Source organism: Micromonospora sp. HM134 (genome assembly GCF_007833915.1).
Classification (GTDB): domain Bacteria; phylum Actinomycetota; class Actinomycetes; order Mycobacteriales; family Micromonosporaceae; genus Micromonospora; species Micromonospora wenchangensis.
Window position 1 is genome coordinate 2,571,796 of sequence record NZ_CP041061.1, and the last position, 57,671, is coordinate 2,629,466.

Below are 57,671 nucleotides of genomic sequence, written 5' to 3' on the forward strand. Positions count from 1 at the left end.
CGACCCGGGCTACCGCGCGTTCGCGACGTAGTACCTGGCCGACCTGGTCCGCCCGCACGGGCTGGCCCTCGACACAGAGGTGTCCGGGCAGCCGTACGGGGAGATGGCCGAGGAACTGCTGGGTGAGGCCGTGCGGCGCGGTGGGGTGGAAGCCGTGCTCGCGCCCCAGCCGAGTACCCGGCCGTAGCTGCGCGCGCCCCGGGCCCGCGCGAACTCGGGTCGTTCCAGCACGACCACACCGGCGCCTTCGCCGAGCACCAGGATTGCGCCGCCGGTCGAACGGCGGGCTCGCCTGCTGCGGGTCGGCCCAGCCGCTCGCCAGCGCGCGGGCGTTGCCGAACGCGTCCGCGAAAGCCGGGACATGCTCGCGCTCGACCGCCAGGTCGCAGAACTCGCGGACCGTCAGCGCGCCCATCATCTCCATCTCGTCCGAGGTGAACTTGAAGTCGTACTGCTCCTCGACCCGCACGACCAGCACCAACGAGTCCAGATCCGCCCCCGGCCCCAAGCGTGCCGTCCTCGTCGATGTCGGCGAGGTCGACCTCCATGATGGTCAACGCCTACATGACGAAATCGCGGATCTCGTGGCTCGAAACTGCCATGCGCCAGTGCCTCCTGCGCAGTCGGGTCATGGCCGCACCACCGGGACTGTGCGACACGCAACGACCGCACGGAGATCGTCGGCGCACGGATCATCATGGACATTGCCCCACCGGTACAGGTTCGCATGAGTCCTGAATCGGCCCGGCTCTCCGCCCCGCGCTCCCGCCGAACCCGGCGGATAAGTACGCGTTGAAGCCGGTGCGCCGCGAGTGTAGACAGGGTTCTGTTTCACTAAGAGAATCTCCGCATGGGGCGGACGGCCGCCGTCCCGCGGCTCGACCGGCTCCGGCAGCGCGGCTCACCCGACCCTCGGGCGAGCAGGCTGCCCCGACTGAAGGTGAGCTGTCCGACATGCGCGACGACGATGGCCACGTGGCGGCCACCGCGGTGCACGTGCCCCGTCCCGCGCCGCAGACCGCCGCGGAAGACCGATGACGCCTTCTGAGATAGCGGCGCTCATGCGCGAGATCACCGAGGTCGACGAGATCGGGGTCGACGACGACTTCTTCCACGCGGGCGGCAGGTCGTGGGATGCGCTCTCGCTCCTGGTGATCCTGGCGGAGCGATCCGACGTCAAGCTCTCACTCCTCGACGTCTTCCATACCCGCACCCCCAGTCGGCTGGCGGACCTCATCGCCCACCGGAGCGTCACGGAGAGGTGATCCACATGGTGCCGGCGACGCTGGACCTGGTGACCCACGACAACGCGCGGCGGACATCCCCGGCTCTACACCTCGACGGTCACACCGTGTTGTCCTACGGTGAGCTGTCCGAACTGGTCGGCGAAGCCGAACAGGCACTGCGCCATGACGGCAAGGCGCTGGTTCTGTGCGCGGGGGACCGCGATCTGCCCACTCTGCTGGCCTATCTGGCCGCGTTGCGCCTGGGGCACACCGTCGCGTTCCTCACCGCCACTGCGGAGAACCTCTCGGCGTATCAACCCGAGTTCGTCGTTCCGGCGCCCGGCGGCGGGACCGGACTGGCCGAACTGGGCTACCGCCCGGCCGCGCGACCGATCGCCGGCGCGACGGTCTTCAGCCGGGACGGCAGCCGACCGGCGGGCGAGATCTTCCCCGGCACCGCGTTGCTGCTCGCCACGTCCGGCTCGACCGGCAGCCCCAAGGCCGCTCGTCTGTCCTACCGGGGGCTGGCCGACAACACCGCGGCCGTCGTCCGCGCGCTGGGTATCACCGCGGCCGAACGCGCCCCCACCACGCTGCCGATCAGGCACGCCTACGGATTGTCCGTGCTGAACACCCACCTGCTGGCCGGCGCGAGCATCGCGCTCACCGGGCACTCACCGCTGTCGTTGGCCATGTGGGACGACCTGACCCGGTCCGGCGCCACGTCGTTCGCCGCGGTGCCGATGACCTACGCGGCATTCGGTCCGGCGCATCTGAATCTGCTGGAACGCAGCAGGGTCCGCACCATGACCCACTCGGGCGCACGGCTGGGCGAGGAGCTGACCGTGCGGCTGGCCGACACGATGCGACGGCTGAACGGCCGGTTCTTCGTGATGTACGGCCAGACCGAGGCGACCTCCCGGATCGCCCGCCTGGACCCCGTGGACCTGCCGCATCGTCTCGGCTCGGTCGGCACCGCGATGCCGGGCGGCACCATCACGATCCAGCCGACGCCAAGCCACGCGCGAGCGGTGCCCGGCGAGGGTACGGTCCACTATCAGGGCCCCGGCGTCATGCTCGGCTACGCCAGCGGGCGCGCGGACCTCGCCCGCGGCGCCGAGGTGGACGTCCTGGACACCGGCGACCTCGGATATCTGCGCGACGGCTACCTGTATCTGACCGGCCGCTCGAAACGGATCGTCAAGGTATTGGGTATCCGCACCAGTTTGGACGACCTGGAGCGCATGGTGGAGCGGCCGGGTCACCCGTTCGCGGTGGTATGCGGCGCCGACGAGGTGATGCATCTGGTCGGCGCGGGCGACCGGGCGGTGCACGAACAGCAGCGCAGGGACCTGGTCGAGTTGCTCGGCGTACCCAGCCGGCACGTCGTCTTCCGCCAGGTGCGCTCGCTGCCCCGGACCCCCGGCGGAAAGATCGACTACCGAACACTGGCGGCAGCCACGGAAGCGCGCGGAGGCTCGCTCGATGAAGCTGACTGACTGGCGGATCCTGTCCGATCGGGGACCTGATCTCATCGCTTGCCTGGACTTTCCCGGGGCGCGCGCGGCGGCGGGCTTCACGGACCTGGCCGAGGGGGTGCCGGTCGACGCCTGCTTCCTGCACTTCCGGCAGGCCGGTGCCGGCCCGCTGGCGGCGAGCGTGGACCGCTGGGCCGCCGAACTCGCCGCGACCGGCCGCCCGGTGCGCGCGGTGCTGGGCTACTGCGCCGGCGGCGCGCTGGCCACCCGCCTCGCGGACGCGATCGCCGCGACCGGCCCGGCACCCGTGGTCGTACTCTTCGACGCCGTGCCCACGACCGGCGAATCGGTGGCCGACCAGTTCATGTCGGCGGTGCAGTCCTCGGCCCGGCAGCTGACCGAGCAGGAACTGGCGGACGCCCGTGCGCTTTCCGAGCAGATCGTGACGAGGTATCCGAACGACCTGCGGCTTATCGCGGCAGGCCTGACCGAACACTACGAGGCGCTGATGCGCGCGGTCGCCGAACGGTTGTCCCTGCCGCTGTTCCTCCATCAGGAACTCACCGCCGGGTTCACCGCCTATCTGGACTACCTGCTGCTGGCCGGTGAGGGCGGGTTCGACACGCGCGCGTCGACTCCGCTGTTCGTGACCTCGCTCGAGCACGAGCCGCCGGTGCAGCCGGCGCGGACCATCAGCCTCGATGTAGAGCACGACGATCTGCTGCGCGATCCCAAGGTGTACAAGCTCGTCGCCGAGATCATCAGAGGAGAGATACCACAGTGGTGAGCCTGCCGAAGATATCCGAGGTCTTGTCCGCGCATTCCGCGGTCCGCCGAGCCGAAGCCGTGATCGTGCGCTGCGACGGGCGGGACGTGACCGTGGCGGCCGCCGAGCTGAACCAGTACGTGAGCGGGCCGATCCTGCGCAACCACGTGTGGCAGAAGCTGGGCGAGGACAGCGGGCTCGCGGCCGTCCTGATCGTGGAGAGCATTCCGGCCGGTGACGCGGCGAACGCCGAATCCCTCGCCGCCGCGGTGGCGGACGGGCATTGCGCCCTGTTCGAGGAGCCCCGCGACGACGTCGAACGCCGCGTGGCGGCGATCTGGTCGGAGACGATGGACGTGACGCGCGTCGGCGTGCACGACGACTTCCTGGAACTGGGCGGTGACTCGCTCTCGGCCCTGCGCATCATCACCGCCATCGAGGCGCAGTTCGACCGGTCGCTGGACGTGTACGAGTTCATGAGCGCGGGCAGTGTCCGCCGCCTGGCGGACCTGCTGCGCTGATGGAACTGAGCGTGCGCCGGCGGATCGCCGAGATCGCCCGGGCCGAGCCGGACCGCGTGGCCCTGATCGGGTTCGACGCCGACCTGGCCGAGCAGGTCCTTTCCTGGCAGCGGTTCGCCGACCGGGTCGCGGACGTGGCCGACGCGCTGCGGGCGGCGCTGGACCCAGGCGCGCGATCCTGCGTCGTCGTGCCGGCCGGCAACAACCTGCCTGCCGCCCTCGGCGTCGCGGCGGCGCTCGTGGCCGAGGTGCCGGTCTTCCCCCTGAACCCGGCCACCCCGCCGGCCGAGCGCGACGCCCTGCTGAACCTGCTGGGTCGACGGTTCGTACACGTCTACCTGATGAACGCCGAGTTCGAGCCACAGCGGGCGCAACTGCCCGCCGGACCCAATTCGCCGATTACCGGCACTGGCTCTACGGCTTACCTGCTGGCGACCGGCGCCAGTACGGGCATCCCGAAGATCTCCGCACGGCCCGGACCGCTGCGTTACCACCCGGCCACGACGCCCTCCCTGGTGATCCGGCAGACCGGCTGGCGCACCGCGCAGCGGCAGCTCATCGTCGGGCCGCTGTACCACGCCGCACCGTTCACCGCGTTCATCGATGCCGTGCTGGACGGCAACACCGTCGTCCTCCAGCCGTTCTTCGCCCCGCAGTGGACGGTCGAGTTGGTGCGCCGATACGCCGTCGAATGGCTGCAGCTGACCCCGACACACATGCGCGAGATCCTGCGTGTGCCGGACCTGGCCGAAGCGGACTTCGGCAGCCTGCGGGCGATGCTGCACACCGCGGCGCGCTGCGACCCGGACACGAAACGCGGCTGGATCGACCTTCTCGGCCCGCAGCGGGTCTACGAGCTCTACGGCGCGACTGAGGGGGTGGGCGTGACGCTGGTGCGCGGCGACGAGTGGCTGGCCCGGCCCGGAACGGTCGGCCGCGGCTTCCTGACCCAGATCCGCATCCTGGACGACGCGGGCCGCCAGGTCCCGCCCGGCACGAGCGGCACCGTGTTCATGCGGACCCCGCAGCGCCTCGGCCGCTCCGACTATCTCAACGACCAGTCGATCCGCACCACGGCGGACGGGTTCGCCACGGTGGGCGACCGCGGGCGGGTGGACCAGGACGGCTACCTGTTCCTCGACCCGCGCGGCCACGACACCATCAACGTGGGCGGCGAGAAGGTCGACCCGGACGAGGTCGAGGCTGCGCTGCGCGACCATCCCGCGATCCTCGATGCCGTCGCCGTCGCCGTCCCGCACCAGACGCTCGGGTTCGTGGTCGCGGCGCACGTGGTGCTGCGTCCGGGCGCGAGCGTACGCAAGGCCGAACTCGCCGCGCACTGCGGGCGGCGGCTGGCCAGCTACAAGATCCCCAAGCAGTTCGCGTTCACCGACCAGCTTCCCCGATCGGCGGCCGGCAAGGCCCAACGCTGGCGGTTGACCCCCCACGACAAGCCCCATGACGAGAATGGTGCGACCCCGCTATGAACGCTGTTCGTGACGAGCCGATCGGCACCGGCTCCATGGCCGACACCGGTTACGAGCGCCCACGGGACCCGGTGGAGATCTGGCTGGCCCGGCAGTGGCAGCGCATCCTGGGCTTCGGCGTCGGCATCCGGGAGAGCTTCTTCGGCGTCGGCGGCAACTCCCTGGACGCGGCCCGGGTGATCGACGCCATCCTGGTGGAGTTCGGCGTCCAGCTGCGGCTGAACGTGCTGACCGAGCACCCGACGGTTGAACGCCTGGCCGCGGTGTTGCGCGACCATGACGTGCGGCCACCGGGCTCGCTCATCGCGATCCAGGACGGCGACGGTGCACATACGCCACTGTTCCTGGTCCACCCGGACGACGGTCAGGTGGGCCGCTACTGCCTGCTCGCCGATGCGCTGGGCGAGGAGTTCGCCGTGTTCGGCCTCCAGGCGGAAGGCCTCTACCGCGACACACAACCGTCTCGCACGGTGCCGTCGATGGCCGATGCCTACGTCAACGCCGTCCGTGCGGTACACCCCACCGGCCCATATCTGCTCGGTGGCTGCGGTGTGGGCGCGGCGATCGCCTACGAGATGGCCGTCCGCCTCGAAGGCGTCCGGCTCGTGGCCGCGATCGACGTCGAACTGCTCGAACCTCTGGACACCGTCGTCGAGTCCTGGTCGCGCGAACTGCCCCGGCAGGCGCAGCTGCCGGAGATCCTGGCGGACTGGCAGGAGCGAGGCCTGGTACCGCCGAACGCGACACCCGAGATCGTCGCGCGCTCGCTGCGCGTGTGGCAGGCCAACCGGGAGGCCGCGCGCGACTGGCGGCCGTCGCCGTACACCGGACCGATCGACGTCTTCGGCCGCGAGCAGAGCACGACCCTGCCGGCGACCGTCGCCCAGCGGGCACACGACTGCGACACGGCTGACCGCCTGGCCGCCGCGCTGCGCGAGCTGATCGGCTGACCGGCGATGAGCGCCGACACCGAAACCGGCACCGAAACCACACCACGCCGTCGGCGCCGCGTGCTCCTCACCCCGGCGCGCTCGATTCCGGTCGAGTTCGCCGGGGAGCGGGGCGGCGAGGGACCGCTCACCTTGGGCCAGCTCAACATCCACAAGTGGCTGGGCGCGATGCCCGAGCACTCCCTCGCGAATCTCTGGGTCGAGCTGCCGATCCCCGGTACGCCGTCCATCGACGAGGTGACCGGGGCGGCGGCGGCGCTGATCGCCCGGCACGAGAGCCTGCGCACCACGTACGTATCCGGCGAAGAGCCGCGCCAACAGGTCGCGAAGACCGGCGTCCAGCTGCTCGAAGTGTGCTCGCTCGGCGCAGGACACTGGGGGCCGCGGGACCGCCCCGCGGTGGCTGAGGCACTCATCAGGTGGCTGCGCGAGCACACCGATTCAGCATGGCGTCCGCTGCGTATGGCGGTGGCCGTCGCTCCCGATCAGGGCGATCGCGTCATCGCCTGCGCTGCCGGGTTCGCGCACCTGACCGTGGACCACGCCGCCATCGAAATCCTCAAGCGCGACTTCGCCGGCCTGCTCGACCATCCCGGACGAGGACAGCTGGGCCACCCCGGCCACCAGCCACTGGACCAGGCCGAACTGGAGACGACGCCGGCCGAGCAGCGCAGGGCCGAGGCGGCGCTCGAGTATCTGCGGGCGCAGACGCAACGCATCTCCCACTGCCTGTACACGGTGCCGGGTGCCCGACCCGGCGGCGAGTCGCTGGCGGTTGAACTGTCGTCGGTTGCCGCCGCGATGGCGGTGAGACAGATCGCGGCGCGCACGCGGGCCAGCCGGTCCAGCACCGTGCTGGCAGCGGTCTGCGCCGTGGTCGCCCACCGTGCCAACCGTCGGGATCTGGTGCTGCCGCTGCTGTCGAACAACCGATTCGACCACCACCTGACGGGCTATGTCGGCTCCCTGGTCCAGGGCACGCTCGCCACCGTCGAGGCCGGCGACAGGGACTTCGACGAGCTGGTGGGCCACACCTGGGCTGCAGTGATGGAGGCCAGCCGCCACGCCAGGTACGACGCGGCCAAGCGATCCGCCATGGACGAACTGGTCGAGCACGAACGCGGCCTGCGCATCAGCTACGACCCCTTGTTCAACAGCCTCGTGCCCGAATCATGGTCCGGGCTCACCGGGGGCGTCGGCTTCCAGGCCGGGCGGATCGACGCCGCGCTCGCCCAGACCCGGCTGCGGTGGCGACCGATGCCGCGTGCCGGTACACCGATCCGGTTCAGCCTCAATCAGCTCGACGGATGCCTGCGGCTCGACGCGTGGAGCTCCGACTCCGGCCTGATGCCGCGGGCCGAACTCGAAGCGGTGCTACTGGCGACCGAACGCGTGCTGGTCGCCGCCGCACCCGGTGACCTGCCCCGCGCTCGGACGCCTGAAGTCATCGGGCTGGAGCCCATCACGGGCACGCCGGACCGGATTCTGGTCGACTCCTGCTGGGTCGACGTGGCCGACGTGCAACGCCTCGTGGAGGCGGCGGTCGCGCCCGCCGTGGCACACGTCTTCGCTGAGGTCGGCGGCCGCCCGCTGGTCGCTCACCTCACCGCCACCGCTACCGTCCGTACGCCGGAACAGGCGCACGCCCGCTGCATGGCCATCCTCGCCGACCACCCCACAGCCATCACCCCACGCCAGTACGTCATCTGCGACGCCGCGCCGTCCGATCCGGCCGATCCCGCGGCCTGGCCGGCGCCTTCGGCCACCGGCTCCGGTCGCCGTTGACGGTCGCGGATCAGGGCCGCCTATGTCCTACCCGCATTGATCCGTTACGCCGGTCGACGTCGAGATGACCATCGACGAGACCGTTCGCGCCCAGCAGCGGCATGCGACCCCTGGAGGCGGGTAGACCCGTCCCTGACATGGTCATCGGCAGGCCGCCGGTCACCGCGCCGAACACCATCTGAGGAATAGTAAGGGTGTAAGTGATCGAGGAGACCTTCAGCCCAGGGACTGGGCTGGTGTCGTTTGTCAGGGGATTGAGAACCGGGTCGGGTGCGAGGGCGGTACGGCTGGTGCGTTACCCCTGCGAGCACGGCCTGAGCTACTCCCGTTTTCATGGGGTCTCTGATGTTCCCCGGGTTTCTCGGAGCCGTGTTGGTTGGCGTCAGGCGACGGATAGGGCGATCGGGTGGAGCCTCTCATACTCGTTCGGGGTGAGCATGCCCAGTGAGCTGTGGCGGCGTTGCCGGTTGTGGAAGATCTCTAGGTACTCGAAGATCGCATTGGCTAGTTCGATGCGGGTGCGCCAGCGGCGGCGGTTGAGCAGTTCGGTCTGCATTCGGCCCCAGAACGACTCGATCATGCCGTTGTCGTAGCAGTCGCCGATGGATCCCATCGACGGTGCCAGGCCGGCTTCCTGGACCCGGCGGGTGAAGGCCCATGAGGTGAACTGGACTCCGTGGTCCGAGTGGATCACGGTGCCGGTAGGTTGGCGGTTGCTGATGGCCATGCTCAGGGCGTTGGTCACCAGGGTGGCGGTCTGGGTGGCGTCGATGGACCAGCCGACGACTTTTCGGGAGAAGGTGTCCAGCACGACTGCGCAGTAGACCTTGCCCTCCCGGGTCGGGTGTTCGGTGATGTCGGTGACCCACAACTGGTTCGGCGACGATCGGGTGAAGTCGCGGTTGACCAAGTCCGCCGCGGTTGGGGTCTGGTGCTTGGGCCGCGGCCTCCGGCTACCGGGCAGCCCGCGGATGCCGGCGCGGCGCATCAGCATCTCGACCGCGTGATAGCCCACGACGAGTCCACGGCCCAGCCGTAGTTCGGCATGCACGCGGCGGGAACCGTAGGTTCCCCTGGAGGCCAGATGCACCGCACGGATCTGTTCGGTCAGCCACGCGTGCCGCAGCGCCCGCTGCGACGGTGGCCGGTTGCGCCAGGCGTAGTACCCGGAAGCCGAGACCTCGAGCACACGGCAGCAGACCTCGACAGGCAACCCCTCAGCGGCCATCCGGTGGATGACCGCGTACCGGCCTTTTGGGGGCACCACCTCCTTGAGCAGTTCGGTCGCACGGCGATGCACGGCCAACTCGGTCTCCAGCTCGGCGATACGCCGCCGAGCGGCGACCAGCTCCGCCTGGTCAGCGGAGCTCACGCCTGGCATCTGACCGGTGTCGATCAGCTCCTGGCGGCGCCAGTTGTAGATCGTCTGATCACTGATGTCCAAGTCACGGACCAGCTCCGCTACCGATCGGCCAGCCTTGAGTAGATCGAGGACCTTACGACGAAACTCGGGTGGGTATCTCCTCGGCACGTCTCTCCTCAACGAATGACGAGCCTGACGAGTCAACCAACCTGACTCCACCGAACCCGGGGAACATCAGTTCGCGCGGCCGTACATCTGTCGCTTGATCGTCTTGATGCGGTTGACCTGGCCCTCGACCGGGCCTGAGCTCCAGGGCTGGGTGAGGCCGGCAACGACGGCGTCACGGCCGCCGGCGAAGCCGCGGATCCCGGGGTATCCGGCGTGGCGGGCGCGGTTGATCCAGGCGTCGAGGTGTTGCCCGGTGCCCTGGTGGCGGACCAGGGCGGCGAACCCGCGGGCGGGGCGGCGACGGTGTCGACGTCCGGGCAGCGGCTGCGGGCGTCGGCGGGATCAGCGCGGTCGTCGTCGGTGAGCTTATGTCCGGGTCGCATGATCCAGTCCGTGATCCGCCGGGCCGACGGCACCCGGACTGCGGTCGCAGGGGTGGGCCGGGTGCGGTTGGTGGCGATCCAGTCCCGCAGCACCCGTAGGCCGCCTTGATAGCCGCGGGCCAGGATCTCCCCGTGCAGCACGGCCTTCTGGTGGACGCCGCCGGTGAGGCGTTGCCGCAGGTGGACCCGACCCCTGTCGTGAGCCGGACCCGGCGGTGAATCGCTCCAGCGCCGGCCCGGCCGCGCGCCCGGCGGACACCCCGCCAGCCAAGACTGGGGTCCCGGACCAGGGAAATCCCTGGTCCCAGGCGGCTCCCAGCGGCACACACTGGTGCTCGTCCGGCCGAGTAGCCGGGCGCTTCCTCCAGGGTGAACAGGAGTACGACATGAGGCGCAAGACCGTACGGATCGACAACATTCCGGCTGACGGCGTGGAACTGGCCGACGAGCAGCTCGCCCGGATGCTGGGCGGCCTGCCGAGGCGGGACGTTGGGGGGTCGTCGAAGACCATCGACGACATCCCCAGCGGGGGCCGGAACGACACCGACAGCGACTTCTGATCACCGCCGTCGCCGGCCCGCCCTGTCCCGGGACCGGCCGGCGTCGGCCACCCCGCCGCCGAGGGCGTGGGTGACGTGCACGGCCAGGGTGGTCTTACCCAGCCAGGGCCGGCCGGTGACACGCACTACGGGCATCGCCCGGCATCCAACGTCGCGCGGTCCACACAGCGCCGCCCACATCCGTTCAGCACGTCCCGCCGGCCGGTGAACTCGCCGACGTCGGCCGGTAACAGGCGGGGCACGGCTGCCCGCAGCGGTACGGGGGCGGGACGCCTCCTCCGGCTCCAGGCCCGACCGGGACAACTGTCTGCTCTGGCGGTGAGGCCGTCGCATTTCCGTCCACCCCGATGGGCGTGCTTGGTGGGTTCTCCGCCACCGACCTCACACCAACAGATTGATTCGACTCAATTGATGGGCGAGAATGGCGGAATCAGGGGCCGTCATCGCCCGTCTTCCTCGTCCGGTCGGGAGGAGGTGTCGAGCATGGAGCGCTACGAGGACCTCGAAGGAACCGCCGTGGGTCTGATCAACGCCGTCATCAACTGACGTCGCCGGTCACCAACCGGGCGGGCACGGGTGTCCCATCGTCGCGTGTCCGCCCCTCGGCACCGAACCAACCGACCGGGCGGGAGGACAGGGTTGGCCGACCTCACCTGGCGGGACCCGGCGGCATTGCCGCTGCGCCCGCTCATCGACCTGACCGCCGATCCCACGGTCCCGCCGTCCCTGGTCGCCGAAGCGGCCCTGTTCTGTGCCGACCGGCCCGACCCCTGCGGCTGGCTGCCCGTCCACGCGCCGCCCGCCGACCTGCGTCGCACGATGCGCCGCGCCGGCCTGCTCGACGCCACGGACCCGCTCGTCGCGCCACCCGAGGTGGTGCAGCGGCTCACCACCGAGGACCACGCCGGTCTGCTGTGGGCCGCCCGCCTGATGCGCGCCCTGGGCCGCCGGGAGGACGCCACGCAACTGCTGCGGCGCATCGGGACGGACGCACCACCGCCGGTGCGCGCCTGGCGTGATCTCCTGCTCGCCGAGGACGGCCGGCAGCCACGTCCCCCGGTTCCGCCCGAGGTGGCGGGCCTGCCGGTCCGGCTCACCGCCGCACTCGCCCACGCCCGGTCCGCCGCGACGGCCGGTCAGCCGGCCGGGGAGGCGCTCACCACGGCGGAGTCCCTGGCTGCTGCTCTGGCCGGTGACCGGATCGGGCTGGTCGTCCAAGCCCGGCTCCTCGCCGTGCGGCTGCGCTGCCCGGGCGAGCCGGTGCCCGATGCCGACACCGTCCGCGCGGTCGCCCACGACCTGGGGACGGACCGGGCCGACTTCCTCGCCCGCGACGCCGCGCTGGCGCTGCTGCGGGCCGCCGCCCGCGCCGCCCTGAACGGGACCGGTGCCGGGTCGGCGTACGAGTTCGCCAGTGCCGCCCTGGACCTCGATCCCACCGGCGCAGCGACCCGGCTCCTCGTGGCGGACGCGGCGCGGGCGGCGGGCGACCGGGAGGCGGCCCGTACCCACTACCGGGTGGCCGCCCGGACCGGGCTGGCGGAGCGGACCGCCGGGCTGGCCGGACTGCTCGACCTGGCGACCTCCACCGCGCCCGGCGCGAACAATAGGCCCACCGGTGGGTCGGCTCCAGCAGCAGACACCGGTGAGCTGGTGGGGGCGGTGGCGGACCTGCTCGCCTCGGACCGCCGCGCGGAACGGGACCGGTGGGAAGTTCTCGTGGCGCGTCGTCCAGCACTGGAAAGCACGGTCTGCGCCGACGCGGTGCGGTGGGCGGTCGCGGTGCGGGATTCGGCGGCCGGGGCGCGTCCGCTTCCGCTGGAGCGGTACCGGCCGTTCCTCGATCTGAGCCCCAGCGCAATCCTCGACCCGGTCGACACGCCGCCGGTCGCGATCCACACGCCGCTGATGTCGTACGCCGCCGTGCTGGAGCGTCGTGAGCCGTGGTTCCGGGAGATCCACCCGCAACGGGCCACGGCCGCCATGTTCCGCGACGAGATGCAGGCGACGGCAGCGGTGTACGGGTACACCTCCGGTGCTGCCTCGGCCGACTACCGGACGTGGCTGGCAGCACCGGACGGCTGCCCGCCCGGGGTGCGGGACCGGCTGGCCAACGTGTCGGACCTGCCGCTGCTGGACCGGGCGTTGCTGGGCCGGCTGCTGTCCGCGCTGGGCTTCCACGCCGAGGCCAAGCGGATCCTCCCCGGGCCGGACGTGCCGGTAGGCGACCCCGAGAGCGCGTACGCGCTGGCCAGTTGGATCTTCGCCGAGCAGATGCTCACCACGGGGCACGCGGCCGAGCTGGAACCGCACTTCCGCACGCTGTACGACCAGCTCGGCGACGACGTCCGGTACGCCCGCACGCGGGTGGTCACCACCATCAACGCCACGGTCAACGCGGCCCGACGCCGGGAGCCCGACACCATCGCCCGGTGGCGCAAGCTCGGCGAGGAGGACCTGGCCCGGTACACCGCCCTGCCCGAGGTGTCGGAGTTCGACGCCGCGATCATGACCAGCAGATGGTTCCGGGCCATGGGGTTCCTGCCGTTCCTCACCGGCGACCAGGACCTGCTGCGCGCGGACATGGACCGGTGGCTCGGCATCGCCCGGGAGGTGACCGGGCACGACGGGCACACCCGGATCATCGCCGCGGACAACTACTTCCCGGCCGTGGAGACCGCCGTGCGCACCCACACGTACCTCGGTGAACGCGACACCGCGCTGGCCCTGGTGGACGAGTTGGCGCAGCGGATCGACCCGATCGACCCGAAGACCTGGCTCACCGCGGGCGAGCTGCGGTACCAGACCGGCGACCACGGTGGCGCGCTGGAGGCGTACCTGCGGGCCGCGCACCTGCAGTTCCCGTACGGCCGGATCTCCTGGTTCAACGCCGGCCAGGTGCACGAGCAACTGGGCCGGCCGGACCTGGCCGCCGAGTGCTACCGGCGGTCGCTCGCGCACTGGCCGACCGGGGTGACGCCGCTGCGCCGGCTGCGCGATCTGCACCTGCGCGGCCTGTTGCCCGACGACGGGGGAGTGCTGGCGGCCTGGGTCGCGGGCCAGCCGGCGTGGTCGCAGCTGCCCGCGTTCCCGGGGTGAGGCGGGTGGGGGTGCCGCCCTACGGGGCGCAGCGTGAACTGCTGCTGCTGAGCGACACCGACGGGGCCGGCCTGCCCCGGCACAACCCGATGCCCCGGGCCTGGACGTTGTGGCACGTCCGGGGCGAGGTGGACGTGCCGCGACTGGCCGCCGCCATGCGGGCCGTTGCCGCCGGCAACGACGTGTGGCGGGCCCGGTTCGCCGTGGGCCCGGAGCTGGTGTACGGAGCCGGGCAGCCCTTCCCGGTGACCATCGTGGACTGTTCCGACGTGCCGGCGGACCGGCGGTCGGAGGCGGCCGGGGCGGCGCTCGGCGAGGCGGTGTACGCGCCGATCGACCTGCGCCACGACCCACTGGCCGGGGCCTGCCTGGTGCGGCTGGCCCCGGACGGGCACGCGCTCGCCCTCGTGGTGGACCACGGCTTCGCCGACCACGCGACGCACACCCGGTTCGTGCGTCGCGTGGCGGCGGCGTACGAACATCCGGGGCGCACGCTGCCGCCGCTGCCGTCGTTCTTCGCGCACGCGGCCGAGGCCGCCGCCGACCCGGGGCGGGCGGCGTCCCGGGAGTTCTGGGCGGAGGCGATGAGCCGGGACGTCCCCGCCGTCGCCTTCCCCGGCGGGCGGTGGAAACCGTGGCGGGACACCACCGCCAGCGCCGCCTGGCCGCTGCGGCTCGACCGCGGAACCACCCAGGCCATCCGGTACGGCCGGGAACTCACCGGTGCGACCGGCTCCGGTCTGCTCCTGGCGGCCCTGTCGTTCCTGCTGGGACTCTGGGCCGAGGCGGACGTGCCGGTGCTGTACGCGCGGGGCGGCCGGTGGACCCGGGAGAGCATCGAGGTGCCCGGCGCACTGCACGAGGCGGTGGTGAGCGTGCCGCCGGACCACCTCCCGTCCGCCTCGCTCGCCGACCGGGTCCGTGGTCTCACCGCCGTCAACGCCGCCGCGCCGCCCCTGCTCGGCCAGTGGCTCACCGACTTCGGAGGGGTCGAGGCCCTGCGGGAACGGCGTCGCCTCGTGCTCAACGTGGTGGCGGCGGAGCCCACCGTCACGCTGGGCGGTGCCACGATCGGCCCGGCGGACCGGCTGCTGCGCGGCACCGTACGCCCGTCCGAAGGCCGGCGCGGCTTCCCCGCCCACAACGCGCTGCACCTGGCGGTGACGTGGTCGGCCGAGCAGCCCGAGGTGACCGTCCACCACGACCCCGAGGTGCTGCCGGCCGCCGCGCCGTTCGGTGCCGCCCTGGCCCGGTTCTTCGCACTGCTGGCCGAGCAGCCCGACATCGCCGCCGACCGGGCCGCCGACCTGCTGCGCGCGACGTGGCTGCGGGCGGTCGACGCCCCGACCACGGCCGCGTCGACCTGACGTGACGTACGGTCGTGGCGGGCTGCTCCGGCAGCACGACTTCCGGTCCCTGTGGCTCGGGGCGGTCGCGAGCCAGTTCGGTGCCCGGATGGCCCTGGTGGCGCTGCCGTTGGTGGCGGCCGGCCCGATGCACGCGTCCGCCTGGCAGGTGGGTCTGGTCGGCACCCTGGGCACGGTGGCGTTCCTGGTCGTCGGCCTGCCCGCCGGCGCGGTCGTCGACCGGGTGCGGCAGCGGCGGCTGCTCATCGGCACCGACCTGGGGCGGGCCGCGCTCATCGCCTCACTGGCCGTGCCGCTGGCGTCGGGTGGGGTGGCGCTCGGTCAGGTGTACATCGTGGTCCTCGGCGTCGGGGTGCTCACGGTGTTCTTCGACGTCGCGCACCAGAGTTACCTGCCCCGGGTGGTGCGGGCCGACGAGTTGGTCGAGGGCAACGCCCGGCTGAGCACCACCCTCGCGGTGGCGCAGGTCGCGGGGCCCGCGCTGGCCGGGCTGGCCGTCGACCTGGCCGGCACCCGCCCCGCCGTCCTGCTGATCGCGGTGGGGTTCGCCGGGTCCGCCGCGTACCTGGCCCGGATACGTGCGGTCGACGCGCGGCCCGCCACCGCCGGCCGGTCCCGGCTCGCCGGGCAGATCCGCGACGGTGTGGCCTACGTGCTGCGCCATCCGGTGCTGCGCGTGCTGGCGTTGGCCGGCGGCGCGTACAACATGTTCGCCCTGGTGGTGCAGACGATGGTGCCGGTGCGCCTGGTCAGCGAGCTGGGCGCGTCCCCGGCGACGGCCAGCGCGTACTTCAGCGCCGGTGGTGCCGGCGGCATCCTCGGCGCGGTCGTGGCCCGGCGGCTGACCCGGCGGCTCGGGCTGTACCGCTCGGTCTGGCTCTGCCTGCTCGTCACCGCGCCGTTCGCGCTGCTCACCCCCCTGATCGTCGGTGCCGTCGGAATCTGGTTGGCCGCCGGTGGCTACCTGGTGTTGTGGGCGGGTGCGACAGCCTCCAACGTGGCCCAGGTCAGCCTGCGTCAACAGCTGTGTCCGCCCGAACTGCTCGGCCGGATGAACGCCACCATGCGGTTCCTGCTCGGTGGGGCGATGCCGGTGGGCGCGCTGCTGGGCACCGTGCTGGGGGCCGCCGCCGGTGCGCGGCTGGCCCTGTGGGTGGGTGCGGTCGGTCTGTTCCTGTCCTGCCTGCCGCTGCTGCGCCTGCGCGTCCCGGTCGACCGGCAGCCCGCATAGAGCGATGCGTTGCGGTCTCTCAGCGTCCCGGGGTGTTCAGGTCACCAGCCCGGTCCGGTACGCGTACACCACCGCCTGCACGCGGTCACGCAGGTCGAGCTTGGTGAGGATGCGTGAGACGTACGTCTTGACGGTCTCCTGACTGATCACCAGCAGGGCCGCGATCTCGCTGTTGGACAGGCCGTCGGCGATCAGGCGCAGCACCTCCAACTCGCGCGGAGTCAGTCCCGTGTCGTCCGGGGTGCCCTCGGCGGGGCGGATGCGGGCCGCGTACCTGCCGACGAGTTGGCGGGTCACCTCGGGCGCCAGCAACGCGGCCCCGCTGGCGACGGTGCGGATGCCGTGCAGCAGCTGCGTCGGCGGGGCGTCCTTGAGCAGGAAGCCGCTCGCCCCGGCGCGTAGCGCCTGGTAGACGTACTCGTCGAGGTTGAACGTCGTCACCACGAGCACCTTGACCGGCTGGGTCGCCCCGCTGCCGGCCAGCAGGCGGGTCGCCGCGATGCCGTCGAGGACCGGCATCCGTACGTCCATCACCACCACGTCCGGGCGCAGCCGGCCGGCGAGGTCGACCGCCTCGCGCCCGTTCCCGCACTCGCCCACCACTTCCAGGTCGGGCTGAGCGCCGATGATCGTGGCGAAGCCGGTACGGATCAGTGCCTGGTCGTCGCAGACCAGCACCCGGATCGGCGCGGTCACGACGTGCTGCCGGTGGGGATGCGGGCCCGGACGACGAAGCCGTCGTCCTCCCGGCGTTCCGCGCTGAACTCGCCGCCGAGCACGGTGACGCGGTCACGTAGCCCGGCCAGGCCGCGTCCGCCCCCACCCGGGCCTGCGGAGCGCGTAGCCGGGCCGGCGGTGCTGATTTCCACCGTGATCTCCCTCTTCCCGTGGCGGATGTGCACGGCGGTGCGGCTGCGGTGGGCGTACTTCAGGGCGTTCGTCAACGACTCCTGCACCACCCGGTAGGCGACGGCCTCCGCGCCGCCGGTGGTTTCCGCCCGGCTGCCCTCCTGGGTGAACTCCACCGGCTGCCCGGCCCGCCGGGTCTGCTCGACCAGCGCGGGCAGCTCCCCGACGGACGGCACACGCGGGTCGGCCTGATGGTCGGGGTTGAGCAGGTCGAGCAGGATCCGCAGGTCGGCGATGGCACGCCGGCCGGTGTCGGTGATGGCGGTGAGGGTGGTGTCGAGGCGGTCCGGGGCGGTCGCCAGGTAGCGTGCCGCCTCGGCCTGCACGACCATCGCCGTCACGTGGTGGGTCACGACGTCGTGCAGTTCACCGGCGATGCGGGCGCGTTCGGTGGCGCGGGCGGCCACGGCGGCCCGCCGACGGCGTTCGGCCTCGACGGCCCGGCTCTGCCGCAGCCAGGCCCCGGCGCCCCAGGCGAGGGCCAACGCCAGGTAGAAGGTGAGGAAACCACCCACGCCCTCCGTCGACCCCTGCCGGTGCAGGGCGACGGCCAGGGCGACGTACGCGGCGGAGCCCACGACCAGGGTGACACGTCGACGACGCTCCAGGTGTACGCCGGCGCTGAGCAACGCGATGGCCAGCGCGGTGCCCGCGACCGTGTGGTACGCGCGCACCTGGTCGACGGCGAAGCCGAGGGACACCAGGGCGAGGCAGATCCCGGGCCAGCGCCGGCGGACGGCCAGCGGAAGGCACTCCAGGGCGATCGCCACCACGGCCAACGCGTCGAACGGGCGGCCGGGCAGGTCACCGAGTTGCGTGCTGCGCTCCTGCAACACCGGCACCGGCAGGCAGGCGAGGGCGAGCAGCAGCGCCAGCGGGAGGTCCCGGACCGTGACGGGCCAGCGCCGCCACCGGTCCGCAAGCGTCCGCAGGTCGACCATCAGGAGACGGTAACGTCTGCCGTCGGCGCGTCGACCGGGCGGCGACGCGGGACGATGCGACCCCGGCGGTGGGCCAGCCCCAGGAACACCACGGTCAGTGCCAGCCCCGCCAGCACCGTGCAGAGGCTGGCCTCCGGCCCGAAGTCGCCGCCGCTGAGCAGCGTCGGGCCCGACATGGTGGCGTCCAGTAACCCCTGGGATTCGCCGTTGCCGGAGACCACGACGCTGAAGATCCCTGCGGCGGCGAAGTTCCACCCGAAGTGCAGCCCGATCGGCACCCACAGGGTGCGGGTGGCGGCGTAGCAGGCGGCGAGCATGAAACCCGCCTCGACCGTGATGGCGGTCGCGCCCCACACGCCGGCGTCCGGGTTGGCCAGGTGGACCAGACCGAACAGCACGCCGGTCAGCAGCAGCGAGAGCCAGGTCCCGAGGCGTTCCTCGACGAGGCGGAACAGCAGGCCCCGGAAGAGCAGCTCCTCGGTCACGGCTGCGGCCGCCATGAACCCGAACAGCCCCACCGCGCCGGTCACCGAACCCACGCCGTGCACGTGGTAGCCGTCCAGTAGGGCGATGGTGACGATGACGGCGGCGAACATGGCCGACCCGACGAGCGTCCCCCGGACGATCCGGGCGCCGGCACCGGCTCGGGTCAGGTCCGTGACCTCCCGTCGTTCGGTACGGCGCACCACCCACCCGTACGCGAGGAGCGTGGCCACGGCGGTCGCCGTGCCGAGGAGCAGGGTGAGCCAGGGGTTGTCCTGCACCGCCGCGACGGCCCGGCTGCCGACGAGACCGGCTGCCGCGACGGCGAGGACCTGTTTCAACACACGCATGACGGGTTCCCTTGCGAGGTGGGCGGCCGGAGTACCGCGGGTCACCTGGAACGCTAGGGATCGGCGGGTCGGGAATCGTCACCGTGCGGTGGACACCTGCGGGTAGCTCTCACGGGGGACAAGCCTGGCGTCGCGCAAATCCGGACCAGGGTGTACGACGGTTGGCGACCGGTGCTGAGCGCAGGTGAGCGGGTGGGTTCGCCGCCGGTGGTATCCGCTTCGCTACAACCCGTCACACTGGGTTGGCGCTGTGTCCGTTTCGGCGTTGGCCGGGTTGTTTGTGGTGTCAAGTTGTGACGGCTCTTTACGGGCCGGCTGAGCGATCTCTAAGGTCCCGGTGACTTCGATCGTTGATCACGGGGGCAGTTGTGCGTGGATGGGTGAGTTCGTGCGGTGCTGCGCGCATTGGTGGCGTGGCCCGCTGGACGGTTGCTGTGGCCACAGCGGCGTCCGTGGCGGCCATGGGTTCCGTGATCGGCGCGCCGGTGGCGCGGGCTGCGTCGCCGGCAGCGGCTGCGTTGGAGGCGGATGGCGAGGCTGCGGCGATGACCTTGGCCTACCGCTACCGCAAGCCGGTGCTGGTGACCGGGATGACGTCGCCGACGTCGACAGTGTGGGCACAACCCGATGGGACGTTCCGCGCGCAGATGCATACGGCGCCGGTGCGTGCCCTTACGCCGGAGGGTTGGGCGGATGTCGATCTGACGTTGGAACGTCAGCCGGATGGTTCCGTGGAGCCGAAGGTTCATCCGTACGGACTGTGGTTGTCGGGGGCGCGGCCAGCCGGCAGCGACGGGTTGGTAAGTGTCGGCGTGGGGGAGCAGCAGAGCGCCCTCGGCTGGGTCGGGAAGCTGCCGGATCCGCTGCTGGTGGACACGACGGCGACCTACCAGAACGTGAAACCGGGCGTCGATCTGGTGGTGGAGGCCCGCCCGACGGGCTTCCGGTACTCCTTCGTGGTGCACACGGCGACGGCAGCGGCCGGGATGACGTCGGTGTCGATGCCCTGGTCGACCGGCAGTGACGTGGCTTCCGCCCGGTTGACCGGCGCGGGATCGGTGGAGGTGTCGCAGGGCGAGATGTGGGACGCGCAGGTGTCCAGTAGTGGTGAGCCCCTACACCGCGCGGACGTGGGTGTCGCCGCTGCGGTCATCAATGGTCAGAACAGTCTGGTGATGACCCCGGACCGGGAGTTTCTCGACAGTCCCGGCCTGGTCTTCCCAGTGACGATCGATCCTTCGGTCAACCTGAGCCCGTCGTTCGACGCGTACGTGCAGAACACCATCTCCAGCACGGACAAGTCGGGCGATGACGAACTGCGTCTTGGCTACATCGTGGATCCGAACGAAGGCTGCTCGTCGGCCTGCCTCGCACGGTCCTTTCTCAGTTTCCACAACCTGAGCGGCTACTCGGGGGCGACGGTCGTCTCGGCAGAGTTGTTCCTGTGGAACTACCACTCGTACTCCTGCACGAAGGCATCCTGGGAGACCTGGCGGGTGGATTCGGTCTCGTCATCGGTGCGTTGGGGCAACCAACCCACCTGGCGGGAGAAGGACGGCACCTCCGACGGCACGAAGGGGTACAACTCCGGGTGCGGTGACGGCTGGGTGTCGGCGTCGGTGAAGGAGACGTTCCAGACGAGCTTCTCGGGCAATTCGGCGACGGCGAACGTGGGGCTGCGGGCGTCCAACGAGTCCAGCAACAGCGGATGGAAGAAGTTCAACTCCTCCGAGGCGTCGTCGAATCGGCCGTACGTGACGGTGGTGTACAACCGTGCCCCGAACGTGCCGACGCAGTTGGCGATCGACTCGTGCTACTCGGTCTGCAAGTCACCGGCGGTGGTGCGTTCCGGTCGGCCGACGGTGTCGGCGATCGTCTCCGACCCCGACAGCGGGACGATGCGCGCCGAGTACGAGGTGTACGACAACGCGAAGACCACCCTGAAGGTCAAGTCCGGGACCGCGGTCACCGGTGTCACCTCCGGCACGGCGAGGCCGTGGCGGGTGACGACGACCTTGCCCGACGGGACCTACCACTTCCGGGTCCGGGGCTGCGACAAGTACCAGTGTGGAACCTACTCCGGCTGGTTCACCTTCACCGTCAACACCCAGGACCCGGCTCTGCCGACCATTGCCGGCACCACATACACGGAGCAGTCGACCGGGTCGTGGAACGGTGGTCCGGGGCAGGCGGGCACCTTCACCTTCGGGCCCAACGGCGCGTCCGACGTGCAGGAGTACATCTACGACCTGAACGGTGCAAACTCGGTCACCGTGCCCGCCGGTACGGCACAGGGGCAGGTCCTCACGGTCAACCAGCAGCAGGTGTCCACCGACCTGACCGGGTTCGGCGGGCACAATGCCACCGTCACCCGTGACACCGGTCGGGGCCACAACAGCGGGCAGTCGCTGAAGGTCGCGCCCCTGGCATCCGGCGGAACGACCACCGCACCGCAGGGGGACACCTTCGCCGACGTCGGCGGTGACTACGGTGGCCTGCGGCTGGGCATGACCGGCGGCAAGCGGTACTGGATCACTGGCTGGATCTACGTGCCGGCCGCCACCGGCCTGGGGACCAGCGGCACGTACGGCACCAGCCGGGGGCTGCGGATCGCCGCGTTTTACAAGGTCGGCTCCCTCAACGTCGAGGTGACCTCGCCGAAGGCGACCGTGGTCGACGGCTGGCAACAGTTGTCGCTGGTGATGTCGGTGCCTGTCGGCGCGACCGAGGCGTTCGTCCGGCTCTACAACGGTTTCCCCTCCGGCCAAGCCAGCAAGGTCGTGTACTGGGACGACCTGTCGGTCAGGGAGGTCATCGGCACCAGCACGACAGAGTCGATCACCCCGAGCAGGGACGGCGTGAACGTCCTGTCGGTGCAGTCCCGGAACTCGGCCGGTGCCACCTCCGATCCCCGGATCTACCAGTTCCTCGTGATGCCCACCAACGGCGAATGGGCGTGGACGTTTGACCAGGACACCGCCGCCGCCGCCGCGGTGTCCGCCCCGACCGGATTCACCGCCGCCTACACTCCCACCGGAGTCACACCGTCAACGACCGGTCATATCGGGGAGGGGGCCGTGTCCCTGGACGGAAGCGGGTACCTCTCGACGTCCGCTCCGGTGTTGAACACAGCCGACCCCGGCGGATTCACCGTCGCCGCCTGGGTGCGGCTGACGGACCTGACCACCTCCCGTACTGCCGTGTCGCAGCTGGGTGCTGCCAACGCCATGTTCCGGCTCGGCTACCGCAACGACGTCGATCTCGACGGCGACACGATCAGTGACTCCGCCTGGTGCTTCACCGCCACGGCCGCGGACGCCGTCAACGCACCCGAAGCCACGGCCTGCACGAGTCAGTTCGTCGCGGCGGACGACTGGGTGAGTCTCGTCGGCGTCTACGACAAGCCGACCGGCACGATCCGCCTCTACGTCAACGGAACGGCACCCGACGGTGCCGAGGCGGCCATGAACATCGTGGGCGGTTGGACTTCCACCAGCCCATTTCTCATCGGCCGGGGCAACGATCCCAACGACCGATGGGTCGGTGACATCGACCATGTCAAGGCCGCCAGACGCGTGTGGAACTCCACCGACGTCGACAACTACCTCGACTCATGATCCGCCCTCTGGACCCTGTGCTCGCCGGCCGTACGAAGAAGGGAACCTCTGTGAGGTCGTTCGGTTCAGCCCGCCGCCCCACCGCACGGGGCGTGCGCGGTGTCGCCGCCGCTGTCGCCGTCGTCATGGTGACGGCACTCGCGCAGGTGCCCGAAAGTGAAGCGTCGGCGGCCTGGCGACAGCCCACGCCGAAGGACGTCACCGGGGTGGCCGTCAAGCCGCTCAAGCACACGGTGCGCCCGTCCTGGACCGCCGGTGGGCGCGAGGTCGGCGCGGTCGGCCCGGTCACCTGGCCTGTCGGCGACGAGACGGTGGAGTTGTCACCCGCCGGTGCACGGAGCATCGCCGCCGCCAGAACCCGAGCGGGGAAGCTGCCGGTCTGGGTGTCGTCCGGCGCAGTGTCGGGGCCGGCGACCCAGGGGACCCTGCGCCGCGATGCCACCCCGGTGACCCGCGCGCGAGTCGAGATCGCGAACCGGGCGCTCACTGGGGAGGCGGGCGTCTCAGGGCTGTTGATGAAGGTGTCCCGGGCGGATGGTTCGTCGCAGGACGGCCTCGTCACCATCGAGGTCAACTATGCCCAGTTCGCTGCGGCGTACGGCGGGGACTGGGCCTCCCGGCTGCGCCTGACGCGGTTGGCCGACGGGCGATCCCTTAACAGCCGCAACAACCTGAAGACCCGTACCGTGACGGCAGCGGTGCCCGTCTCCGGAAACGGATCGGCGAGCCTGATCGCCCTCGCCGGCGGTGCCTCCGGCGACAACGGTGACTACTCGGCCACCAGCCTGTCGCCTGCGGCGACGTGGCAGGTGACGGCACAGACCGGTGCCTTCTCCTGGTCTTACGCCCTCAACGATCCGCCAGCGGTAGGTGGCCCCCAGCCCGGCCTGAGCATGTCCTACTCCTCGGGAGCGGTGGACGGCCTTTCGGCGAGCACCAACACCCAGGGCTCCTGGGTGGGTGACGGATGGGACCTGTGGCCGGGGCTCATCGAGCGGAAGTACAAGGCGTGCGTGGACGACAAGGACACCATGCGGGGCGGGGAACCCAACAACAAGACCAGCTACGGCGGTGACCTGTGCTGGTACAAGCCGGAGGGCAATGCCACCATCTCGCTCAACGGCCGCGCCGTGGAGTTGGCGAAGTCGTCCGGGAACACCTGGAAGGGTGTCTCCGACGACGGCACGAAGATCGAGTTGCTGACGGACACCAGCCTCGGCAACGGTGACGCCGACGGCGAGTACTGGAAGGCCACCAAGCCCGACGGCACCCAGTACTACTTCGGCCGTAACTACGGCCCCGGAGGCTCCTCGGGCAGCACCGCCACGAAGTCCACGTGGACGGTGCCGGTGTACGGCAACCATCCCGACGAGCCCGGCTACACCGCGGGTGACTTCGGTGCCTCCCGCACCACCCAGGCCTGGCGGTGGAACCTCGACTACGTCGTCGACCGGCGCGGCAACACCATGACCTACTTCTACGACCGGGAGGACGGCGCCTACGGCCGGGAGGGCGACAAGGCCAAGCGCACCACCTACCACCGGGGCGGCTGGCTGACCCGCATCGAGTACGGCAACCGCAGCAACGCGGCCGCCACCGTCCGCCCTGCCGCGCGGATCGTCTTCGACACTGCCGACCGGTGTGCCAGCAACTGCTGGAACGACGGTGACCCGGTCAAGGCGTCCTGGCCGGACACCCCGTGGGACCAGTACTGCAAGACCGCCCCCTGCACCGACCAGTTGTCGCCCACGTTCTGGACGGCGAAGCGCCTGGCCACGGTCCGCGCCCAGGTCTACTCCGGCGCCGGCGACACCTACCAGGACGTCACCACCTGGACGTTGCGGCACACCTATCTACAGGCCGGTGACAACGAAGGCAAGCCGATGTGGCTCACCGGGGTGACCCGAACCGGGAAGGTCACCACCGCTGGTGGCACCGAGGCCAGCGACCCCGAGATCGTCTTCGACCCGGGCACTGAACCCCTTCCCAACCGGGTCGACGCGATGGCCGACGGCCGGTCCAACCTGTTCCGCTCCCGCATCAACACCATCACCACCGAAACCGGCGCACAGATCGCGGTCACCTACTCCGCACCGGAGTGCGTCCGTAGCGCCCTGCCGACGGCGCACAGCAACACGAAACGCTGCTACCCCCAGTACTACGGCCCGAAGGGCGAGGAACCGACCCTCGACTGGTTCCACAAGTACCGCGTCGACCGCGTCGACGTGTACGACAACACCGGCGGCTTCGCCCACCAGCAGACCAACTACGACTACCTCGACACCCCGGCCTGGCACTACGACGACTCCGAACTGGTCGACGAGAAGAAGCGCACCTGGGGGGAGTTCCGCGGCTACGGCAAGGTCCGGGTCCGCACCGGTCTCGAATCCGGAGTCCAGACCGCCACAGAGTTCCTCTACTTCCGCGGCATGGACGAGGACAAACAACCCGCCTCGACAGGGGAGAAGCCGCCCACCGGCTCCCGTGACGTGTGGATCACCGACTCGCAGAACGTCCGCGTCGAGGACCACGAGGCGTACGCGGGCATGATCCGCGAGGAAACGACCCTGCTCGGTGCTGGTGGCGGTTGGATCTCCGGAACGATCACCACCCCGTCGAAGCAGGGCCCCACCGCGACCTTCGGCAACCTCAAGGCCTGGATGGTCAACAGCGAGACCGTCCGCAACCGGACCAAGCTCGCCAACGGCACCACCCGCTGGACCAAGGCGGTGACCACCGTCAACAGCGATAACCTGCCCACCTCGATCGACGATCAGGGCGACGAGAACAACCCTGCCGACGACACCTGTACCCGTACCTGGTACGCCCGGAACCAGAGCCTCTGGATCCTGAACCTGCCGAAGAGGACGGAGATGGTGGGCGTCGCCTGCGCCGCCACCGCCACCCTCCCGGCCGACCTGTTGTCCGCGTTCCGTACCACCTACGACGCCACCGACAAGAACTGGGACACCTACCTCCCCGTCGCCGGCAATGTCGCCAAGGTGGAGGAGATCGACACCTGGAGCGGCACCACCCCGACCTGGATCACCACCGGCACGTACAAGTACGACGTCGTCGGGAGGGTCCGCGAAAGCACCGACGCCCTCGGTCGACTGACCAAGATCGGCATCACGCCGGACGTCACCGGACCCGTCACCGCAATCACGACGACCAACCCGCTCAACCAGAGCAGCACCACCACCTACTCCACCGCCTGGCAGAAGCCGGTCACCGTCACCGACGCCAACGGCATCCGCACCGACCTCACCTACGACGGGCTGGGACGTCTGCTCAAGGCGTGGCTTCCCGGCCGCTCCAAGACCGCCAATCCCACCTCACCCAGCGTCGAGCACATCTACCAGGTGCGGAACACCGCCGCGACAGCCGTCACCACCAAGACCCTGCTGCCGTCGAACACCACCTACAACACCTCCATCACCCTCTACGACGGGCTGCTGCGCCCCCGGCAGGTGCAGCAGCAGACCCTCGGCGGCGGACGGATCCTCACCGACACCGTCTACGACTCCCGTGGACTGCTCGACTGGTCCACCGCCCCCTACTACGACAAGACCAACACGCCGCCGAACACCACCGTCTACGGCGGTGCCGGCACCCCGGCCGTCCCCGCGCTGACCCAGAACGTCTATGACGGCGCCGGACGCCTCACCGACGCCATCTTCAAGGTCGGCGTCAACGAGACCCTCAACGAGAAGTGGCGTACCACCACCAGGTACGAGGGCGAGAAGACCACGGTCATCCCACCCAAGGGCGGTATCGCCACCGCCACCATCACCGATGCCCGCGGGAGAACCGTCACCCTGCGGCAGTACAAGGACCGCGCCGACGCCGGCAGTGACACTGCCACCACCTTCGACGCCTCCCAGTACCGCTACACCGATCGCGGTGAGCTCTTCTCACTGACCGACCCGGCCGGCAACGTCTGGCGGTACGAGTACGACCAGCGCGGTCGCAAGAAACGCGAAGAGGACCCGGACCGCGGCGTCACCACCTTCTCCTACGACGACGCCAGCCAGCTGATCAGCACGACCGACAGCCGTACCAAGACCCTTGTCTACGGCTATGACGACCTCGGCCGCAAGACGAGCCTCCGCGAGAACACCACCACCGGCCCCCTGCGCGCCGAGTGGACCTACGACACGCTGCCCAACGGCATCGGGCACCTCACCAGCAGCAAGCGCTACGAACCGGCTGGCACCACCAACGCCTACGTCACCGAGACCACCCAACTCGACAGCGCGGGCCGGCCGACCGAGAACCGCCTCACCATTCCGGCCGTCGACAGCAGCCTGTGCCAGTCCGGCACCCTGACCCCGTGCACCTACACCTGGACCAGTACCTACCGCGACAACGGCACCGTGGCCACCGCCGAGCAACCCGCTGCCGCCGGCCTGCCCAAGGAGAAGCTCAGCTACCTCTACAACGAGGTCGGTCTACTCCAGGGCATCCTGGGTGGGGGCCAGATCTACCTCTACGACACGGTCTACAACAAACTCGGCCAGCTCACCCAGCAGATCAGTGGCCCGTACGGCAAGCGGACCTGGACCACCAACATCATCGACGAGAACACCGGCCGTACCACCAACACCAACGCCATCCCCGAACTCAGATCGGACGTGTTCAACTTCGGCTACGAGTACGACAACGCCGGCAACGTCGAGAAGATCGCCGATCGGCCCGTCGGCGGCACCGCCGACACCCAGTGCTACAGCTACGACGGACTGCGCCGTCTGGAAAACGCGTGGACGCCCGCCAACGGCGACTGCGCGGTCAGCCAACGCCTGAACACCAACCTCGGCGGCCCCTCGCCGTACTGGCACGCCTATACCTACTACCCCGGCACCGACAACCGGCACACCGAGTGGATATCCAAGACCACACAACTCGGCCCCACCGCCAAGACCTCCATCCGCACCTACGCCTATCTCGGCCAGCCCGGGGTGACCGGCAGCCACCCTCATGCGGTCAACACGGTCAAGACCACCCTCGAACTAACCGGTGCCACGGTGAAGACCGAGACCTTCGGCTACGACGAGACGGGCAACACCAGTTCCCGGCTCGGCCCCAACGGCACCCAGACCCTCACCTGGGACCACGAAGGAAAGCTCTTCGCCTCCGCCGACAACACGGGCACCACCAGCTATGTCTACGACGCCGACGGCAACCGCCTCATTCGCCGCGACCCCGCTGGCGCCACCCTCTACCTCCCCGGTGGCACCGAGGTCCGTAAACCCACCAGCAGCCCCGCCACCGCGACCCGCTACTACAGCGGCGCGCAGGGTGTCATCGCTGTCCGTAGCTCCGCTGGCAGTCTCGACTGGCTCGTCAGCGACCACCACGGCACCGCCGAAGCGGCCATCAGCAACATCGATCTCAGCGCCACCCGCCGTCGCAGCACACCCTTTGGCTCTCCTCGCGGCACCACGCCGTCCACCTGGCCGGTCGCCATGGACAAGGGCTTCCTCGGCGGCACCGTCGACGACACCGGGCTCACCCACCTCGGTGCCCGAGAATACGACCCACAACTCGGGAAGTTCATCTCCGTCGACCCCGTCATGGACCAGGGCGATCCGCAGCAGTGGAACGGCTACGCGTACTCCCACAACAATCCCGCCACCTTCAGCGACCCCACCGGGCTCATCGACTCCGACTGCGCCGTGATCGCCGGCGGCTGCCCCGACTACCACCCCGGAAACGAGCCGGCCAACCAGCAGGTGAAGGGGCCCGGCGGTAACCCGTGCTGGCCAGCGAAGTGCAGCCCCCAAGGCAACGGCGGTCAGGATCCGTTCAATCCGAAAACCTGGACCGAGCAGATGCCGGACGGCCGGAAGGTGCCGAGTAAGGGTTACGTAACGCTCCAGGTCTGGGCCCAGCTTCTGTACGGTGCCAACGGCACCGGCACACACGTGTCGAACCTGAACGCCATGGAACTGGCCAAGGCCCGTCGCGATGTCTTCTGCTACAACTTCTCCGAAATCTGCAAGAAGCAGCTCGACGACTCCATCGCCGCGCAGAATAAGTTCCTGGGCGACCTGCTCGGCATTACCGACGCCGTCGACTGTGTCCACGGCAGCGTCTCCGCCTGCGCCTGGACCGTCATCGGGTTCGTGCCGATCGGAAAACTCAAGGCGGCCGGCACCATTGGTAAGGCGCTCTATAAATCGGGAAAGACGCTCTGCAGCTTCGGTGGCGAGACGCAGGTCCTCATGGCCGACGGATCGTCCAAGCCCATCAGCGACGTTCGGGTGGGGGACAAGGTCCTGGCCACCGATCCAGAAACGGGCGAAACGAGTGCGCGACCTGTCACCCATACATGGATCCATGAAGATGGACTGCGTGAGCTGAAAGTCGGCGGAGCGACGGTCGCGACGACTGAGGAACACCCCTTCTGGGTGGCATCGGAGAAGCGCTGGCTCAGCGCTGAACAGATCAAACGGGGTCAGCGACTGTACTCCCTGGGGGGTCGCGAAGTCGTAAGTGATGGGGTTGCGCCAAGTTCAGCACGCCTTGAAGTCGCTTACAACCTGACCGTAGACGAGATTCACACGTACTATGTGCTGGCTGGCATCACGCCGATCCTCGTCCACAACAAGAATTGTGGGAACCTCTTCGAGGGTGACGGTTGGCAGCACGTGCTTTACGAACACGTAGACGGAAGCCCGGGGGTTGCCCCAGGAAATACCACATTCTCCAACTACTTCGACTTGGATGACATCGGAGACTTGATTGAGGAAACTGCCAAAACTCGTGGAGTTCCTAATACTCCTGATCCGTTGACAGGGATTTCCCGGGATGGCACGAAGCATACGGTGGATTTTGGCTACCCTGTAGGATCTCGTGGCGAGACGTCAGTGGAGGTCATCCTGAACGCTGATGGATCTATCCGTACTGCATACCCGAGGTGATCGTATGGATGATTTCTCCCTGTGCTGGCGTATTGCGGGTTCCGGCTCAGCAACGTTCGTCCTGGGTCTGCCAGATGGAGCGGTCGAGATTCACACGACCTACATCGGCGACGGCTTAGGGTCTGTGCTGCAGGCGGCCCTTGACCTCCAAGGCGGCTCCAGTTCGGCGATAGCATTCTTGCCGGCGGAGCCCGGAGGTACCTGCCTATTCTTTGGCGGTGCTAGTTCATGCGTTTATTTACAGGTCGTTGACTTTGAGGACATGTCATCTGAGAGTGGACGTTGGGGTGGTGGCCGGCTTCGCTGGAGCGGTCATGTGAGTATCGATCACTTCGTCCGCCAGGTAGCAGATATGGCTGAAGGTGTTCAGGCCGAATATGAAGATGCAGCAGCATATTGTGCCGCTTGGGGAGGGATTGCATTCCCTGAAGACAAGCTTCGGCTCCTGCGGGATCGCATCGACGACGATCCTGGTCGTCTGCGACGTAAAGACTAGCGGGGATACTTCTTCGGGGATAACATGGGTGATTCCCTTCAACTCGATCAGAGCGTGATCGAAAGCCTCCGAGCTGCCTTGGGAACTCCAGTCCGGGAGGGATCCGGTAGACCCGACGTGCCCCCGCTGCCGGACCGGCAGCGGGGGCACGTCGGGTGACCGCCTACCGGATCACGGCAGGGTCCACTTCTGGTTGGTGGCGGCCAGGCAGGTCCAGAGGTGGACGGCCTGCCCGTCGGTGGCGCTGTTGTTGGACACGTCGAGGCATTTGCCGGACTGGGGGTTGCGCAGGGTGCCGTCGGTCTGGGCGGACCAGTTCTGTGCGCCGCTGCCGTTGCACGTCCACAGTTGGATCTTCGTGCCGTCGGCGGTGCCCCCGCCGGAGATGTCCAGGCATTTGCCCAGTGCCTTGACGGTGCTGTTCGGGGTGACCGACCAGGTCTGCGCTGCGGAACCGTTGCAGGTCCAGATCTGGATCTGGGTACCGTCGGTGGTCGCCGCGTTGCGGACGTCGAGGCACTTGCCGCCGAGCCCGACGATCGGCCCGGTACCCGGGGTGCCGGGGGTGCCGCCGCCCCGGACCAGGGTGAAGTCGTCCACGTCGAACAGGCCGGTCCCGGAGCCGGTGAAGGTCAGGTACACGGTCTGCGTACCGGTGGGCACCCCGGCCAGGGTGGTGCTGACGTCGGCGTACGTGGTCCAGCTTCCGGTGTTGGGCACCGCCACCTGGCCGAGCAGCGGGCCGGTGGACGAGCCGGTCCGGATACCGATGGTGCCGCCCGAACCACCGGAGACCACCCGGGCCCGCACCGAGGTGACCCCGGTCAGGTCGAGACCCGCGTACGCGGCCCAGTCGCCCGGGTCGACGTAGCCGAGGGTCTGCCCGCCGTTGGCCCCGGCCTTGGTGAACGCGCTGACCCCGTTGGCCGAGCTGAACACTTCGGCCTGCACGGTGGTGGTGCCGCCCGGGGTACCGCCCAGTTCCTTGATCCGGACGTTGCGGAAAGACACGTCGTCGCCCGTACCGTGGTTCTGGAGCCCGACGTGGCCGGCGAGCGAGCGGGCCGGGTCGGTGTTGGTGAAGTCGTTGATCTTCCGCCCGTTGAGGAATACCTGGAGACGTTCCCCCTCGACCAGCAGTTCGTAGGTGTTCCACTCTCCCGGCGGGTTCAGGGCGGCGTCCCGGGCGGCCAGGTCGGCGGACTGGAAGGTGTAGACCGCGCCGGTGGTGCGGTCGGCGGCGTCGGTGGCGTCGATCTGGATCTCGTACCCGTTGTCCACCGCCGACCAGGGGTCGGTCGATGGTGGGAAGCCGATGAAGACGCCCGAGTTGTCGTCGCCGGCCATCCGCCAGTCCAGCTTCAGCGAGTAGTTGGTGAACTGCTTGGCGCTGTACCAGTACAGACCCATGCCGCCGACGGAGGTGAGGGTGGCGTCGGCGTTGCCGAAGCTGCCCGGACCCGCCTGCGACCAGCCGGTCGTGGACCCGTTGTAGAGGTTGACGTAGCCGGTCTCCGGGCGGCAGTCGGCCTTCGCCCGACCGGCCGCGTACCGGATGCCGCCGAGCAGGTGGCTGCGGAACGCCGCCTCCGTGTACGACCCCTGGGTGTGCCCCAGGCCGGTGTAGAACGACCGGCCGGAGTTGACCGTCTTGCACCAGGAGATCGGATGGTCACCGCCCATCGAGCCGCCCGAGTACGACGACTCGTCCAGGGTGGCGAGGACCCGGGCGCCCGCGCGCGGGTTGGTCTGGTAGTTGTACCACTCGTCGGTGCGGGTCCAGGTCTGCGGCAGGTGCCCGGTGGCCGGGTGCGCCCGGTTCTCGACGCGGACGTTCGCCTGCTGGATGGCCGGGTGTGAGGCGAAGTAGCCACCCACCAGGCTGCCGTAGTACGACCAGCCGTACTCGGTGTCGGCGGCGGCGTGGACGCCGACGTACCCGCCTCCGCCGTTGACGTACGACTCGAAGGCGGACTGCTGTGCGGCGTCCAGGACGTCACCGGTGGTGTTGAGGAAGACCACCGCCTCGTACTGGGCCAGGTTCGCGGTGGTGAACCGGGACGCGTCCTCGGTCGCGGTCACGGTGAAACTGTTCGCCGTGCCGAGTTCCCGGATCGCCTGGATACCGACGGCGATCGAGTCGTGCCGGAACCCGGCGGTCTTGGAGAACACCAGCACGTCGTACGGGGCGTCGGCCGCACCGGCCGGCGTCGGGACGGCGAGAACTGCGGCGGCGGCGGTCACCGCGCCGAGGACGGATCGAAGGAGTCTGCGCATGTCACTCTCCCGAACGGGTGGAGGAGGGTGCCGGGTGCCCCGCTTGCCGGGTCACGGCAGGGTCCACTTCTGGTTGGTGGCGGCCAGGCAGGTCCAGAGGTGGACGGCCTGCCCGTCGGTGGCGCTGTTGTTGGACACGTCGAGGCATTTGCCGGACTGGGGGTTGCGCAGGGTGCCGTCGGTCTGGGCGGACCAGTTCTGGGCGCCGCTGCCGTTGCACGTCCACAGTTGGATCTTCGTGCCGTCGGCGGAGCCGCCGCCGGAGATGTCCAGGCATTTGCCCAGTGCCTTGACGGTGCTGTTCGGGGTGACCGACCAGGTCTGCGCTGCGGTGCCGTTGCAGGTCCAGATCTGGATCTGGGTGCCGTCGGCGGTGGCCGCGTTGCGGACGTCCAGGCACTTGCCGCCGAGCCCGACGATCGGCCCGGTGCCGGAGGAGGCGCCGCCGGTGACGAACGTGAACGTGTCGAGGTCGAACAGCGCCCCGGTGCCCCCGGCGAAGGTGAGGTAGAGCGTGCCGGTGCTGGCCGGCGCGCCGGAGATGGCGCCGGTGACGGTGGTGAAGGTCTCCCAGCCGCCGGTGACCGGGACGGTCGCCTGGCCCAACACGGTGCCGGTGGGCGAACCCGTCCGCACCTGGAGGGTGCCGCCGACGCCGTTGGAGGAGACCCGGGCGCTGAACGAGGTGGCCTTGTCGAGCCGGTACGGCTCGAACGCGATCCAGTCGCCGTTGTCGATGCTGCCGACGGTCCGGCCGCCCTCGGCCGTGGCCTTGTCGTAGAGGGTCACCCCCGAGGAGGTCTTGAGGTGCTCGGCCTGGCGCTTGCGCGGCTGGAGGGTGTGCTGCTGGTGGGTGGTCAGCCCACCGGCGTCGGTGTACTCGGCGTCGAAGATCGCGAAGATGTTCGCCGCGTCGTCGTGCTCACCGTCGACCGGGATGGTGATCGTGCCGGAGCAGCCGTTCTTCGAGGTGATCTGGTGGCCGTGCTGGTCGTGGCCGAGCACGTAGGTCATCTTGACCTTGGTGCAGTCGACCGTGCCGTCCTCGGGGTCGGTGACGGTGATGCTGAACGGCACCGTGTCGCCGTAGGAGAAGAGCGAGCCGTTCGCCGGGCCGGTGATGGTGACGGTCGGGGCGGTGTTGCCGACGCCGATCTGCACGCTGGCGGTACCGGTCGCGCCCTGCGGGTCCCTCACGGTCAGGGTGACGTTGTAGGTGCCGTTGGCGGTGAACGTCTTGCTGGGGTTGGCCGCCGTGGAGGTGGTGCCGTCACCGAACGCCCACGAGTAGGTCAGCGCCCCGCCCTCCGGGTCCGACGACCCGGCCGACGAGAAGTTCACCGTCAGCGGTGCCGCCCCGGAGGTCCGGTCGGCGGTGGCGGCGGCGGTCGGCGCCCGGTTGCCACCGGCGACGTAGTCGTACCGGTACAGCGCCGAGTTGGCGTCACCGTTGAAGTAGCCGGTGCCGTAGTCGAGGACGTACAGCGCGCCGTCCGGGCCGAACGCGGAGTCCATCACCTGCTTACCGTTCCAGGGGAACGACGCGTCGATGGTGCCCCGGGAGCCGTCGGCGTTCACGTGGATGGGCTTGATCCAGCCCCGGCCCAGTTCGGCGGCGAAGAACTGGCCGTCGAAGGACTGCGGGAACTTCGTGGTGGACGGGTTCGACGCGCTGTAGCGGTAGACCGGACCGGCCATCGGCGACTCGGAGCCGCCACCGAACTCCGCCGGGGTGCCGGCGTCACCGGCGTACCGGATCCAGGCCGGTTGCGCCCCGGGCAGGGTGGGCAGGCCGGTGTTGCGGAACGAGTTGTTGGTCGGCCCACCGGTGCAGTTGTACTTGGCACCCGCGGTGCCGGCGGCGAAGTCCCACTCCGCGTACGTCTCGGCGGCGGTGTTGGTGCCGGTGCAGTACGGCCAGCCGTAGTTGCCCGGCCCGGTCACCCGGTTGAACTCGACCTGCCCGCTGGGGCCGCGCGTGCCGGTGGTGCCGGCGTCCGGGCCGTAGTCGCCGACGTAGACCACCCCGGTGGCCCTGTCCACGCTCATCCGGAACGGGTTGCGGAACCCCATCGCGTAGATCTCCGGACGGGTCCGCGCGGTGCCCGGGGCGAACATGTTCCCGGCCGGGACGGAGTAGCTGCCGTCCGCGTTCACCTTGATCCGCAGGATCTTGCCGCGCAGGTCGTTGGTGTTGGCCGCGCTGCGCTGCGCGTCGTAGGCGGGGTTACGGTTGGTCCGCTCGTCGATCGGCGAATAGCCGGCGGAGTCGAACGGGTTGCTGTCGTCGCCTGTCGACAGGTACAGGTTCCCGGACGCGTCGAAGTCGATGTCCCCGCCGACGTGGCAGCAGATGCCCCGGTCGGCCGGCACGTCCAGGATGTTGACCTGGCTGGACGTGTTCAGCGTCCAGTTGGCGTTGAGGGTGAACCGGGACAGCCGGTTCACGCCCTGCCAGGCGGAGAAGTCCGTGCCGGTGGCCGGGGCGTCCCCGGCGGGGGTGGACAGCGGTGGGGCGTAGTACAGGTAGACGTGCCGGTTGGTGGTGAAGTTCGGGTCCACCCCGACGCCCTGCAGGCCCTCCTCGTCGTGGGTGTAGACGGGGATCGTGCCCACCACGGTGGTGGTGCCGGCGGCGTCGGTGCGCCGCAGCGTGCCGTTGCGGGCGGTGTGCAGCACCGACCGGTCGGGCAGCACCGCGATGGTCATGGGCTCGCCGACCTCGGGTTCCCCCTTGGCCAGGGTGACCTGCTGGAAGTCGGTGGGGTTGATGGTGTGGGCCTGGGCGGGGGTCGGGCTGCCCAGGGCGACCAGCCCGGCGGCGGCCACCAGGAGTAGTGCGGAGCTGACCGACGCCGTTCGCCGGCCGAACGCGCCATCGTGTGAGGACACTGGCTGTCCGTCCCTTCCTGACGTTCGAATGCCAGGGCGGGGCGCGCGCCGTCGCGCCGGATGCCGTAGCGGGGGAGGGGGTCGATGGTTCACCGCGCCGCCGGTTCACCTCGCCGAAACACTTTCGTGATGGCGAAGACATTAAGCTGTTTCGATCCCTCTGTCCATACCTTCTGTTGAACCAGGGCAGACTTTCGCTCGAACCACGAAAAGTCCCGCCGTTGCGGCGCGGGCCGAGACGACGGGAACGGTCTCGTGTTGGTGTCCGATGCGGTCAGACTCCGGCAAGGGTGAGTAGTCGGTCCATGTCGGCGAAGGGCAGGGCCGCTGCGGCGGCTGCCCCCGCCACGTGCTCGTCCGGATCGGCGAGCAGGGCACGACGTACGTGGACCGGAAGACGGGGATGCCCGGCAACGGCTCGGCGGACTGTGCTGTCGGGGTCGGTGGCCAGCTGTTCGGCTGTCTCGACGGGAAGGTCCGGGTCCCGGGGCGCCAGGCATCGCATCCGTGGGTCCGGGTCGCTGCCGAGGCGGCGGAGGGTCTGCGGTGGGAGCGTGAGCAGGTCGGCGGGGCGCCAGGCTGTCTTCTTGTCGGGTGGGAAGCCGCGGTCGATGCGTTCGGCTGTCGTCGGGTCGACGAGGTGTGGCGCGTGGGTGGCCATCGTGGTCCGTACGCCGCTGTCCTGGTCGTCGAGCAGTCGGATGACGGCATCGGTGGGCAGCGTCCGGTTCCGTGCCGCGGAGCGTCGGAAGCAGGTGTACGGCGAGGTCACGTACGGCAGCGGGTTGGCGGTGACCCAGTCCAGGCCGCTGCGGCAGGGCATCCGGCGGAACGTCGGCGTGAGCAGCATCGCGCAGCTCGACGAGGCCGTCGACGCGGTGCACGTGCCGCTGGAGGACGGGCACATGGCCCGGCTGGCCGGCGCCCGCTGAACAGGAACGGGAGGTACCGGCTGGATCATCTTCCGCCGAGCCGGTGCCTCCGTCGGGCGACGGCGGCACCGGCCGGTCCGGCGGAGCGTCAGGTGGCGAGGGTGGCCAGCGGCTTCAGGCCGTAGGTGCGGGCGTATCCGTTCTCGGTGCCCACGACCAGGTCGACGACCTGGAAGTAGCGGTCCCAGAAGGGGGTTTCGCGCAGGGCGTCTATCAGCAGGCGGTAGGCGTCGTGGTCGTCCGCCTCCCAGACCCAGATGTCGGTGACCCGCGCCGAGTAGCACTCCGTGTCGTAGAAGCGGGAGCGGACACCGCGGGTGCGGGCCTGGATGACGGGCAGAACGTGGGTGGTGAAGGCCTGGACGCGTTCGGCCACGGTCATCGCCAGCCACTCGGGCGTGGTTTTGACCAGCATGAAAGCGGTGACCGGCGGCTCGGTTCGGTCAGTGGGCATCGGTGGTCTCCCGGGTGGTGAGGACGGCGGGCCTGAGCGTCTGGGCGCACCACTGCGCGAACGCGGTGGCCGGCCCCGCCTGCGGTGCGCGCTCGACGCCCGCGTCCAGGCCCTCGTCCTTGGCGCGTTTCATGTCGACCATGGCCTCGACGAACGCCGCGTTGAGGCCGTAGCCGAGCATGGTGGAGCGCAGTTCGTCGAGCGACTGACGCTGGTAGCGGACCGGACGGCCCAGTTCCTCGGTCATGATGCGGGCCAGGTCGTCGGGCGAGAGGTCCTGCGGGCCGAGCACAGGGACGTCGCCCATACCGGTCCAGGAGCGGTCCAGCAGCAGCCCGGCCGCGGCGGCGGCGATGTCGGCGACGGCCACCATGGGGGCCGGACGGTCCGCGGCGACGGTGTCGGTGAAGACACCGTCGTCGCGGATCGCGTCGACCTCCTCCAGCAGGTTCTCGAAGAAGGACGGGCAGGCCAGGGCGCGGTAGGCGACGCCGGAGCCGGCGATCAGGTCGTCCATGGCCAGGGAGGCGGTGACCAGCCCGGCCCGGGCAGCCTGCGGGGTGCCACGGCCGAGCGCCGAGACGCCGACAACATGGCCGACGCCGCTGGCGGCGAAAGCCCGCGCGGCCGGTCGGGTGAAGCCGCTGTAGGCGTCGTCGGGCGTGACGGAGGCGTCCGGCGGCACCAGCCAGAACACGGCGTCCGCTCCGGCGAAGGCACGCTCGACGGTCGCGGCGTCGCCGTGCGAGCCGACGACCACCTCGACCCGTCCCCGGACGTCTTCGGGCAGCCGGGCCGGATCCCGGACGACGACACGCAACTCCTCACGGCCGGCCGGTGCGGCCTCGATCAGCAGCGACAGCAGTTGCCGCCCGATGTTCCCGGTGGGACCGGTAATCACGATCATGAAACCTCGATTGTCGGATCGGCAGGACCCACCCATCGTGCGGACGGGCACCGCATTGCCACAATGGGAACTTCAGCACCCAATCATTGCCTGAAGTGGAATAAATGCGGTGAGCAGCCCAGCCCCGAACCTCGACGCCAACCTCGCCGTCGCTCTCGACGCCCTACTGACCGAGCAGAGCGTCACCCGCGCCGCCGCGCGGCTGCAGACCTCCCCCGCGGCGATGAGCCGTACCCTGGCCCGGTTACGCCGGGTGCTCCGAGATCCACTACTGGTGCGGGCCGGACAGCGGATGGTGCCCACTCCGCGCGCCGAGGCGCTGCGGGACGAGGCCGGCGCGGTGGTACGTCGCCTGGAGGCGTTGCTCGCCCCGAGCGGCGGAATCGATCCTGCGGCACTGCGGCGCACCTTCACCGTCCAGGCCGCGGACCTGGTCGGTGCCGCAGTCGCGCCCGGCCTGCTCCGGCTCGCCCGACGCCGGGCACCGGGCGTTTCGCTGCGGGTGCTGGCCGAGGAGTGGGAGGCCGGCCCCGCGCTGCGTGACGGACGGATCGACCTGGAGATCGGTGCCATCGACCACGTCGACCCGGAGACCCGCGTCGAAGAACTCGTCACCCTGCGGATGGCGGCCGGTGTCAGGGCCGGGCACCCCCTCACCGAGGGAACTCTGACCGCCGCCCGGCTCGCTGCGGCCGAGCACGTGGCGGTCAGCCGCCGTGGACGTTTTGCCGGTCCGCTGGACACGGCCCTGGCCGCGCAGGGGCTCAGCCGGCGGGTCAGCGCCGTCCTGCCCGGACACCTGGCCGCGATGATGCTGGCCGCAGCCGAGGACGTGGTCTGCCTGGTGCCGACCGCGCTGCCGGGTGAGCCTTCGTCACGACTCAGCGACGCGGCGCACGCGCTGGGACTGCGCCTGCTGGAGATCCCACTGCCACTGCCGCCGCTGACGATCGGCATGGCCTGGCACCCACGGCACGGCGTCGACGGCGCCCACCAGTGGCTGCGTGACGCCGTGCGCCACGTGCTCCGTCCCGTCGGAGCGGAATAGGACCTGCGCATCAGGCCGTGTACACGTGCCCGTCGGGGCGAGCCGCACCGCTGTGGGAGACCTGGACGGGGCGGCGCGTCTGCGTGTGCGGATGCGGCGGATCACCGGTGACGGCGGGACATCCACTGCCAGATGTGGGTGCCGTCGAGGCTCGGGTCGTTGCGGGCCACGTAGATCCAGGAGAAGTGACCGGGGAACCGGTAGCCGTTCCAGACGACCTGGTCGTACAGGGTGAGCAGGGATCCCGGGATCAGGTCGTGGGCGTGGACCGTGTTGGTCTCCGGCGGCACGGTGTCGTCGTCGAGCGAGGTGACCAGCCAGGTCGGGGTGTGGATCGCCGCAAGTTCCGCGTCGGTGACCAGCGGCGGGCCCTGGCCGTCGAGTGGCTCGACGACGCCGCAGATCGGCACCGACGCGGCGAACAGGTCGGGATAGGCGACGGTCATCTCCAGCGACATGTAGCCGCCGTTGCTGCACCCGACCACGTAGATCCGGTCGGCGTCGACGCGCTCACGGCGGACGAGGTCCCCGACGATGTCGCGGATCAGCGGCGCGAACCGGGGACCGTCCTCCATCCAGTAGGAGGTGCTCTGCGGGGCGACGACGTACGCGTCGGAGAAGATCCGTTGCGCCTGCGGGGTGGCGAAGCCCAACGCGCCCCGGTTGGCGCGCAGCGTGGTCTCGTTGTCGTAGTAGCCGTCGGGCAGGGAGGCGCCCTCGCCGGCACCGTGCAGCCAGAGGATCAGCGGTCGCCGGCCACGGTGCGGTGAACGCTTCGGGGAGTACAACCGGTACTTCATGCCGGAGCCCGAGACGTGGTGGCTGAAGGCGTCCACCTCGGGGTTCGACAGCCGCCTCTGGACGAAGTCGGTGATGGTGACGGGTGGGCCGTGCCGCCGGGCGAGCGGGGTGTTCTGCGTGATGGTGTAGACGAGGTCCAGCCGGACGTTGCGCCCCTTGCTCAGGATGTAGCCGAGGGTGCCGCCGCCGAGTTGCCCTTCGCCGTGGCTCAGGTCGAGCACGATGTTTCCCTGCCGGTCGAGCCGGGCTGCGGTCACCGTACGGTCCAGGTCGTACTCGCTGAAGATCACGTCGCCGGGAGCGATCGGGATCGGGCTGGTGGCCCTGGCGTGCACGGTGAACGTGCCGGGGTGGAGCCCGGCGGCGTCGATCGGCCCGAGCCGGCGGGTGTCGAGGGTGACCGAGGTGACCTGTTCGCCGCCGTCGAGCGTCGTCGCGTCGAGGGTGAAGCTGACGCTGGGGTGGCGGCCGCCGGCGTGGGCGGCAGGGCCGGGCAGCGCGAGGCCGATGGCGGCGCCGGCGCCACCGGCCAGGACGGTGCGGCGAGTGACCGACGTGGACATGCGACCCCCGACAACTATGTAGACGTCTGTCGATAGAGGGTCAACGTAGCGTCGGGGAGATCCGCTGGCAACCGGCCACCGACGACGTAACGACGCCCGGTGGTGATCCGCTGCGTGCATCGACATGGCTCCGGCCCGGGCGCACCGGCCGGCCGGAGCCGGGATCTCCGGTGGGACGGGTGCCTCAGCCCCCGTTCTGTTCCTGGAAGTCGACGATGGCTTCGCCGTTGTCGCGGGCCCAGTCGGTCAGGACCGTGATCGGCCCGACCAGGGTCTGCCCGAGTGCGGTGAGGCTGTACTCGACACGCGGGGGAGCTTCGGCGTACGCGCGGCGGTCGACCAGACCGTACGCCTGCAGGCGGCGCAGGGTCTGGGTGAGGACCTTGTGGGAGACGCCGCCGATGAGGTCGGCCAGCTCGCCGGGGCGTCGGGGTTGCAGACTGAGCGCGAACAGCACGATCACCGCCCACTTCTCGGTGATGATCTCGACGGCCAGGCGGGTGGGACAGTCGGCGAGGAAGACCTGACCGTGAGCGTTGGGCACAGGGCCAAAAGTTACCAGCAGGTTCCTATCGGCTCCGTAGCGTTCCCCGGTGACCCCATCAGGAGCACAGGGAGCCCTCCATGCCACGAGTAGTCGTGTTCGACGAGACCGGCGGTCCGGACGTTCTGCGCGTCGTCGACGAGCCGGTCGTCGAGCCCGCAGCCGACGAGGTCCGCGTACGGATCGAAGCCTTCGCCGTCAACCCGATCGATCAGCTGGTCCGGGGCGGGCAGTCCCCACGGCCCGTGCGGTTGCCGCACGCACGGCTGGGCGTCGAGGGAACCGGTGTGATCGACGCGGTCGGGTCCACGGTGACCGGGCTGACCGTCGGCGACCCCGTCATCCTGGGTGCGATACCCGACTTCGAGACCCGAGGCGCGTACGCCGAGTACACCACGCTGCCGGCCGACCGGGTGGTGCCCCGGCCCGCCGGGCTGGAGCCCGTCGATGCGGCGGCGCTCTGGGTGTCGTACTTCACCGCCTACGGTGCGCTGGTGGAGAGGGCCGGAATGCGACCCGGGGACCGGATCCTGATCACCGCCGCGTCGGGCGGGGTGGGGCGGGCCGCGATCCAGATCGCCCACCAGATCGGCGCGGTGCCGATCGCGGTCACCCGGCGCAGCGCCAAGGTGGACGGCCTGGTGGCCGCCGGGGCCGCCGCGGTGATCGCCACCGACCGGGAGGACGTCGCGGAGGCGGCCCGGCGGCACACCGGGGGAGCGGGCGTCGACATCGTCCTGGACGCCGTCATGGGCCCGGGCCTGGCCGCACTGTCGCTGGCCGCGAAGCTCGGCGGCACCCTGGCCACGGTGGGCTGGCTGGACCCACGGCCGGCGTCGTTCCCGGCGAATCCGTCGCTGACCATCCACCGCTACATGAGTCTCGCGGACATGGTCGACCCGGTGACCGCCCGGCGGGTCGCCGCGTTCCTGACCGCCGGTGTCCGCACCGGCGTGTTGCGGCCGGTGGTGGACCGGGTGTTCACACTGGACGACATCGTCGAGGCCCACCGGTACCTGGAGCAGGGAACGGCGGCCGGCAAGATCGTGGTGACGCCGTAGTCGTCGGCCTGGCCAGCTGCCCCGCCTTGCCCCAGAGGCTTCGTCTCCTGTCGCAACGGCCGTCACGGGGCAACGGCCGCCTTGCGCAACACCCACGGCTGCCGACAGCCCGGTTACGACGTGGCGGCTGGTGAACCTGGTCGAGGAGGATGCGCAGCGGATCGAAGTGCATGCCGAGCTCGGGTTCGCGGATGCGGCAGGAGGTGCCGAAATGCTCGGGCAAGGATTTCCCGGGTCGGCGCGGACTTGCGGTTCCTGGCTGAGCCGCACCGTCGGTACGGGTCGATGATCTCTCTAGGGGGCAGCGTCGGGGCGGCGTGATCGCGGAGCGTCGGCGAGGTGAGGTGAGGTGAGGTAGAACCTGCCTCGGGTCTCGCCGTGCTGTTCGAGCATGCCCGCTCGGACGAGGTGGCGAAGGTCGCGGGTGGCTTGGTCGTCGGTGAGGTTCTCGTCGCGCTGGTATATGGTGCGGCGGACTCGACCGCCGGTGGCAGCGATGTGGATGTCTCCGGGGCGGAAGCGGCCGGCCACATGCTGAGGTCGTGGCGGAGCATCATGAAGTGCAGCGCGTCGAGCAGCATGTGCTGCCAGGCGAACTCGTGCGAGCGGGCGAGTTGTTGTACGTAGGTGAGGGCGTCCCGGTAGCCGGTGATGACCTCCCAGGTCTGTGGGTTCGTCTCTACCGGTTCGTCGCCGGCAACGGCCGCGGCGGCGTCGTCCAGGGATACCTGGTAACCCTCGATCGAGTTCGAGCCCTGGACGGCGTGGGCTATCAGGGTGCGTCGGAATTGACCTGCCCAGCGGTGCGGCTCGGCGATCTGGTAACGCAGGTTGTCTCGCATGGTGTCCAGTTCGCCGAGGACGCGCCTGTCGTCACCGGCGAGAGCGGGTGTCCTGTACAGGTGCCCCTGGTGGCGCGAATCGGGCCCGGCACTCGGCTCCGATGCAGGATCTAGGTGGCTACCGCGCCCGGCTGGTGCTGGGCGGCCGTGGTGACCAGCGCGTCCAGTAGGGCGGGTGTCACGGGTTCGCCCGTGACGAGCACCCGGAAGTGGATCGGTCCGACCGTCTGGTCGACGAGGAGGTCGACGTCGGTGTCGGCGGGCAGTTCGCCGCGTGCCGTGGCCCGGTCGAACGGCACCCGGTCGCGGGCGCGTAGCCGGGGTAGAACCTCCGCGCGTAGCCGGGTGGCCAGGTCGGGGTCGTGTTGGGCCTGGCCGGCCAGGGCCCGGAACACCGCGCCGGAGTCGGACACCTCCAGGAAGCGGACCAGTTCGTCGAGGTGGGCGCGTAGGTCGGTGCGGAAGGCGCCGGTGTCGGGCAGGGTGAGTTCCTGGGCGCTGTCGGCGGTGAACGCGTCGACCAGGATGTCGGTCTTGGAGCGCCACCACCGGTAGATGGTCTGCTTGGCGACGCCGGCCCGGGCGGCGATGCCTTCGATGGTGACCTTGGCGTAGCCGATCTCGGCGACGAGGTCGTCGGCCGCCTGGAGCACGGCCTCGCGGGCCGCCTCGCTGCGGCCGTGCCGGTTGCCGCGGTGCATCGGGCGCTCCTTCCCGTGAGGTGTCTCTCCCGTGTGATCCACGTCTTCCGAGACGCTACAAGACCCACATCTTCCCTAGACGCAACGTTGCGTCTAATCTACCCTTCATGACGACGACACTGCACGACCCGGCGGTCCGCGACCTGATCGTCCGGCTGTTCACCGAGGCCGAGCGCGACGACGAGCGATCGCCGTGCCGGCCCGCCCCCACGGCCACCCCCCAGGAACGTTCCGACCTGCTCGAAGACGTCTACATGCCGATCTCGGCCCGCGGCGGCGACCTGCTCTACGCCCTGGTCCGCGCGGCCCGACCGCAGACGGTGGTTGAGTTCGGCACCTCGTACGGGATCTCGACGCTCTACCTCGCCGCGGCCGTGCGGGACAACGGGACCGGGCACGTCACGACGACCGAACTCAGCGCGACCAAGGTCAGGGCGGCCCGCGCCACCATCGAGCAGGCCGGGTTCAGCGACATCGTGACCGTGCTCGAAGGTGACGCGCTGACCACCCTCGGCGCGATCGGCGGCCCGATCGGCCTGGCGCTGCTCGACGGCTGGAAGGAGCTGTGCCTGCCCGTCCTGCGCCTGCTTGAGGACCGGCTCGCCCCGGGCGCCCTGGTCGTCGGCGACGACTCCACGTTCGAGTCGATGGGCGACTACCTGGCCTACGTCCGCGACCCGGGCAACGGCTACGTCAGCATCGACTTCCCGGTCGAGGACGGCATGGAACTCAGCTGCTGGACGGGCCGCTGATCACAGATCGGCTGGGGCGCGTCGGCGGGGCGTGGCGCAGCGTTGACGCTCAGGCGGCGGATCGCCCCGGCGCCCCCGCCGCCGACATCGACACGGGACCCTGGCCGACGTCCCGAACGCTGTCCGCTTGCCGGGTCAGTCCGGTGGTGCTGTGCCCGGTGAGATCGCGTCCCGGACGCACCCGGCCAGGAGCCTGCGCCGCCGCTCGTGGTCCTCGTCGGGTTCGTCGGCGGTCGCGGCGTGCACGATGCTGGCCGCCGACCAGGCGAACGCCATGCTGAGGACCAGGGTGAACAGGTCGGAGGGATCGCCCGCGCGGACACGGCCGGCGGCCTGCGCCCGGGCGATCCCCGCCAGCTTCGACTCGTGGTCGGCGGCCCGGCCCAGGCTGCCGGTGGGCCGCCGTTCCAGGCGTAGCCAGGTCAGCAGTCGAACCAGTTGAGGGTCGCGCAGGTTCGCGTCGTACATCGCCACCGCCGATGCGGGCAGGTCGTCCGCGTCGAACGCGACCACGCTCATGAGCTGGTCCGCGCGGTCGGCGATGACGGCGTCGAACAGGCCGTCCTTGTTGCCGAAGTAGCCGTACACCTGGGCCTTGTTCGTGCGTGCCGCTGCGGTGATGCGGTCGATCCTGGCTCCGGCGATGCCTCGTTCGGCGAACTCGACGACGGCGGCGTCCAGGATGCGGCGGCTGGTTGCCGCGCCTTTGGCGGTCACGGGCCCTGACGACATGCCACCAACTCTAACAAACCGACGAGTCGGTTGCTTTCGGCGTGCCGGCTGGCTAGGTTAAAAAAATACAGAACGGTTTGTTTGGAAGGGGTGTCCATGAGGACGACCATCGGCTGGCAGAGCGTGGACGGCACCGTCGCCCTGCAACGGGCGACGATCGAGCGGCGGGACCTGCGCAGCGACGACGTCGCGGTCCGCGTCGACTACTGCGGCGTCTGCCACAGCGACCTGCACCTGCTCAGCGGCATGATGCCGCACTACAAGAACGCCGCCGGCGTGGTGCCCGGCCACGAATTCACCGGCACCGTCACCGCCGTCGGGCCGGCGGTGACCCGCTTCGCTCCCGGCGACCGGGTCGCCGTCGGCACCCTCGTCGACTCCTGCGGGACCTGCTCCATGTGCCAGGTCGGCCAGGAGAACTTCTGCCTCGAACGACCCACCAGCACCTACGGCAGCCCCGACCGGCTCGACGGCACCATCACCAAGGGCGCGTACAGCCGCGAGTACGTACTGCGGGAGAAGTTCGCCTACCAGCTGCCCGCCGGCCTCGACCCGGCCGGCGCGGCACCGCTGATGTGCGCCGGCATCACCATGTGGGAGCCGCTGCGCGCGGCGGGAATCGGCGTCGGTAGCCGGGTGGCGGTCGCCGGCCTCGGCGGCCTCGGCCATCTGGGTGTCAAGCTCGCCGCCGCACTCGGCGCCGAGGTCACCGTGCTGAGCCGTAGCGCGGGCAAGGCCGACGACGCCCGCAAGCTCGGTGCCGTCGATCTGCTCGTCACGACCGACGACGCCCGGCTCGCGCGGGCCGCCAGCAGCTTCGACCTCATCCTGGACACCATCTCCGGCCCGCACGACCTGTCGCCGCTGCTGCGGCTGCTGACCCTCGACGGCACCCTCAGCGTGCTCGGCTTCCCCATGCAGACACCGGTGAACCTCATGGAGCTGACCTTCGGCCGCAAGAAGCTCAGCTCATCGGGCACCGGCGGCACCAGGCACACCGCCGACCTGTTGTCCTTCGCCGCCGAGCACGACATCACCGCCGACATCGAACTGCTGCCGTCCGCCCGGATCCACCAGGCCCTCGACCGGCTCGCACGCGGCGACGTCCGCTACCGCTTCGTGCTGGACCTCGCCGACCTCGACTGAGACGCCACCGGTGTCCGTGCCCGCGTCGACCGGGGCCGTCCGCCGATACGTTCTGCTCGTCGGCCGCGTGGGCCGAGACAGCGGCGCGCCCGGCCGTCGCCGTGGGTGCGGCGTGGGCGACCGTCCTCGTACGGCCGGGCGCGCGACCCGACCCACCCCGGACACAGATCTCATTGCTTGTTCCGGTGCCCGGTGGCGGGAGCGCGCCCGGCCAGCCCGGTGATGAACGCGACGATCTCGTCGGGGTTCTCCTCGGCCATGAAGTGTCCGCTGTCGGTGGCCTGGTAGGTGAGGTCCGGGGCCCATGCGCGCCAGAGCGCGGAGGCGTCGAAGCCGAGCTGGGAGCCCCAGTCCTGGGAGATGACGCCGACGGGCATCGTGAGGTGTGCGCCGCGTTCACGGTCGGCGATGTCCATGTCGAGGTCGATGCTGGCCGTCGCGCGGTAGTCGGCGACGATCGAGTCGATCGCGGCGACGGAGCTGTCGACGTAGTGGTCGCGCTCGTCGCGGGTGAAGGTGGTGCCGGTGGGGTCCCAGGCGTCGAGGAAGGAGCCGAAGAACTCGGGGCCGACGGCGGCGATCATCTTCTCGGGCAGGCCGGCCGGCTGGGCCATGAGGTAGAGGTGCCAGGCGACCTTGGCGTTGACGCCGTGCAGGACGGCCCACGTGTCCAGGGTCGGCAGGACGTCGAGGATGCCGAGGTAGCGCACCGCTTCGGGGTGGTCGAGCCCGGTCCGGACGGCGACGAGGGCACCGCGGTCGTGGCCGATGAGCCCGAAGTGGTCGAAGCCGAGCTGGCGGGTGATGGCGATCACGTCGTTGCCCATCGTGCGCTTGGAGTAGGTGTCCGGGTCGTCGGCGACGGGCTTGCCGCTGGCCCCGTAACCGCGCAGGTCGGGGACGATGACGGTGTGGTCGGTCGCGAGTTTCGCGGCGACGTGGCGCCACATGTAGTGGGTCTGCGGGAAGCCGTGGAGCAGCACGACGGCCGGCCCCTGGCCGCCGACGGCGACGTTGAGGTCGACGCCGGTGTCGCCGGTGACCGTGCGGTAGGTGAAGTTGTCGATCACGAACGGTGTGGTCATGAATCCTCCCGGATCGGGTCGGTGGTGCGGGTTTCGGGATGGCCGGAGAAGAGGCCGGCGGGCAGCGTGGTGCCGCTGGTGGCGGAGGCGACGAGCGCCGGGATGATCACGGTGTCCACGAGTGCGGACAGGTGGGCGTCGTCGACCGCGAGGCCGTTCGCGTGCCGGAGCAGCAGCACCGACCCGACGACCTCGTCGAAGGCGAACGGGCTCGCGCCGGTGGGCAGCTCGCCACGGGCCACCGCGGCGTCGATGACCGCCTGCGGCAGCCTGGCACCCGTGGGGCCGGCGGAGCTCTCGATGGCGTCGCACAGTTCGGGGTCTTTCAGCCCGGCCTGGAGCAGCATCAACGCGGTGCCGATGTCGGCGGCGGCCATCGTGCGTTCCAGCCGCCGGGCCAGGATCAGCAGGTCCTCGCGCAGGGTGGCCCCCTGCGGTAGCGGGGATGTCGAGTGCCGGGCGGGCCCTGCCTTCACCGCGGCGATGACCATGTCCCGCTTGGACCCCCACCGCCGGTACAGGCTGGCCTTCGACGTCTGGCAGCGTCGGGCCACCGCTTCGAAGGTCACGTCCTCGTACCCGTCCTCGGCGAGGATGTCGAGGACGGCCGCGGTGATCCGACGCTCAAGCTCGGCATCGCGCGGCCGTCCCCGGGCCCCTGACGATTCTTCATTACGATACGCCACGTCCCGTATCGTATCTCAGGGTGTCGGGACCGTCGACCGGCGGCCCCCGGTCGGCGCGTTCAGTTGCCGACGCCGAGGCTCGCCATGAACGCCGCCGGGTAACGGTCGCCGCGCGCGGCGCCCTTCGGCACGGCCGCCTCGATCTCTTCGCGGTCGCCGGCCGACAGCGGCACGTCCAGCGCCGGCAACGCCTCGGCCAGCCGCTGCCGGGTGCGCGCACCGACCAGCGCAACGATGGACGGGTCCTGCGCCGCCACCCAGGCGATCGCCAACTGCGCCACCGTGCACCCCTTCGCGTCGGCGACCCGGCGCAACGCCTCCACCAGGGCCAGGTTGTGCGACGCGTTCCCGGCGGAGAAGCGGGGAGCGTGGTTACGCGGATCGTCCGCCCGCCCCGGCACCCAGTTCCCCGAGAGCAGGCCACGGCCCAGCACCCCGTACGCGGTCAGCCCGATGCCCAGCTCCCGCAGCGTGGGCAGCACGTCGGCCTCGACCGCACGCGACAGCAGCGAATACTCGATCTGGAGATCAGCAACCGGGTGTACGGCATGCGCCCGGCGGACGGTCTCCGCGTCGACCTCGGAGAGCCCCACGTACCGTACGTAGCCGGCGTCGATCATGTCCTTGATCGCGCCGATCGTGTCCTCGACCGGCACCGACCGGTCGAGTCGGGCCGGCCGGTAGATGTCCACGTGGTCGACGCCGAGCCGGGTCAGCGAGTAGCTCAGGAAGTTGCGCACCGAATCCGGGCGGGAGTCCTGGCCGGCGAACCGTATTCCCGGCCCCACCTGCTGCCCGAACTTCACGCTCAGCAGATAGCTGTCCCGGTCGCGTCCCCGCAACGCCTCCGACAGCAGCAGCTCGTTGTGCCCCATGCCGTAGAAGTCGCCGGTGTCGATGAGCGTGACCCCCGCGTCCAGCGCGGCCCGTACGGTGGCGATGCTCTCCCCACGATCGGCCGGCCCGTACGCGCCCGACATGCTCATCGCCCCCAGCCCCACCGCGGAAACCGTGGGACCCGTGTTGCCCAGCGTGCGTGTCTGCATCGAAACTCTCCCTCGTCGGTCGATCTCGGCTCCACCGTGCGTGGCTTTCCGGCCCGCCGGCAGCGGAGCGTTTGTCGTGGGAGCGCCGCTCCCTGGCTCGGTGCCGGCCCCGGGGGCAGCATGGAGGCATGCAGCGTGAGCAGCTCGCCGACTTCCTGCGACGCCGGCGCGAGGCCATCCGCCCCGCCGAGGTCGGCCTCGTCGACGGCCCCCGCCGCCGCACCGCCGGCCTGCGCCGCGAGGAGGTCGCCATGCTCGCCGGCATGTCCGTCGACTACGTCGTCCGCCTTGAGCAGGGCCGCAGCAGCCAGCCGTCGACCCAACTGCTCGGCGCCCTGGCCCGGGCCCTGCGCCTGACCGACGACGAGCGCAGCCACCTGTTCCACCTGGCCGGCCACCAGCCGCCACCCCCCGAGGGTGTCGCCCGCCTGGCCCGAGCCGGCCTGGTCCGCCTGCTCGACCTGGTGGGCGACACCCCCGCCATGGTCCTGTCCGACCTCGGCGAGGTCCTGGCGCAGAACCGCATGTCGATCCTGCTCGGCGGCGACCACACCGGGCTGACCGGCGACCGCCGCTACGTCGTCTACCGCTACTTCACCGACCCCGCCGTCCGTGACCTCCACGGCCCCGAGGAATGGCGGCGGCACGCCCGCCAGCAGGTCGCCGACCTGCGTGCGGTGGCCGGCCGGCGGGCCGGCGACCCGACCGTGACGGGCCTGATCGAACGGTTACGGGCGGCGAGCGACGACTTCCGGCGGCTGTGGGCCGAGCACGAGGTGGCGGTACGCCGGGCCGACCGCAAGACGTTCAGGCATCCGCGCGTGGGTCACCTCACGATGGACTGCGAAACCCTGGTCACTCCCGATCTCGGCCAGCAGTTGCTGGTGCTGACCCCGGCCGACGCCGAGGCCAGGGAGCGGCTTGAGCTGCTGCGCGTGCTGGGGGTCGAGGAGTTCCCGGCCGGCGTGCCCCACTGACGGCGATGAACGCGTCCACCCTCGACCCGGCTCGGGTGAAGTGTCTGCTCCCGAGCCGGTTCGTTCAGGCGGGCGAGGTCGGCCAGGGCGACAGGTGGGCGCGTTCGCCCTGGGCGCCGAAGAGCGTGAGCAGCTCTGCGGGCTGGGAGTCGGCGCTGCCGATCTGGTGCGGGACACGGGTGTCGAACTCGGCGGCTTCGCCGGGGCCCAGCCGGTATTCCTGGTCACCGAGGATGAGCCTGACCTGTCCGTTGAGCACGTAGAACCATTCGTGCCCCTCGTGGGTCTGCAGTGTCGTCGTGGCCGATCCACCGGCCGGTGGGTAGATCACTTTGTAGGCCTGGATGCCTCCGGGACGTCTTGTCAACGGCACGACGGTGAAGCCGGACCGTCGTACGGGCCGTAGGTGGATGCGTGGATCGCCGGTGGGCGGGGCCGCGACCAGTTCGTCGAGCGGGACGCCGTGCGCCCGTGCCAGCGGCAGCAGTTGCTCCAGTGTCGGGCGCAGTTTCCCGTTCTCGAGACGCGACAGCGTGCTTGCGGTCAGCCCGGTCTCTGCCGCCAGGGCGGCCAGGGAGATGCCCCGGGTCTTGCGCAGCGCGTGCAGGCGTGGGCCGACGCCCGCAAGGACGTCGTGCGGCGTGACGTTCATGAGCCCATGATGCGGATCCGCAACGTTTCTCGCCAATAGGCAACGCCGCTGGTGATGCTGGTGGCGGAGGTAAGCAACCGATGCTCACATCAGCAGCAACTTCGCGACCGGCGGCCCGGTGGCCGCGCACCGTCGCAGCCGTCACGGCCGCGCTCGTCCTGACGACAGCCTGCACGACCACCGGCGGCGGGGCGCGGGACACGACGTCGCGGCAAGCGGACGCCACCGCCGCGACAGGTCACGACGCGGCCACCCGGGATGACGCCGCGTTCAACCGTCAATTCACCCACGAGACAGCCGACGTCGACGGCGTGACGATGCACTACGTCACCGGTGGCACCGGCGAGCCGCTCGTCCTCCTGCACGGCTGGCCCCAGTCGTGGTACTCGTGGCGCGAGATCATGCCGGCGCTCGCCGAGAAACACACCGTGTACGCGCTTGACCTGCCGGGACTCGGCGACAGCGAGGGCGCGCCGTCCAGCTACGACAAGGCCACCCTGGCCCGCCACGTCCACCGGCTGCTCGCCGGCACACTGGGGCTGAACAAGATCAACCTGGTCGGGCACGATCTCGGTGCCGGTGTGGCGTTCCAGTACGCCGCACAGTTCCCGGCCGAGGTCGTCAGGTACGCCCACCTCGACTACCCGATGCCCGGCCCCGCCCTCAGCGCGAACGCCTACCGGCAGGCGAGCTGGCACATGTCGTTCCACGACCAGGACGGGTTCCCCGAGCTGCTGGTCGACGACGACGTACGAAGCTATCTGTCTCTTTTCTACGGGTATGTTGCCTATGGTGGGACCAGCTTCGGCGGGCCGGGTGCGAAGGCTCCTTTCACCGCGCAGCAGATCGACGAATACGCCCGCACGTACCAGCGCCCACAGGTGCTCACCGGTGGGTTCGAGCTCTACCGCACCCTGGACCAGGACGAACGGGACAACAAGGCCGTGAAGCCGATCAGCATGCCGACGATGCTGCTGACGGCCGAGGGCACGCTCGACTTCACCCGTTCGACGGTCCAGCCCCTCATGTCCAACATCACCCGCGCCGTGGAGGTGCCCAGGGCCGGGCACTGGCTGATCCAGGAGAACCCGGAATTCGTCACCACCGAACTGGTGACGTTCCTCGCGAGGGGAGCGGACCGGTGACCGGTGCACCCGATGCCGAGTCGTTCTGGGAACAGCACCACCGCGCCCGGCGCGGCGGCTCCGCTGGGAACCCCAATCCGGTACTGGAAGAGACAGCCGGGACACGGCATCCCGGCGACGCCCTCGACCTGGGATGCGGCGCCGGCGGCGACACCATCTGGCTCGCCCGGCACGGCTGGCGGGTCACCGCCGTGGACATCTCCAGCGCCGCCGTGGAACGGGTGCGCGCACGCTCCCGGCAACTCGGCATCGACAGCCGGGTGACCGGCGAACAGCACGATCTGGCCCGGAGCTTCCCCGACGGGCAGTTCGACCTGATCTCCGCGCAGTACCTGCACACCCCCTTCGCGCTGGATCGCACGCGAGTCCTGCGTACCGCGGCGCACGCCCTGCGCCCCGGCGGTCATCTCCTGATCGTCGACCACGGCTCGACCGCACCCTGGTCATGGAACAAAGATGCCGACACGCAGCACCCCTCACCCGGCGAGACCGCGGCCGAGCTCGCCCTCGACCCGGACCGGTGGTCCGTCGTACGCGCCGACACGCCGCACCGCCGGGCCACCGGACCGGGGGGCCGGACCGCCACCGTCACCGACAACGTCCTGCTCATCCAACGACATGATCGGAAAAGCTGATGCCGCCAACCACCCGAACCAGGAAACGCAAGGACACCGGTCCCGCGTGGACCGCCCCCGGGGAGAAGGACGCTCTGGTCGGCTTCATCGACTACCTCCGCAACGCGATCATGGACAAGGTCGCCGACGTGCCGGAGCCCGAGGTCCGCACCGCCGAAGTGCCCTCCGGCACCAACCTCCTCGGGCTGATCAAACACGTGACCGCCGTCGAGAGGTTCTACTTCCTCGAAGAACCGATCACCAACATGCGCCGCACCTTCCGGCCCACCCGTGACGAGACCGTCGACGGCCTGCTCGCCCGCTACCGGGCAACGATCGCGCAGGCGAACCAGGTCATCGACACCTGGACCGATCTGACCCGCCCGGCACCCCGGCCGCCGGGCCGCGCCCTGCCGCCGTCGCAGCGATGGGTGCTGGTCCACATGATCGAGGAGATCGGACGGCACGCCGGGCACGCCGACATCATCCGCGAGAGAATCGACGGAGCCACCGGCCGCTGACAGCCACTGCAGCCAACTCCCCATCGCCACCCGCACGCGCTCATCTGTTGCGTGACCGGACGTGCCCGACTCGGCCGGTCCCGGAGACTGCCCCGGTTTTCTACCGGCACGATGCGGGCGGTCGACTCGTCATGTCGCGGTAGGAAAGCGGAGGTCCGAGGGGGACGTCTCGGCCTGGGCCGGCCACCGACTGGTGACGACCTTGCCACGGGTGTTGAACGACACCCCCTCCGGACCGTGGATGTGGGTGTCGCCGAAGAGCGACGCCTTCCAGCCACCGAAGGAGTGGTAGGCCATGGGGACCGGCAGCGGGACGTTCACACCGATCATGCCCACCGTGACGCCCCTGACGAACCGGCGGGCCGATGCCCCGTTCGCGGTGAACAACGCGGTGCCGTTGCCGTACGGGTTGGCGTTGATGATGTCGATGGCCTCGTCCAGGGTGTCGGCCCGGAGCACGACCAGCACCGGGCCGAAGACCTCCTGCTGATATGCGGACATCCCGGGGGTGACCCGGTCCAGCAGGCACGGTCCGACGAAGTATCCGCCTTCGTGGCCGTCGACCCGTAGCCCCCGGCCGTCGACGACCACGGTCGCCCCGGCCCGCTCCGCCTCGTCGACGGCGGTGATGACCCGCTCGCGCGCCTCGCCGGTGACCAGCGGACCCATCTGCGAGGCGTCCTGGTCGCCGGGACCCACCACGATCGCGGCGACCTCCCTGTCGAGCAGCTCGATCAACTCGTCACCGGCCGATCCGACCGCGACCACGGCGGAGATCGCCATACACCGTTGCCCCGCCGAGCCGTACGCCGCCGAGGTGATCTGGCGTGCGGCGTCGGACAGGTCGGCGTCGGGCAGCACCACGGCGTGGTTCTTCGCCCCGCCCAGCGCCTGGACCCGCTTGCCGGAGGAAGCGGCGCGTTCGTGCACGTACCGTGCGATCGGGGTGGAGCCGACGAACGACACCGCGGCGATGTCCGGGTGGTCGAGCAGCGCGTCCACGGCGGCCTTGCCGCCGTGCACCACGTTGAACACCCCGTCCGGCAGGCCGGCGTCGGCGTACAACTGGGCGACGAGGTTCGACGCGGACGGGTCACGCTCACTCGGCTTGAGCACGAACGTGTTGCCGCAGGCGATGGAGATCGGGTGCATCCACATCGGCACCATGACGGGGAAGTTGAACGGTGTGATTCCCGCGCACACCCCGAGCGGCGCCCGCAGGGAGTACGAGTCCACGCCGGTGGAGACCTGGTCGGAGTAGGCACCCTTGAGCAGTTCCGGGATGCCGCAGGCGTACTCGACCACCTCGCGACCCCGGATCACCTCGCCGCGCGCGTCCTCAACCGTCTTACCGTGCTCTGCGGTGATCAGTCGGGCCAGGTCACCCTCGTGCCGTTCCACCAGGTCGCGCATCCGGAACAGCACCTTGGTGCGCCGGGACAGCGACATCTCGCCCCACGACCGGTGGGCCGTCACCGCCGCCGCGACGGCGCGGTCGACCTCGGAGCGGCCGCCGACGGCGACCTGTGCCTGGGGCTCGCCGGTCGCGGGTTGGTACACCGTCGTGTACTCGCTGCCGGCGACGGACGCCCCGCCGATCCAGTGCTCGATGCTGCGCACCGCACTCTCCTTCGTTGCCTGACGCGATGAGCGTCGCCTGATTCGTCCTGCTGTCTGGTGGGTGTGGTGGCCGGGTGAACCGTCAGATGCCACCGGGGTGTGCGTGGGCGGATCGCCGGCCGTGCGTGCTGCCTAGAGCCACCGGGTGCCGACGCCTCGTAGGTCGGGGGTGCTGAAGGAATACAGCAGTTCCATGCCGTGCGTGCCGCCGGTCCTGATCGCGTGGCTGACCCCGGCGGGGATGTACATGGCGGTGCCCGGCCCCGCCTCGAACCGCTCGCCGGCCAGCGTGAACAGTGCCGTACCGGACAGGACGTAGTAGAACTCGGCCGAGTCGGCGTGCAGGTGCAGCGGGTGCGTCATGCCCGGCTCCATCCGGTAGACGCCGGTGAGGAACTCGCATCGGGGGTCGCCTGTCCGGTGCCGGTCGACGAGGCGGTGCACCGATCCCTCATCCTCCGCGTTGTGGTTGAGGCTGGAGATCAACTCGTACTCCAGGTCGTCGCGGTGGATGACGAACCCCGACCGCGGCGCGCCCGCTCCGGCGTCGGTGGCCGCTGTCCGGCGGCCCCCGGCGGGCAGGGCCGTCACCGCTCGGCGTCCACGCTTGTCGCACCCAACGGGATCTGTGGGCTGGTGAGCGGGCCGTGGTGCTTGGACAGGCAGATGGCCTCCCAGCCGGAGACCACGCCGTGGATGACTCCCGGCTCCCAGCAGAGGTACTCACCGGCGTGGTAGACGTGCTCCGGGTCGGTGGCGCACCAGCCGCCGAGGAAGAAGATCTCCTCCGTGCTGTGGTGGAACTCCAGCGCGGTCTTGGCGAACCGGCGCGGCAGGACGAACAGGATGGTGTCCTTGCCGGTGTCCTCGACCCTGCGCAGCCGGATGCACTGGGTAGGAACCTCCAGGTCGCCGTGGCTGCTGGTGTCGGTGACGCCCGCGAACGCCTCCTGCACCGGCGACCAGTTCGCCGGGTCGAACACGTCGACGGTCTCGCTCAGCGGTTTCGCCGGTGCGGGCGGCTCGCCCGTGCGGACCTCGAACCGGGAGTCGCTCCAGAAGATCAAGCTCGCGCCGCCCTCCGACGAGATCGGACCGAGCCCGGTGCCGGACGGCAGGAACAGGTAGTGCCCGGGCCGGCACTGCCGGCCGGCGACGGTCAGGTCGCCGGCGCGGACCAGGAGTTCGAGGTCGGCGGTGTTCCAATGCTCCGGCATGCTCCAGCCGGGCGGCACGTCGACGACGAGGGTCTGCGCGCCGGTCTGCGGGTCGCCGTTGATGTGCCGGGTGAGGAGGCCGAAGGGCAGTCCGTCCTCCCGCCACACCCGTTGGGGCACCCCCTCGATGGTGACTCGACGCTTGCCAGTGTGCGCCACGGTAGCCTCCTTCACGTTGGGGTCGGATTGTATGTAATCCTGCTGACCGCGTCCAGGCTTGACCGGCATAACCCGAGTTAGATGCGGTTTTGTGCCGTCTTGGCGATCGCGCCGACCGCCTAGTGCTGCCTTGTTGTATGCAACAACAGTCTCCGTCGGGAGTGTTGCCGTTGGTCCGGGCGTGGTGGACGTCGCGTCCGGCCCGCTCCGCCGGGCGGGCCGGACGGAGGCGACGGTCCTACGCGCTGCGGATGTTCTCCTTGTGCCTGGCTTGACGGTTTGTATACGATCCAGCATCCGAGTTGCCCTGCTAGCTGCGTTTCCTCATCTGCTCAGATCGGGGAGAGATGCCGCGAAGGTTCGGTCTTGTTGGTGCGACGGTGGTCGTCGAGGACGGCGCTCGCATCACTGACGTGCTCATTAACTCGGGGCGCATCGAGCGGGTCGGCAGGATTCCGCCATCGGTGGACGTCGAGACGTTCGATGCACGGGGGAAGATCATCATCCCCGGCGGCGTCGATGTGCATACACATATGGATACGCCGTTCATGGGTGCCGTCACCTCGGACGACCACGCCTCGGCGAGTCGGGCCGCCGCTGTGGGTGGCACCACGACCTACGTCGACTACGCGTTCCAGCGGTCGGGGGAGCGTCTGCCCGAGGTGCTGGCCCGGTGGGCGGGCCGCGCCGGCGGCCGCTCCGCCATCGACTTCAGTTTCCACCTGGCGGTGACGTCGCCGTACCCGGATCTCGTGGCCGACATGGCGCTGGTGGTCGCCGACGGCGTGACCAGCTTCAAGGTGTTCATGGCGTACAAGGGTCTGGCCATGCTCGACGACGGGCAGCTCTTCACGGTCCTCACCGAGGCGAGCCGGCTGGGCGCGACGCTCTGCGTGCACGCCGAGAACGGTCACGTCATCGATGTCCTGGCCGAGCGGCTCATCCGGGCGGGGAAGACCGGGCCGTTGGGCCACCTGCTGTCCCGGCCGCCCGAGACCGAGGTGGAGGCGGTTCGGCGTGGCATCATGCTCGCGAACCTGGCCGACGCCCCGCTGTATTTCGTGCACCTGTCCACCGCAGGTGCGGTCGCCGCCGTCGCCGAGGCCCAGTCGGCGGGGCGCCCGATCTCGGGTGAGACCTGTACGCACTACCTGCTGCTCGACGAGGGTCTGTACCACGAGCCCGGGTTCGAGGCGGCGAAGTACGTGGTCAGCCCGCCGCTGCGCGGTCGCGAACACCGCGAGGAACTCTGGCGCGGGCTGCGAGAGGGCACCCTCGCGGTGGTCAGCTCGGATCACTGCCCGTTCTGCATGGCCGGTCAGAAGACCCTGGGTGTGCACGACTTTAGGCGGATCCCCAACGGTGCGCCCGGGATCGAGCACCGCGTGCCGCTGCTGTACGGGCACGGGGTGCGGTCCGGCCGGCTGAGCCTGGAGCGGTTCGTCGACGTGGTGTCGACCGGTCCGGCCCGCCGGTTCGGTCTGTACCCGACCAAGGGTGTGATCCGGCCGGGTGCGGACGCCGACCTCGTCGTGATCGATCCGCAGGCGGCCTCGGTGGTGCTCGCGCAGACGATGACGCAGGACTGCGACTACACCCCGTTCGAGCGGTGGCACGTGCCCGGACGGATCGACTCGGTCTACCTCCGGGGTGAACTCGTCGCCCGTCGTGGCCGGTTCGTCGGTCGTCAGGACGCCGGTCGGTTCCTGCCGCGTCGTGCGGCGTAGGTCGGTGGGATCTACCTGGGAAGAGTCTTGACACACACCAAGTTGTATACAAGCATCCCTCGTGTTATCCGCTTTACCAGGTTCGTTGCGGTGGACAAAGCAAGCTTGCACACAATTGGAGGTATCGGCATGGGGACGTGTTCCGTGCGGGTGCGGGCCGTGGCAGTGCTCGCCGTGGCGAGCCTTGCCTCCGCGGCCTGCGGCGGCAACGACGCGCAGAGGTCTGACGCCGGCAACGGCCAGACCCTGACCATCGCCGCACCCGGGGTCCTGTCGAGTCTCGACTCCGAGCGCTACCAGGGCTTCATCTCGATCGACCTACTACCGAACACCGCCGGAACGCTCGTGCGCTTCAAGAAGCCCGAGGCCGGCGCGACGACACTCCAGACACCTGACCAGATAGAGCCCGAGCTCGCGGAGTCCTGGAAGCTGAGCGAGGACGGCAAGCAGATGTCCTTCACGCTCCG

The 57,671-nt window shown here is 70.1% G+C and carries 49 protein-coding genes (1 of these 49 running past the window's edge); 27 read left to right on the plus strand and 22 right to left on the minus strand.

The window, feature by feature from the left end; translation table 11 throughout:
- The first annotated feature begins 1,034 nt into the window (after positions 1–1,034).
- The 7 genes from FJK98_RS11525 to FJK98_RS11555 all read left to right on the plus strand — a co-directional run bounded on the left by FJK98_RS11525 (position 1,035) and on the right by FJK98_RS11555 (position 8,213).
- Positions 1,035–1,265, plus strand: coding sequence for a phosphopantetheine-binding protein (locus FJK98_RS11525; RefSeq protein ID WP_145919012.1), 231 nt, complete (start codon positions 1,035–1,037; stop codon positions 1,263–1,265).
- A 5-nt stretch (positions 1,266–1,270) separates the two neighbouring features.
- A complete protein-coding gene (locus tag FJK98_RS11530; RefSeq protein ID WP_168222418.1) occupies positions 1,271–2,725 on the plus strand; it encodes an AMP-binding protein in 1,455 nt (484 codons plus the stop codon).
- A complete protein-coding gene (locus FJK98_RS11535; RefSeq protein WP_145919014.1) occupies positions 2,712–3,491 on the plus strand; it encodes a hypothetical protein in 780 nt (259 codons plus the stop codon). Before FJK98_RS11530 ends, FJK98_RS11535 begins: the two co-directional genes overlap by 14 nt.
- Positions 3,488–3,991, plus strand: coding sequence for a phosphopantetheine-binding protein (locus FJK98_RS11540; RefSeq protein WP_145919015.1), 504 nt, complete (start codon positions 3,488–3,490; stop codon positions 3,989–3,991). Before FJK98_RS11535 ends, FJK98_RS11540 begins: the two co-directional genes overlap by 4 nt.
- A complete protein-coding gene (locus tag FJK98_RS11545; RefSeq protein WP_145919016.1) occupies positions 3,991–5,478 on the plus strand; it encodes an AMP-binding protein in 1,488 nt (495 codons plus the stop codon). Before FJK98_RS11540 ends, FJK98_RS11545 begins: the two co-directional genes overlap by 1 nt.
- Before the next feature lie 71 nt (positions 5,479–5,549).
- Positions 5,550–6,428, plus strand: a complete 879-nt coding sequence (locus FJK98_RS11550) for a thioesterase domain-containing protein (RefSeq protein ID WP_168222419.1) — start codon at positions 5,550–5,552, stop codon at positions 6,426–6,428.
- A 6-nt stretch (positions 6,429–6,434) separates the two neighbouring features.
- Positions 6,435–8,213 carry a condensation domain-containing protein gene (locus FJK98_RS11555; RefSeq protein ID WP_145919018.1) on the plus strand — a complete coding sequence of 593 codons (1,779 nt, stop codon included), beginning with the start codon at positions 6,435–6,437 and terminating at the stop codon, positions 8,211–8,213.
- Between the two features lie 382 nt (positions 8,214–8,595).
- Here the strand turns inward: FJK98_RS11555 and FJK98_RS11560 are convergent, their stop codons facing one another.
- Positions 8,596–9,744 carry an IS3 family transposase gene (locus FJK98_RS11560; RefSeq protein ID WP_145919019.1) on the minus strand — a complete coding sequence of 383 codons (1,149 nt, stop codon included), beginning with the start codon at positions 9,742–9,744 and terminating at the stop codon, positions 8,596–8,598.
- Between the two features lie 66 nt (positions 9,745–9,810).
- Positions 9,811–10,065 (minus strand): transposase, encoded by a 255-nt coding sequence (locus tag FJK98_RS34795; RefSeq protein ID WP_370517077.1) that lies wholly within the window; start codon positions 10,063–10,065, stop codon positions 9,811–9,813.
- 448 nt (positions 10,066–10,513) lie between these two features.
- Here FJK98_RS34795 and FJK98_RS11570 point away from each other — a divergent pair, with 448 nt between their 5' ends.
- Positions 10,514–10,687 carry a putative ATP-grasp target RiPP gene (locus tag FJK98_RS11570; RefSeq protein WP_145919020.1) on the plus strand — a complete coding sequence of 58 codons (174 nt, stop codon included), beginning with the start codon at positions 10,514–10,516 and terminating at the stop codon, positions 10,685–10,687.
- On the opposite strand, the gene FJK98_RS34535 is transcribed toward FJK98_RS11570, so the two are convergent.
- The gene (locus FJK98_RS34535; protein WP_255470165.1) at positions 10,688–10,822 is read right to left on the minus strand and encodes a hypothetical protein; all 135 of its coding nucleotides are present in this window, start codon (positions 10,820–10,822) and stop codon (positions 10,688–10,690) included. It abuts the gene before it with no gap.
- A gap of 276 nt (positions 10,823–11,098) precedes the next feature.
- Here FJK98_RS34535 and FJK98_RS34540 point away from each other — a divergent pair, with 276 nt between their 5' ends.
- The 4 genes from FJK98_RS34540 to FJK98_RS11585 all read left to right on the plus strand — a co-directional run bounded on the left by FJK98_RS34540 (position 11,099) and on the right by FJK98_RS11585 (position 16,384).
- Positions 11,099–11,233, plus strand: coding sequence for a hypothetical protein (locus FJK98_RS34540; protein ID WP_255470166.1), 135 nt, complete (start codon positions 11,099–11,101; stop codon positions 11,231–11,233).
- Positions 11,234–11,326: 93 nt separating this feature from the next.
- Entirely contained in the window at positions 11,327–13,786 is a 2,460-nt protein-coding gene (locus tag FJK98_RS11575) for a tetratricopeptide repeat protein (RefSeq protein WP_145919021.1), read from the plus strand.
- 5 nt (positions 13,787–13,791) lie between these two features.
- On the plus strand, positions 13,792–15,153 hold the full coding sequence (locus FJK98_RS11580) for a condensation domain-containing protein (RefSeq protein ID WP_145919022.1): 1,362 nt from the start codon (positions 13,792–13,794) through the stop codon (positions 15,151–15,153).
- A 1-nt stretch (position 15,154) separates the two neighbouring features.
- Positions 15,155–16,384, plus strand: coding sequence for an MFS transporter (locus tag FJK98_RS11585; RefSeq protein ID WP_145919023.1), 1,230 nt, complete (start codon positions 15,155–15,157; stop codon positions 16,382–16,384).
- Between the two features lie 36 nt (positions 16,385–16,420).
- On the opposite strand, the gene FJK98_RS11590 is transcribed toward FJK98_RS11585, so the two are convergent.
- The 3 genes from FJK98_RS11590 to FJK98_RS11600 are packed head-to-tail and all read right to left on the minus strand — an operon-like array spanning position 16,421 to position 19,067.
- Positions 16,421–17,080: a response regulator transcription factor gene (locus tag FJK98_RS11590; RefSeq protein WP_145919024.1), complete on the minus strand. Its 660-nt coding sequence runs from the start codon at positions 17,078–17,080 to the stop codon at positions 16,421–16,423.
- Entirely contained in the window at positions 17,077–18,234 is a 1,158-nt protein-coding gene (locus FJK98_RS11595; RefSeq protein ID WP_145919025.1) for a sensor histidine kinase, read from the minus strand. The genes FJK98_RS11590 and FJK98_RS11595 overlap by 4 nt, the downstream gene beginning before the upstream one ends.
- Positions 18,234–19,067 carry a CPBP family intramembrane glutamic endopeptidase gene (locus tag FJK98_RS11600; RefSeq protein ID WP_145919026.1) on the minus strand — a complete coding sequence of 278 codons (834 nt, stop codon included), beginning with the start codon at positions 19,065–19,067 and terminating at the stop codon, positions 18,234–18,236. The genes FJK98_RS11595 and FJK98_RS11600 overlap by 1 nt, the downstream gene beginning before the upstream one ends.
- Positions 19,068–19,879: 812 nt before the next feature.
- On the opposite strand from FJK98_RS11600, the gene FJK98_RS11605 reads away from it, so the two are divergent.
- From FJK98_RS11605 to FJK98_RS11615, 3 genes are all read left to right on the plus strand, one after another.
- Positions 19,880–22,684: a LamG-like jellyroll fold domain-containing protein gene (locus tag FJK98_RS11605; protein ID WP_168222420.1), complete on the plus strand. Its 2,805-nt coding sequence runs from the start codon at positions 19,880–19,882 to the stop codon at positions 22,682–22,684.
- 146 nt (positions 22,685–22,830) lie between these two features.
- The gene (locus FJK98_RS11610) at positions 22,831–29,607 is read left to right on the plus strand and encodes a polymorphic toxin-type HINT domain-containing protein (protein ID WP_168222421.1); all 6,777 of its coding nucleotides are present in this window, start codon (positions 22,831–22,833) and stop codon (positions 29,605–29,607) included.
- 4 nt (positions 29,608–29,611) lie between these two features.
- Positions 29,612–30,103 carry a hypothetical protein gene (locus tag FJK98_RS11615; RefSeq protein WP_145919029.1) on the plus strand — a complete coding sequence of 164 codons (492 nt, stop codon included), beginning with the start codon at positions 29,612–29,614 and terminating at the stop codon, positions 30,101–30,103.
- A 171-nt stretch (positions 30,104–30,274) separates the two neighbouring features.
- Here the strand turns inward: FJK98_RS11615 and FJK98_RS11620 are convergent, their stop codons facing one another.
- From FJK98_RS11620 to FJK98_RS11640, 5 genes are all read right to left on the minus strand, one after another.
- Positions 30,275–32,380: a ThuA domain-containing protein gene (locus FJK98_RS11620; RefSeq protein ID WP_145919030.1), complete on the minus strand. Its 2,106-nt coding sequence runs from the start codon at positions 32,378–32,380 to the stop codon at positions 30,275–30,277.
- Between the two features lie 51 nt (positions 32,381–32,431).
- Positions 32,432–35,272 carry a PQQ-dependent sugar dehydrogenase gene (locus FJK98_RS11625; RefSeq protein ID WP_145919031.1) on the minus strand — a complete coding sequence of 947 codons (2,841 nt, stop codon included), beginning with the start codon at positions 35,270–35,272 and terminating at the stop codon, positions 32,432–32,434.
- Between the two features lie 274 nt (positions 35,273–35,546).
- On the minus strand, positions 35,547–36,122 hold the full coding sequence (locus FJK98_RS11630) for a hypothetical protein (protein ID WP_240762759.1): 576 nt from the start codon (positions 36,120–36,122) through the stop codon (positions 35,547–35,549).
- A gap of 170 nt (positions 36,123–36,292) precedes the next feature.
- The gene (locus tag FJK98_RS11635; RefSeq protein WP_145919032.1) at positions 36,293–36,658 is read right to left on the minus strand and encodes a darcynin family protein; all 366 of its coding nucleotides are present in this window, start codon (positions 36,656–36,658) and stop codon (positions 36,293–36,295) included.
- Positions 36,648–37,565 (minus strand): NAD(P)H-binding protein, encoded by a 918-nt coding sequence (locus FJK98_RS11640; protein WP_145919033.1) that lies wholly within the window; start codon positions 37,563–37,565, stop codon positions 36,648–36,650. The genes FJK98_RS11635 and FJK98_RS11640 overlap by 11 nt, the downstream gene beginning before the upstream one ends.
- A gap of 109 nt (positions 37,566–37,674) precedes the next feature.
- Here FJK98_RS11640 and FJK98_RS11645 point away from each other — a divergent pair, with 109 nt between their 5' ends.
- Positions 37,675–38,613, plus strand: coding sequence for a LysR substrate-binding domain-containing protein (locus tag FJK98_RS11645; RefSeq protein ID WP_205789417.1), 939 nt, complete (start codon positions 37,675–37,677; stop codon positions 38,611–38,613).
- Positions 38,614–38,714: 101 nt separating this feature from the next.
- Here FJK98_RS11645 and FJK98_RS11650 read toward each other — a convergent pair whose 3' ends face one another.
- Together FJK98_RS11650 and FJK98_RS11655 are read right to left on the minus strand one after the other, a co-directional pair.
- On the minus strand, positions 38,715–39,977 hold the full coding sequence (locus FJK98_RS11650; protein ID WP_145919035.1) for a PHB depolymerase family esterase: 1,263 nt from the start codon (positions 39,975–39,977) through the stop codon (positions 38,715–38,717).
- A 184-nt stretch (positions 39,978–40,161) separates the two neighbouring features.
- The gene (locus tag FJK98_RS11655; RefSeq protein ID WP_145919036.1) at positions 40,162–40,521 is read right to left on the minus strand and encodes a helix-turn-helix domain-containing protein; all 360 of its coding nucleotides are present in this window, start codon (positions 40,519–40,521) and stop codon (positions 40,162–40,164) included.
- Positions 40,522–40,601: 80 nt separating this feature from the next.
- Between FJK98_RS11655 and FJK98_RS11660 the strand changes: the two genes are divergently transcribed.
- The 3 genes from FJK98_RS11660 (at position 40,602) to FJK98_RS33160 (ending at position 42,538) form a co-directional block, all read left to right on the plus strand.
- Positions 40,602–41,582: a zinc-dependent alcohol dehydrogenase family protein gene (locus FJK98_RS11660; protein WP_145919037.1), complete on the plus strand. Its 981-nt coding sequence runs from the start codon at positions 40,602–40,604 to the stop codon at positions 41,580–41,582.
- A gap of 130 nt (positions 41,583–41,712) precedes the next feature.
- Positions 41,713–41,871: a hypothetical protein gene (locus FJK98_RS33155; protein ID WP_168222422.1), complete on the plus strand. Its 159-nt coding sequence runs from the start codon at positions 41,713–41,715 to the stop codon at positions 41,869–41,871.
- Between the two features lie 253 nt (positions 41,872–42,124).
- The gene (locus tag FJK98_RS33160) at positions 42,125–42,538 is read left to right on the plus strand and encodes a hypothetical protein (RefSeq protein ID WP_168222423.1); all 414 of its coding nucleotides are present in this window, start codon (positions 42,125–42,127) and stop codon (positions 42,536–42,538) included.
- Here the strand turns inward: FJK98_RS33160 and FJK98_RS11670 are convergent.
- Positions 42,535–43,125, minus strand: coding sequence for a TetR/AcrR family transcriptional regulator (locus FJK98_RS11670; RefSeq protein ID WP_145919038.1), 591 nt, complete (start codon positions 43,123–43,125; stop codon positions 42,535–42,537). The two genes, FJK98_RS33160 and FJK98_RS11670, sit on opposite strands and share 4 nt — an antisense overlap.
- A 107-nt stretch (positions 43,126–43,232) precedes the next feature.
- Between FJK98_RS11670 and FJK98_RS11675 the strand changes: the two genes are divergently transcribed.
- Positions 43,233–43,877, plus strand: coding sequence for an O-methyltransferase (locus FJK98_RS11675; RefSeq protein ID WP_145919039.1), 645 nt, complete (start codon positions 43,233–43,235; stop codon positions 43,875–43,877).
- Between the two features lie 135 nt (positions 43,878–44,012).
- On the opposite strand, the gene FJK98_RS11680 is transcribed toward FJK98_RS11675, so the two are convergent.
- The gene (locus tag FJK98_RS11680; RefSeq protein WP_145919040.1) at positions 44,013–44,609 is read right to left on the minus strand and encodes a TetR family transcriptional regulator; all 597 of its coding nucleotides are present in this window, start codon (positions 44,607–44,609) and stop codon (positions 44,013–44,015) included.
- A 96-nt stretch (positions 44,610–44,705) separates the two neighbouring features.
- Here FJK98_RS11680 and FJK98_RS11685 point away from each other — a divergent pair, with 96 nt between their 5' ends.
- Positions 44,706–45,755, plus strand: coding sequence for an NAD(P)-dependent alcohol dehydrogenase (locus FJK98_RS11685; protein ID WP_145919041.1), 1,050 nt, complete (start codon positions 44,706–44,708; stop codon positions 45,753–45,755).
- A gap of 170 nt (positions 45,756–45,925) precedes the next feature.
- Here FJK98_RS11685 and FJK98_RS11690 read toward each other — a convergent pair whose 3' ends face one another.
- The 3 genes from FJK98_RS11690 to FJK98_RS11700 are packed head-to-tail and all read right to left on the minus strand — an operon-like array spanning position 45,926 to position 48,572.
- A complete protein-coding gene (locus FJK98_RS11690) occupies positions 45,926–46,840 on the minus strand; it encodes an alpha/beta fold hydrolase (RefSeq protein WP_145919042.1) in 915 nt (304 codons plus the stop codon).
- Positions 46,837–47,526, minus strand: coding sequence for a TetR/AcrR family transcriptional regulator (locus tag FJK98_RS11695; RefSeq protein WP_145919043.1), 690 nt, complete (start codon positions 47,524–47,526; stop codon positions 46,837–46,839). The genes FJK98_RS11690 and FJK98_RS11695 overlap by 4 nt, the downstream gene beginning before the upstream one ends.
- A 59-nt stretch (positions 47,527–47,585) precedes the next feature.
- Positions 47,586–48,572, minus strand: a complete 987-nt coding sequence (locus FJK98_RS11700) for an aldo/keto reductase (protein WP_145919044.1) — start codon at positions 48,570–48,572, stop codon at positions 47,586–47,588.
- Positions 48,573–48,700: 128 nt separating this feature from the next.
- On the opposite strand from FJK98_RS11700, the gene FJK98_RS11705 reads away from it, so the two are divergent.
- Positions 48,701–49,549 (plus strand): helix-turn-helix transcriptional regulator, encoded by an 849-nt coding sequence (locus FJK98_RS11705; RefSeq protein ID WP_145919045.1) that lies wholly within the window; start codon positions 48,701–48,703, stop codon positions 49,547–49,549.
- 64 nt (positions 49,550–49,613) lie between these two features.
- Here the strand turns inward: FJK98_RS11705 and FJK98_RS11710 are convergent, their stop codons facing one another.
- Positions 49,614–50,201: a helix-turn-helix domain-containing protein gene (locus tag FJK98_RS11710; protein ID WP_145919046.1), complete on the minus strand. Its 588-nt coding sequence runs from the start codon at positions 50,199–50,201 to the stop codon at positions 49,614–49,616.
- A 317-nt stretch (positions 50,202–50,518) separates the two neighbouring features.
- Between FJK98_RS11710 and FJK98_RS11715 the strand changes: the two genes are divergently transcribed.
- From FJK98_RS11715 to FJK98_RS11725, 3 genes are read left to right on the plus strand one after another with little or no spacing between them, the layout of a single operon-like run.
- Positions 50,519–51,346 carry an alpha/beta fold hydrolase gene (locus tag FJK98_RS11715; protein ID WP_240762958.1) on the plus strand — a complete coding sequence of 276 codons (828 nt, stop codon included), beginning with the start codon at positions 50,519–50,521 and terminating at the stop codon, positions 51,344–51,346.
- Positions 51,343–51,981 (plus strand): bifunctional 2-polyprenyl-6-hydroxyphenol methylase/3-demethylubiquinol 3-O-methyltransferase UbiG, encoded by a 639-nt coding sequence (locus tag FJK98_RS11720; protein WP_145919048.1) that lies wholly within the window; start codon positions 51,343–51,345, stop codon positions 51,979–51,981. The genes FJK98_RS11715 and FJK98_RS11720 overlap by 4 nt, the downstream gene beginning before the upstream one ends.
- Positions 51,981–52,481 (plus strand): DinB family protein, encoded by a 501-nt coding sequence (locus FJK98_RS11725; RefSeq protein WP_145919049.1) that lies wholly within the window; start codon positions 51,981–51,983, stop codon positions 52,479–52,481. The genes FJK98_RS11720 and FJK98_RS11725 overlap by 1 nt, the downstream gene beginning before the upstream one ends.
- Before the next feature lie 129 nt (positions 52,482–52,610).
- On the opposite strand, the gene FJK98_RS11730 is transcribed toward FJK98_RS11725, so the two are convergent.
- The 3 genes from FJK98_RS11730 to FJK98_RS33165 all read right to left on the minus strand — a co-directional run bounded on the left by FJK98_RS11730 (position 52,611) and on the right by FJK98_RS33165 (position 55,477).
- Complete coding sequence (locus FJK98_RS11730; protein WP_145919050.1) at positions 52,611–54,101, minus strand: CoA-acylating methylmalonate-semialdehyde dehydrogenase; 1,491 nt, start codon at positions 54,099–54,101, stop codon at positions 52,611–52,613.
- A gap of 132 nt (positions 54,102–54,233) precedes the next feature.
- Positions 54,234–54,692: a dimethylsulfonioproprionate lyase family protein gene (locus tag FJK98_RS11735; protein ID WP_168222424.1), complete on the minus strand. Its 459-nt coding sequence runs from the start codon at positions 54,690–54,692 to the stop codon at positions 54,234–54,236.
- Positions 54,689–55,477 (minus strand): hypothetical protein, encoded by a 789-nt coding sequence (locus tag FJK98_RS33165; protein ID WP_168222425.1) that lies wholly within the window; start codon positions 55,475–55,477, stop codon positions 54,689–54,691. The genes FJK98_RS11735 and FJK98_RS33165 overlap by 4 nt, the downstream gene beginning before the upstream one ends.
- Before the next feature lie 380 nt (positions 55,478–55,857).
- Here FJK98_RS33165 and hydA point away from each other — a divergent pair, with 380 nt between their 5' ends.
- Together hydA and FJK98_RS11745 are read left to right on the plus strand one after the other, a co-directional pair.
- The gene (gene hydA / locus FJK98_RS11740; RefSeq protein WP_168222426.1) at positions 55,858–57,204 is read left to right on the plus strand and encodes a dihydropyrimidinase; all 1,347 of its coding nucleotides are present in this window, start codon (positions 55,858–55,860) and stop codon (positions 57,202–57,204) included.
- A 159-nt stretch (positions 57,205–57,363) separates the two neighbouring features.
- Positions 57,364–57,671, plus strand: the 5' portion of a protein-coding gene (locus FJK98_RS11745) for an ABC transporter substrate-binding protein (protein WP_168222427.1). 1,276 nt of this gene lie beyond the right edge of the window; only the first 308 of its 1,584 coding nucleotides appear in the window; the start codon lies at positions 57,364–57,366; its stop codon lies beyond the right edge, outside the window.

Coding starts and splice junctions, on each gene's coding strand:
- FJK98_RS11525 (WP_145919012.1), top strand. CDS start 1,035: ATGACGCCTTCTGAGATAGCGGCGCTCATGCGCGAGATCACCGAGGTC.
- FJK98_RS11530 (WP_168222418.1), top strand. CDS start 1,271: ATGGTGCCGGCGACGCTGGACCTGGTGACCCACGACAACGCGCGGCGG.
- FJK98_RS11535 (WP_145919014.1), top strand. CDS start 2,712: ATGAAGCTGACTGACTGGCGGATCCTGTCCGATCGGGGACCTGATCTC.
- FJK98_RS11545 (WP_145919016.1), top strand. CDS start 3,991: ATGGAACTGAGCGTGCGCCGGCGGATCGCCGAGATCGCCCGGGCCGAG.
- FJK98_RS11555 (WP_145919018.1), top strand. CDS start 6,435: ATGAGCGCCGACACCGAAACCGGCACCGAAACCACACCACGCCGTCGG.
- FJK98_RS11570 (WP_145919020.1), top strand. CDS start 10,514: ATGAGGCGCAAGACCGTACGGATCGACAACATTCCGGCTGACGGCGTG.
- FJK98_RS34535 (WP_255470165.1), bottom strand. CDS start 10,822: ATGCCCGTAGTGCGTGTCACCGGCCGGCCCTGGCTGGGTAAGACCACC.
- FJK98_RS34540 (WP_255470166.1), top strand. CDS start 11,099: ATGGGCGAGAATGGCGGAATCAGGGGCCGTCATCGCCCGTCTTCCTCG.
- FJK98_RS11595 (WP_145919025.1), bottom strand. CDS start 18,234: ATGGTCGACCTGCGGACGCTTGCGGACCGGTGGCGGCGCTGGCCCGTC.
- FJK98_RS11600 (WP_145919026.1), bottom strand. CDS start 19,067: ATGCGTGTGTTGAAACAGGTCCTCGCCGTCGCGGCAGCCGGTCTCGTC.
- FJK98_RS11615 (WP_145919029.1), top strand. CDS start 29,612: ATGGATGATTTCTCCCTGTGCTGGCGTATTGCGGGTTCCGGCTCAGCA.
- FJK98_RS11620 (WP_145919030.1), bottom strand. CDS start 32,380: ATGCGCAGACTCCTTCGATCCGTCCTCGGCGCGGTGACCGCCGCCGCC.
- FJK98_RS11630 (WP_240762759.1), bottom strand. CDS start 36,122: ATGCTGCTCACGCCGACGTTCCGCCGGATGCCCTGCCGCAGCGGCCTG.
- FJK98_RS11635 (WP_145919032.1), bottom strand. CDS start 36,658: ATGCCCACTGACCGAACCGAGCCGCCGGTCACCGCTTTCATGCTGGTC.
- FJK98_RS11640 (WP_145919033.1), bottom strand. CDS start 37,565: ATGATCGTGATTACCGGTCCCACCGGGAACATCGGGCGGCAACTGCTG.
- FJK98_RS11650 (WP_145919035.1), bottom strand. CDS start 39,977: ATGTCCACGTCGGTCACTCGCCGCACCGTCCTGGCCGGTGGCGCCGGC.
- FJK98_RS11660 (WP_145919037.1), top strand. CDS start 40,602: ATGCCACGAGTAGTCGTGTTCGACGAGACCGGCGGTCCGGACGTTCTG.
- FJK98_RS11670 (WP_145919038.1), bottom strand. CDS start 43,125: ATGCACCGCGGCAACCGGCACGGCCGCAGCGAGGCGGCCCGCGAGGCC.
- FJK98_RS11675 (WP_145919039.1), top strand. CDS start 43,233: ATGACGACGACACTGCACGACCCGGCGGTCCGCGACCTGATCGTCCGG.
- FJK98_RS11680 (WP_145919040.1), bottom strand. CDS start 44,609: ATGTCGTCAGGGCCCGTGACCGCCAAAGGCGCGGCAACCAGCCGCCGC.
- FJK98_RS11685 (WP_145919041.1), top strand. CDS start 44,706: ATGAGGACGACCATCGGCTGGCAGAGCGTGGACGGCACCGTCGCCCTG.
- FJK98_RS11690 (WP_145919042.1), bottom strand. CDS start 46,840: ATGACCACACCGTTCGTGATCGACAACTTCACCTACCGCACGGTCACC.
- FJK98_RS11700 (WP_145919044.1), bottom strand. CDS start 48,572: ATGCAGACACGCACGCTGGGCAACACGGGTCCCACGGTTTCCGCGGTG.
- FJK98_RS11705 (WP_145919045.1), top strand. CDS start 48,701: ATGCAGCGTGAGCAGCTCGCCGACTTCCTGCGACGCCGGCGCGAGGCC.
- FJK98_RS11710 (WP_145919046.1), bottom strand. CDS start 50,201: ATGAACGTCACGCCGCACGACGTCCTTGCGGGCGTCGGCCCACGCCTG.
- FJK98_RS11715 (WP_240762958.1), top strand. CDS start 50,519: ATGCACTACGTCACCGGTGGCACCGGCGAGCCGCTCGTCCTCCTGCAC.
- FJK98_RS11725 (WP_145919049.1), top strand. CDS start 51,981: ATGCCGCCAACCACCCGAACCAGGAAACGCAAGGACACCGGTCCCGCG.